This window comes from Campylobacter sp. US33a (assembly GCF_004378855.1).
Taxonomy (GTDB): domain Bacteria; phylum Campylobacterota; class Campylobacteria; order Campylobacterales; family Campylobacteraceae; genus Campylobacter_D.
Map to the genome: position 1 here is coordinate 57,672 of NZ_RYYL01000008.1, position 57,271 is coordinate 114,942.

General features: G+C 32.1%; 44 protein-coding genes and 1 pseudogene. 19 read left to right on the forward strand and 26 right to left on the reverse strand.

Features of this window, described 5'->3' with window-relative positions; genetic code table 11:
* Positions 1 to 47: 47 nt before the first annotated feature.
* Together ELQ16_RS07340 and flaC are read left to right on the forward strand one after the other, a co-directional pair.
* Positions 48 to 515, forward strand: a complete 468-nt coding sequence (locus ELQ16_RS07340) for a DUF4149 domain-containing protein (protein WP_134238899.1) — start codon at positions 48 to 50, stop codon at positions 513 to 515.
* 34 nt (positions 516 to 549) lie between these two features.
* On the forward strand, positions 550 to 1,302 hold the full coding sequence (gene flaC / locus ELQ16_RS07345) for a flagellin C (RefSeq protein ID WP_134238900.1): 753 nt from the start codon (positions 550 to 552) through the stop codon (positions 1,300 to 1,302).
* A 17-nt stretch (positions 1,303 to 1,319) separates the two neighbouring features.
* Here flaC and ELQ16_RS07350 read toward each other — a convergent pair whose 3' ends face one another.
* A complete protein-coding gene (locus ELQ16_RS07350) occupies positions 1,320 to 1,946 on the reverse strand; it encodes a YggS family pyridoxal phosphate-dependent enzyme (protein WP_134238901.1) in 627 nt (208 codons plus the stop codon).
* 80 nt (positions 1,947 to 2,026) lie between these two features.
* The gene (locus ELQ16_RS07355; protein ID WP_134238902.1) at positions 2,027 to 2,968 is read right to left on the reverse strand and encodes an NAD(P)-binding domain-containing protein; all 942 of its coding nucleotides are present in this window, start codon (positions 2,966 to 2,968) and stop codon (positions 2,027 to 2,029) included.
* 65 nt (positions 2,969 to 3,033) lie between these two features.
* On the opposite strand from ELQ16_RS07355, the gene ELQ16_RS07360 reads away from it, so the two are divergent.
* From ELQ16_RS07360 to ELQ16_RS07400, 9 genes are all read left to right on the forward strand, one after another.
* Positions 3,034 to 4,266 carry a glutamate-5-semialdehyde dehydrogenase gene (locus ELQ16_RS07360; RefSeq protein WP_134238903.1) on the forward strand — a complete coding sequence of 411 codons (1,233 nt, stop codon included), beginning with the start codon at positions 3,034 to 3,036 and terminating at the stop codon, positions 4,264 to 4,266.
* 61 nt (positions 4,267 to 4,327) lie between these two features.
* Entirely contained in the window at positions 4,328 to 5,140 is an 813-nt protein-coding gene (locus ELQ16_RS07365) for a flagellar hook-basal body protein (protein ID WP_134238904.1), read from the forward strand.
* A 13-nt stretch (positions 5,141 to 5,153) separates the two neighbouring features.
* Positions 5,154 to 5,945 carry a flagellar basal-body rod protein FlgG gene (gene flgG / locus ELQ16_RS07370; protein WP_134238905.1) on the forward strand — a complete coding sequence of 264 codons (792 nt, stop codon included), beginning with the start codon at positions 5,154 to 5,156 and terminating at the stop codon, positions 5,943 to 5,945.
* 227 nt (positions 5,946 to 6,172) lie between these two features.
* Positions 6,173 to 8,941, forward strand: a complete 2,769-nt coding sequence (napA, locus tag ELQ16_RS07375) for a periplasmic nitrate reductase subunit alpha (RefSeq protein WP_134238906.1) — start codon at positions 6,173 to 6,175, stop codon at positions 8,939 to 8,941.
* 14 nt (positions 8,942 to 8,955) lie between these two features.
* Positions 8,956 to 9,696 (forward strand): ferredoxin-type protein NapG, encoded by a 741-nt coding sequence (napG, locus tag ELQ16_RS07380; protein WP_134238907.1) that lies wholly within the window; start codon positions 8,956 to 8,958, stop codon positions 9,694 to 9,696.
* The gene (gene napH / locus ELQ16_RS07385) at positions 9,696 to 10,481 is read left to right on the forward strand and encodes a quinol dehydrogenase ferredoxin subunit NapH (protein ID WP_134238908.1); all 786 of its coding nucleotides are present in this window, start codon (positions 9,696 to 9,698) and stop codon (positions 10,479 to 10,481) included. Before napG ends, napH begins: the two co-directional genes overlap by 1 nt.
* Complete coding sequence (locus ELQ16_RS07390; RefSeq protein ID WP_134238909.1) at positions 10,478 to 10,993, forward strand: nitrate reductase cytochrome c-type subunit; 516 nt, start codon at positions 10,478 to 10,480, stop codon at positions 10,991 to 10,993. The genes napH and ELQ16_RS07390 overlap by 4 nt, the downstream gene beginning before the upstream one ends.
* Positions 10,994 to 11,908, forward strand: a complete 915-nt coding sequence (locus ELQ16_RS07395) for a WD40 repeat domain-containing protein (protein WP_134238910.1) — start codon at positions 10,994 to 10,996, stop codon at positions 11,906 to 11,908.
* Complete coding sequence (locus ELQ16_RS07400) at positions 11,905 to 12,228, forward strand: chaperone NapD (protein ID WP_134238911.1); 324 nt, start codon at positions 11,905 to 11,907, stop codon at positions 12,226 to 12,228. Before ELQ16_RS07395 ends, ELQ16_RS07400 begins: the two co-directional genes overlap by 4 nt.
* Positions 12,229 to 12,288: 60 nt before the next feature.
* Here ELQ16_RS07400 and ELQ16_RS10425 read toward each other — a convergent pair whose 3' ends face one another.
* From ELQ16_RS10425 to ELQ16_RS07425, 6 genes are all read right to left on the reverse strand, one after another.
* Positions 12,289 to 12,420: a hypothetical protein gene (locus ELQ16_RS10425; protein ID WP_279586263.1), complete on the reverse strand. Its 132-nt coding sequence runs from the start codon at positions 12,418 to 12,420 to the stop codon at positions 12,289 to 12,291.
* Positions 12,417 to 13,103 carry a BspA family leucine-rich repeat surface protein gene (locus ELQ16_RS07405; protein ID WP_208335083.1) on the reverse strand — a complete coding sequence of 229 codons (687 nt, stop codon included), beginning with the start codon at positions 13,101 to 13,103 and terminating at the stop codon, positions 12,417 to 12,419. Before ELQ16_RS07405 ends, ELQ16_RS10425 begins: the two co-directional genes overlap by 4 nt.
* Before the next feature lie 54 nt (positions 13,104 to 13,157).
* Positions 13,158 to 14,003, reverse strand: a complete 846-nt coding sequence (locus ELQ16_RS07410) for a BspA family leucine-rich repeat surface protein (RefSeq protein ID WP_134238913.1) — start codon at positions 14,001 to 14,003, stop codon at positions 13,158 to 13,160.
* A 12-nt stretch (positions 14,004 to 14,015) separates the two neighbouring features.
* On the reverse strand, positions 14,016 to 15,182 hold the full coding sequence (locus ELQ16_RS07415) for a molybdopterin molybdotransferase MoeA (RefSeq protein WP_134238914.1): 1,167 nt from the start codon (positions 15,180 to 15,182) through the stop codon (positions 14,016 to 14,018).
* Positions 15,183 to 15,518: 336 nt separating this feature from the next.
* Positions 15,519 to 16,775 (reverse strand): UDP-N-acetylglucosamine 1-carboxyvinyltransferase, encoded by a 1,257-nt coding sequence (gene murA / locus ELQ16_RS07420; RefSeq protein ID WP_134238915.1) that lies wholly within the window; start codon positions 16,773 to 16,775, stop codon positions 15,519 to 15,521.
* A gap of 57 nt (positions 16,776 to 16,832) precedes the next feature.
* On the reverse strand, positions 16,833 to 17,234 hold the full coding sequence (locus ELQ16_RS07425; protein ID WP_134238916.1) for a hypothetical protein: 402 nt from the start codon (positions 17,232 to 17,234) through the stop codon (positions 16,833 to 16,835).
* Positions 17,235 to 17,332: 98 nt separating this feature from the next.
* On the opposite strand from ELQ16_RS07425, the gene ELQ16_RS07430 reads away from it, so the two are divergent.
* The gene (locus ELQ16_RS07430) at positions 17,333 to 18,196 is read left to right on the forward strand and encodes a DMT family transporter (RefSeq protein WP_134238917.1); all 864 of its coding nucleotides are present in this window, start codon (positions 17,333 to 17,335) and stop codon (positions 18,194 to 18,196) included.
* A gap of 382 nt (positions 18,197 to 18,578) precedes the next feature.
* On the opposite strand, the gene ELQ16_RS07435 is transcribed toward ELQ16_RS07430, so the two are convergent.
* From ELQ16_RS07435 to cysE, 3 genes are read right to left on the reverse strand one after another with little or no spacing between them, the layout of a single operon-like run.
* Positions 18,579 to 19,157, reverse strand: coding sequence for an aminodeoxychorismate/anthranilate synthase component II (locus ELQ16_RS07435; protein WP_134238918.1), 579 nt, complete (start codon positions 19,155 to 19,157; stop codon positions 18,579 to 18,581).
* On the reverse strand, positions 19,154 to 20,920 hold the full coding sequence (locus tag ELQ16_RS07440; protein WP_134238919.1) for a bifunctional chorismate-binding protein/class IV aminotransferase: 1,767 nt from the start codon (positions 20,918 to 20,920) through the stop codon (positions 19,154 to 19,156). The genes ELQ16_RS07435 and ELQ16_RS07440 overlap by 4 nt, the downstream gene beginning before the upstream one ends.
* Positions 20,913 to 21,551 carry a serine O-acetyltransferase gene (gene cysE / locus ELQ16_RS07445; protein ID WP_134238920.1) on the reverse strand — a complete coding sequence of 213 codons (639 nt, stop codon included), beginning with the start codon at positions 21,549 to 21,551 and terminating at the stop codon, positions 20,913 to 20,915. The genes ELQ16_RS07440 and cysE overlap by 8 nt, the downstream gene beginning before the upstream one ends.
* Positions 21,552 to 21,689: 138 nt before the next feature.
* On the opposite strand from cysE, the gene ELQ16_RS07450 reads away from it, so the two are divergent.
* Genes ELQ16_RS07450 through ELQ16_RS07460 form a run of 3 tightly spaced genes read left to right on the forward strand, consistent with a single transcriptional unit; the run spans position 21,690 to position 23,282 of the window.
* Positions 21,690 to 22,322: a hypothetical protein gene (locus ELQ16_RS07450; RefSeq protein ID WP_243832611.1), complete on the forward strand. Its 633-nt coding sequence runs from the start codon at positions 21,690 to 21,692 to the stop codon at positions 22,320 to 22,322.
* Entirely contained in the window at positions 22,319 to 22,840 is a 522-nt protein-coding gene (locus ELQ16_RS07455) for a hypothetical protein (protein WP_134238921.1), read from the forward strand. The genes ELQ16_RS07450 and ELQ16_RS07455 overlap by 4 nt, the downstream gene beginning before the upstream one ends.
* A gap of 10 nt (positions 22,841 to 22,850) precedes the next feature.
* Positions 22,851 to 23,282, forward strand: coding sequence for a hypothetical protein (locus ELQ16_RS07460; protein WP_134238922.1), 432 nt, complete (start codon positions 22,851 to 22,853; stop codon positions 23,280 to 23,282).
* Between the two features lie 55 nt (positions 23,283 to 23,337).
* Here the strand turns inward: ELQ16_RS07460 and speA are convergent, their stop codons facing one another.
* The 12 genes and pseudogenes from speA to ELQ16_RS07520 all read right to left on the reverse strand — a co-directional run bounded on the left by speA (position 23,338) and on the right by ELQ16_RS07520 (position 35,943).
* On the reverse strand, positions 23,338 to 25,182 hold the full coding sequence (gene speA / locus ELQ16_RS07465; RefSeq protein WP_134238923.1) for a biosynthetic arginine decarboxylase: 1,845 nt from the start codon (positions 25,180 to 25,182) through the stop codon (positions 23,338 to 23,340).
* Entirely contained in the window at positions 25,179 to 26,405 is a 1,227-nt protein-coding gene (hisS, locus tag ELQ16_RS07470) for a histidine--tRNA ligase (RefSeq protein ID WP_134238924.1), read from the reverse strand. Before hisS ends, speA begins: the two co-directional genes overlap by 4 nt.
* A complete protein-coding gene (gene tmk, locus ELQ16_RS07475; RefSeq protein WP_134238925.1) occupies positions 26,402 to 26,980 on the reverse strand; it encodes a dTMP kinase in 579 nt (192 codons plus the stop codon). The genes hisS and tmk overlap by 4 nt, the downstream gene beginning before the upstream one ends.
* Positions 26,971 to 27,447 carry a pantetheine-phosphate adenylyltransferase gene (gene coaD, locus ELQ16_RS07480; RefSeq protein ID WP_134238926.1) on the reverse strand — a complete coding sequence of 159 codons (477 nt, stop codon included), beginning with the start codon at positions 27,445 to 27,447 and terminating at the stop codon, positions 26,971 to 26,973. The genes tmk and coaD overlap by 10 nt, the downstream gene beginning before the upstream one ends.
* A gap of 41 nt (positions 27,448 to 27,488) precedes the next feature.
* Positions 27,489 to 28,052, reverse strand: a complete 564-nt coding sequence (locus ELQ16_RS07485; RefSeq protein WP_134238927.1) for a UbiX family flavin prenyltransferase — start codon at positions 28,050 to 28,052, stop codon at positions 27,489 to 27,491.
* Entirely contained in the window at positions 28,049 to 28,708 is a 660-nt protein-coding gene (flgA, locus tag ELQ16_RS07490; RefSeq protein WP_134238928.1) for a flagellar basal body P-ring formation chaperone FlgA, read from the reverse strand. Before flgA ends, ELQ16_RS07485 begins: the two co-directional genes overlap by 4 nt.
* A 76-nt stretch (positions 28,709 to 28,784) precedes the next feature.
* Positions 28,785 to 29,552, reverse strand: a complete 768-nt coding sequence (locus ELQ16_RS07495) for a MetQ/NlpA family ABC transporter substrate-binding protein (RefSeq protein ID WP_134238929.1) — start codon at positions 29,550 to 29,552, stop codon at positions 28,785 to 28,787.
* 9 nt (positions 29,553 to 29,561) lie between these two features.
* Positions 29,562 to 30,332 carry a MetQ/NlpA family ABC transporter substrate-binding protein gene (locus tag ELQ16_RS07500; RefSeq protein WP_134238930.1) on the reverse strand — a complete coding sequence of 257 codons (771 nt, stop codon included), beginning with the start codon at positions 30,330 to 30,332 and terminating at the stop codon, positions 29,562 to 29,564.
* A 208-nt stretch (positions 30,333 to 30,540) separates the two neighbouring features.
* Positions 30,541 to 31,176, reverse strand: a pseudogene (locus ELQ16_RS07505) (methionine ABC transporter permease); the annotation flags it as partial.
* Between the two features lie 17 nt (positions 31,177 to 31,193).
* Positions 31,194 to 32,201, reverse strand: coding sequence for a methionine ABC transporter ATP-binding protein (locus ELQ16_RS07510; protein ID WP_134238932.1), 1,008 nt, complete (start codon positions 32,199 to 32,201; stop codon positions 31,194 to 31,196).
* Positions 32,202 to 32,203: 2 nt separating this feature from the next.
* Positions 32,204 to 34,816 carry a valine--tRNA ligase gene (locus tag ELQ16_RS07515; RefSeq protein ID WP_134238933.1) on the reverse strand — a complete coding sequence of 871 codons (2,613 nt, stop codon included), beginning with the start codon at positions 34,814 to 34,816 and terminating at the stop codon, positions 32,204 to 32,206.
* A gap of 71 nt (positions 34,817 to 34,887) precedes the next feature.
* Positions 34,888 to 35,943 carry a hypothetical protein gene (locus tag ELQ16_RS07520; protein WP_134238934.1) on the reverse strand — a complete coding sequence of 352 codons (1,056 nt, stop codon included), beginning with the start codon at positions 35,941 to 35,943 and terminating at the stop codon, positions 34,888 to 34,890.
* Positions 35,944 to 36,040: 97 nt separating this feature from the next.
* Between ELQ16_RS07520 and ELQ16_RS07525 the strand changes: the two genes are divergently transcribed.
* Positions 36,041 to 38,065 (forward strand): ATP-dependent helicase, encoded by a 2,025-nt coding sequence (locus tag ELQ16_RS07525; protein WP_134238935.1) that lies wholly within the window; start codon positions 36,041 to 36,043, stop codon positions 38,063 to 38,065.
* Here the strand turns inward: ELQ16_RS07525 and ELQ16_RS07530 are convergent.
* From ELQ16_RS07530 to ELQ16_RS07540, 3 genes are all read right to left on the reverse strand, one after another.
* A complete protein-coding gene (locus tag ELQ16_RS07530; protein ID WP_134238936.1) occupies positions 38,062 to 38,436 on the reverse strand; it encodes a group III truncated hemoglobin in 375 nt (124 codons plus the stop codon). The genes ELQ16_RS07525 and ELQ16_RS07530 overlap by 4 nt on opposite strands.
* Before the next feature lie 399 nt (positions 38,437 to 38,835).
* Entirely contained in the window at positions 38,836 to 39,438 is a 603-nt protein-coding gene (locus tag ELQ16_RS07535; protein ID WP_134238937.1) for an NAD(P)H-dependent oxidoreductase, read from the reverse strand.
* Positions 39,435 to 40,043 carry an NAD(P)H-dependent oxidoreductase gene (locus ELQ16_RS07540; RefSeq protein ID WP_134238938.1) on the reverse strand — a complete coding sequence of 203 codons (609 nt, stop codon included), beginning with the start codon at positions 40,041 to 40,043 and terminating at the stop codon, positions 39,435 to 39,437. Before ELQ16_RS07540 ends, ELQ16_RS07535 begins: the two co-directional genes overlap by 4 nt.
* A gap of 116 nt (positions 40,044 to 40,159) precedes the next feature.
* On the opposite strand from ELQ16_RS07540, the gene panB reads away from it, so the two are divergent.
* The 3 genes from panB to ELQ16_RS07555 all read left to right on the forward strand — a co-directional run bounded on the left by panB (position 40,160) and on the right by ELQ16_RS07555 (position 56,617).
* Entirely contained in the window at positions 40,160 to 40,984 is an 825-nt protein-coding gene (gene panB / locus ELQ16_RS07545; RefSeq protein ID WP_134238939.1) for a 3-methyl-2-oxobutanoate hydroxymethyltransferase, read from the forward strand.
* Positions 40,985 to 40,993: 9 nt separating this feature from the next.
* The gene (panC, locus tag ELQ16_RS07550) at positions 40,994 to 41,848 is read left to right on the forward strand and encodes a pantoate--beta-alanine ligase (RefSeq protein ID WP_134238940.1); all 855 of its coding nucleotides are present in this window, start codon (positions 40,994 to 40,996) and stop codon (positions 41,846 to 41,848) included.
* Positions 41,849 to 42,874: 1,026 nt separating this feature from the next.
* Positions 42,875 to 56,617, forward strand: a complete 13,743-nt coding sequence (locus tag ELQ16_RS07555; protein ID WP_134238941.1) for a hypothetical protein — start codon at positions 42,875 to 42,877, stop codon at positions 56,615 to 56,617.
* Positions 56,618 to 57,271 lie beyond the last annotated feature (654 nt).

Here is a 57,271-nt window from a genome sequence, read left to right on the forward strand (position 1 = left end):
TAGTTATAATTTTCTCTTAAATTATATAAATACAAGGAAAACAATCAATGAAAGCGGTGAATTTATTGTTATTAGCAATGATGATAGGTATAGAACTTTGTGTTGGTGTTATGGTTGCGCCTGTAATTTTTTATCCGCAAGAATTTTTAGGAGAAGGGGTTTTAACTCAGTTTCAAAGCGGTATTTTAATGACACAAATTTTTATTAAATTTGGTTATATTTTGCTGGGCGTGAGTGTGATTAATACTATTTTTGCTTTATTTTCAAAAGAGCTTTGTTCTTTTAGTGTGAGAATTTCAAAGATTTTACTTGCTTTGATTATTTTGGTTTTAAGTGCAGTTTTTGTATTTTATTTTACAGATTATATTGTCAAAGCTCAGGAATTAGGTGAAGTTGCAACACAAAATGCCGAGTTTGCAGGTATTCACTCGGCAAGCGAAGTAGTGATAAAAATCATGGTTGTGGCTCAAGCGTTTTTATTTTTCTTAAGTTTTAAAACAGCTAAAAAAATATAAAATTTATGAAGCAATCAGATTAAAGGAGGAAATTATGAAAATTAACAACTCTACAGCAATGCAGCAAAATTATTATTTAAATAATGCACAAAAGTCTAGCGAAAAAGCTTTAGAAAATATTTCTGCTATGCGCGCTATTAGTGGTGTTGATAGTGCGAATTTAGGCATTGCAGATTTTTTAAGATCTCAAGCTAGCGCCATTGATCAAGGCGTAGCAAATGCTTATGATGCAATCGGTGTTTTGCAAATTGCTGATGCAAGTTTGGCTAATATTTCCCAAAGTGCCAATAGGCTAAATGAACTTTCGGTAAAAATGAATAACGCAGCCTTAAATGATAATCAAAAAAGTATGATACAAAGTGAAGCTACAAGACTTCAAGAGTCTATTAATGATGCTTTTAACAATGCAAGCTATAATGGAAAAAATGTATTTCAGACTATGAATTTCGTTGTAGGAAGTGGAACTCAAACGACAAATCTAAATCCTTTGTCTGCAGATGGACTTGATATAAATAATCAAGAAAGCATTACGCAATTTATAGATCAAGTTAATGCTTTAAGAGGAGAGATTGGTGGGGGTATTAATGTGCTAACATCCAACATTAATTCTAGCGTGCAAAATAGTATCAATACCAAAGCAGCTGAAAACAACTTGCTAAATAACGACATGGCAAAAAATATGAATGATTTAAATTCAAACTATTTAAAAGAAAATGCAGCAAGTTTTATCTTAGCTCAATCAAATATGCAACTTCAAAGCAAAATTGCTAATTTATTGGATTTTTAAAAGCCCGTTTTTTGGGCTTAATTTTTAAATAATATACTCCCTAAACGCACCATATTAGATCCACATTTTATAGCAAGTTCAAAGTCTGAACTCATTCCCATAGAGCAAATTTTCGCACCGTGTTTTTGTAGTTTTTCATAAATTTGATAAGTTTTTTCAAAGCTTTTGATGATTTCTTTCTCATCATCGCTGTGTGAGCCTATACTCATAATTCCACATAGATTTAGATTTTTGCATGAATTTTGAATTTGTAAATATTCATTAATAGCACGCGAGACATCAATGCCGCTTTTACTTTCTTCATTAGCAGCATTAATTTCAAGCAAAGTATCAAGTTTATAATCTAGTCTTTTATCCATAGCCAAAGCGATTTTTAATCCATTGCAAGACTGCCATAAAATGGGACGCTGTTTGATTAATAGATTGATTTTATTGCTTTGTAAAGTTCCGATAAAATGCCATTTGATATTTAAATTTTCTTGATCTAAGATTTCTTTTTTTTGAGTCAAGGCTTGAACTTGATTTTCTCCAAATTCCATCAAGCCTTTTGCGTTTAATTCTTTGATTTTATCCGCATTGACATATTTACTTGCTGCAACGATTCTTATATTTTTTGTTTTTTCTAAAATTTGTTCTAAATGCATTTTTTTCCTTGTGAGTTTTAAGGTTAAAGGATAAATTTAATTAATCCCTAAGAAGTGAATTGCTTAGGGATTTGTTATTTTTAAGAATTAATATATTTCATTATAGCCACAGCGTCATTTAAACCTGTAACAATACTAGCGCCATTTTTTGTAGCAATATCCCCAGCAACAAAAATCCTGCTGACATTGCTTTGTTTGTGCTCATCAAAAACAGGAACACCTTTTTCATCAACTTCTATGCCACATTTTTGCAAGAAATCAAGAGGAGTTGAACCTCCAATAGCGTAAATAACTCTATCGTAAATTTCGCTATTTCCATCGCTAAAATGAAGTTTAGCTTTACTATTTTCATCCTCAACACTTGTGATATCAATGCCAAGTTTTAGTTTAAAATCTCCATTTTTAGCACCATTTTCAACATCGTTAAGATTGATATCGTTTAATCTTGTGAATTTATCTTTTCTGTAACAAAGTGTTATTTCATTATTTTTTGCAAGATCTACAGCATACTCAGCTGCTGAATTTCCGCCACCCACAACGATGATTTTTTCTTGACCTAAGACTGAGTTGGCGTTGAAATTAATGATTTTAGTCAGCGTTAAAGGAAGTTTATAATCAGGCTTATTAGGTTTTCCCATTCTACCTATAGCTACAATGATATTTTTACAAGTATAGCTTTCTTTGGAAGTATTAACAATAAAATGATCGCTTTCTTGTTTAATGCTTTCTACTTCGCTACCAAATTCAACACCGATATTATGCTCTTTTAAAGCTTTTTCAAAAGTTTCTATCGTACTTTCTTTTGTTCCATCTTCAAAAGGAATATGACCATAATTAGTCCCCTCGCAACCCTTATAAGCTTTATCAACTCTTTTGCCTTCTTTGTAATATTGCACTAAAGTTTGACAAATTGAATTTGTTTTTTCTAACAACAAAACTTCTTTATTGGCAAGTTTAGCTTCTACGGCACAACCAATTCCCGCAGGTCCAGCACCAACGATGATAATATCAAAATGTTTCATTTATACCTTTCTTTAATAATTTTTTGTATAGAATTTAACAAGTTTTTTATAAACAAAGGATTAAAATGCGACATTTAATTGAAAATATTAATAAAAACTCCCAAAAACTTTTAAATTTAAAACCTCAAGATAAAAAAGAAATCATCTTGCAATGTGCACTAAATTTAAGAAAATATTTTGATGAAATTTTAAAGGCTAACGAAAAAGATTTGAAAAATTTTACTAAAAACGAGGCTTTGAAGGATAGATTAAAACTTGACACTTCAAGGCTTAATTCGCTTTGCGAAGCTTTGGAAAAAATAGCCCTTTTACCAGATCCTATAGGAAAAGTTTTACAGGGCTGGGTTAATGATAGCGGACTTAAGATAGAAAAAGTAAGCATTCCTATTGGTATTATTTGCGTCATTTATGAAGCAAGGCCGGCTATTAGTGCTGAGTTGTTGGCCTTATTGCTAAAAAGCTCAAATGCTGGAATTTTAAAGGGTGGTAGTGAGGCTAAATATACAAATTTTAGTATTTTTAAAGCTTTGCAAGAGGTGCTTGCTATTTATGATCTTAAGGATTGTTTTTTAATGGTCAGTGAAAAAGAAGAGATTAATGAGCTTTTGGAATTTGATGATTTAATTGATCTTATTGTTCCTAGAGGAAGCACTAAAATGATACAAAATATTGCCAAAAACACTAAAATTCCAGTGATTAAGCATGATAAGGGTTTGTGTCATATTTTTGTAGATGAAAGTGCAAATTTAAACAAGGCTAAAGATATAATTTTGAATGCAAAATGCCAAAGGGTAAGTGTTTGTAACGCTTTAGAAAGTTTGCTTATTCATGAGAATATAGCCAAGGATTTACTGCAAAATTTGGCTAAGGAATTTGAAAAATTTCAGCTAGAAATTCATGCTTGTGAGAAAAGTTTAAAATTTTTACAAGATACAAATTTAACTTGCTTTTTGGCAAATGAGCAAGATTATGCTACTGAGTGGCTTGATTATAAAATCAGCATTAAAATCGTTAAAAATTTAAATGAGGCTATAGAGCATATACAAAAATTTAGCTCAAATCACTCCGAGGCTATACTTTCAAATGACACGAAAAATATTGCTATTTTTCAAAGAAGTATTAATTCTTCTTGTGTTTATGTTAATGCCTCAACGCGTTTTAGTGATGGAGGTGAGTTTGGTTTTGGTGCTGAGGTTGGAATTTCTACTAATAAACTTCATGCTAGAGGTCCTATGGGGGTTGAAGAGCTTTGTACCTATAAATATCTTATCACAGGGGAAGGTCAAGTTCGAAAATAAATTTTTTGGAACACTCTTTGCTTTTAAGCTTTTAAAATTATTTTAAAAGTAGGTGAAAAATATGCAAAATGGATATTATCAAGCCACTGGCGGTATGGTAACCCAATTTAACCGTCTTGATGTTATTACAAATAATTTAGCTAATGTCAATACCAGTGGTTTTAAAAAAGATGATGTGGTTATTGCAGATTTTAAAAGGATTTTTAAAGAAACTCAGGATGAGTTACCTATACAAAATCACACACGCGATGCATCAAGATTTGCAAATTCAACCATAGATCGCGTTCCGCAAGTGAGTGAAGTTTATACAGACTTTAGTGTGGGAAATCTTAAAATGACAAATAATCCTTTAGATTTTGCTATGACTAGAGAGGATACTTTTTTTCTTGTTAAAACGAGTAACGGAGAAGTAAGACTTACTCAAGATGGGAATTTTCAACTTGATGATGAGGGTTTTTTGGTTAATAAGCAAGGTTATAGAGTTTTAAGCAGTGATTATTTTAATAATCCTGAGCAAGATGGCATTAGAATTGATGTAAATGCTGTACATATTAATAGCGACTCAAATGGAAATATTTCCGTTGATGGTGTAGATAATGCAAGAATGTTTATAGCGCAAGTTGATGATATTCGTGCTTTGCAAAAAGAAGGGGATAATGTTTATCGTATAGATGATTTGACTAGAATTCGCAATCTTGATACTTCAAGAGCGATAAAACAAGGTTTTTCTCAAGGTTCAAATGTCAATGCAGTAACCGAAATGGTAGGGCTTATCGAGGCTAATCGTTTGGTGGATATGTATCAAAAAGTGATGACTTCTCATATGGATGATTTAAACCAAGATGCGATTAATAAACTCGCAAGTGTGAAATAATAAAGGATAAAAAATGTTAAGATCTTTACATACAGCAGCAACAGGGATGATTTCTCAGCAAACACAAATCGATGTAACTTCAAATAATATTGCCAATGTTAATACTGCAGGTTATAAAAAATCAAGAGCTGAATTTGCGGATTTAATGTATCAGGTGATGAAGTATGCTGGCACTTCAACTTCAGCCACCACTCTTTCACCTTCAGGTATGGAAGTAGGGCTTGGAGTAAGACCTTCGGCTATTACAAAAGTTTTTACTGAGGGTTATTTAAAATCTACGAGCACGGATAGTCTTGATATGGCTATTGAAGGCAATGGTTTTTTTCAAATTCAGCTTCCTGATGGCACAACTGCTTATACTAGAAATGGGCAATTTACAAGGGATAATGAAGGAAATATCGTTAATGCTGATGGCTATAGACTTATACCTGAGATGACTATTCCAGAAGGAGCTACGGCGATAAATGTTGCAAAAGATGGAACAGTTTCTGTAATGCTTGCAGGCGAACAAGAAGAAACGCAGATTGGGCAAGTTGAGCTTGTGCAATTTATCAACCCAGCAGGACTTCATGCAATGGGGGATAATTTATTTTTAGAAACAGGGGCAAGTGGAGCGCCGGTTGCTGGTATAGCAGGCGAAGATGGCTTGGGACAAATCAGACATGGTTGGATTGAGTCTTCAAATGTGCAATTGGTTGAAGAAATGACAGATCTTATCACTGGACAAAGAGCTTATGAGGCAAATTCAAAAGCTATTACTACAAGTGATGAAATGCTTTCAACTGTAAACCAGCTTAAACGATAACTTAAAGAGGTTTGTACCTCTTTTTATTTTTTAATAAATTTTTTAATTATTCTTTTTGAAAAATAAAATCTTAGAGACTATCATATTATTTTTTTATATACAAAATAAGACATTAAATATCCTAAAAATAGGCTTTTGAAAATATTATTTTTTTTAAAAAATTAATTTTTATTTTATCTTGTTAAAGTAAAATTTATAAACTTGACAAACACATTGGAGGTGAAAGTATGAATAGAAGGGATTTTATTAAAAATACTGCTATTGCTAGTGCTGCTAGTGTTGCTGGGCTTAGTATTCCAAGTTTTGCTACGAGTGAGGAGCAGTGGCAATGGGATAAGTCGGTTTGTAGATTTTGCGGAACTGGTTGTGGAATTATGGTAGCACGAAAAAATGGCAAGATAGTTGCTGTTAAAGGTGATCCAGCCGCACCGGTAAATCGTGGGCTTAACTGTATTAAGGGTTATTTTAATGCTAAAATAATGTATGGCGAAGATCGTCTTGTGATGCCTTTGCTTCGTGTTAATGAACAAGGCGAATTTGATAAAAAAGGTAAATTTAAACAAGTTTCTTGGAAAAGGGCTTTTGATGAAATGGAAAAACAATTTAAAAAAGCTTATGGTGAATTAGGCGTTAGTGGGGTAGGGATTTTTGGTAGCGGACAATACACTATCCAAGAAGGTTATGCTGCTGTAAAACTTGCTAAAGCAGGTTTTAGAACAAACAATATTGATCCAAATGCAAGACATTGTATGGCTTCTGCTGTGGTTGGTTTTATGCAAACTTTTGGCGTGGATGAGCCTTCTGGTTGTTACGATGATATAGAGCTTACTGATACTATTATCACTTGGGGTGCAAATATGGCTGAAATGCATCCAATTCTTTGGTCAAGAGTAAGTGATAGAAAATTAAGCAATTTAGATAAAGTTAAAATAATTAATTTAAGTACTTTTTCTAATAGAACTTCAAATATCGCAGATATGGAAATCATTTTCAAACCAAATACGGATTTAGCTATTTGGAATTACATAGCAAGGGAAATTGTTTATAATCATCCTGAAGCTATGGATGAAAAATTTATCAAAGAGCATTGTGTGTTTGCGACAGGTTATGCAGATATTGGATATGGCATGAGAAGCAATTCTAACCATCCTAGCTTTAAGGAGAGCGAAAAAGATACAGTTGTAAAAGAAAATGCTATTGTGCTTGATGAGGAAGAGGCCACGGCCTTATCTTATCTTGGTGTTAAAGCAGGTGATAAATTTGAAATGAAACATCAAGGTGTAGCAGATAAAAATTGGGAAATTTCTTTTGAGGAATTTAAAAAAGGTTTAGCTCCTTATACGCTTGAATATACTGCAAAAGTAGCCAAGGGTGACGATAATGAATCTTTGGAAGATTTTAAGAAAAAGCTTAAAGAATTAGTGAACTTATATATAGAGAAAAATCGTAAAGTTGTAACTTTCTGGACTATGGGTTTTAACCAACATACGCGTGGAACATGGGTAAATGAACAAGCTTATATGGTGCATTTTTTACTTGGTAAACAAGCAAAACCAGGTAGCGGCGCTTTTTCTTTAACTGGACAGCCAAGTGCTTGTGGAACGGCTAGAGAAGTAGGAACTTTTTCTCACCGCTTGCCTGCTGATATGGTTGTAGCAAATCCTAAGCACAGAGAAATTTCTGAAAAAATTTGGAAAATTCCTAGTAAAACCATCAATCCAAAACCAGGTTCTCCTTATCTTGGCATTATGAGAGATTTAGAAGATGGAAAAATTAAATTTGCTTGGGTACAAGTGAATAATCCTTGGCAAAATACTGCAAATGCAAATCACTGGATAAAAGCAGCTAGAGAAATGGATAATTTTATTGTTGTGAGTGATTGTTATCCTGGAATTAGTGCAAAAGTAGCTGATCTTATTTTACCAAGTGCTATGATTTATGAAAAATGGGGAGCTTATGGAAATGCTGAAAGAAGAACGCAGCATTGGAAACAACAAGTTTTACCTGTGGGTGCTGCGATGAGTGATACTTGGCAGATTATGGAATTTTCAAAACGCTTTAAATTAAAAGAAGTTTGGAAAGAGCAAAAGGTAGATGAAAAACTTACTTTACCAAGCGTGCTAGAAGAAGCAAAAGCTATGGGTTATAGTGAGGATGATACGCTTTTTGATGTTTTATTTGCCAATAAAGAAGCGATGGAATTTAAAGCCAATGATAATATTGCCAAAGGTTTTGATAATAGCGAAGTAAATGGAGATGAGAGAAAAATCCAAGGTAGTGATGGAAAAGAATTCAAAGGATATGGCTTTTTTATACAAAAATATCTTTGGGAAGAATATCGCAAATTTGGTTTAGGGCATGGACACGACTTGGCTGATTTTGATACCTATCATCAAGTAAGAGGCTTAAGATGGCCGGTAGTGAATGGTAAAGAAACACAGTGGAGATTTAATACTAAATTTGATTATTATGCAAAAAAAGCTGCACCAAATTCTGATTTTGCTTTTTATGGTGATTTTAATAAAAGTTTGACAAATGGAGATTTAAAAGCCCCAAAAGATGAAAAAGAACATAGCATTAAAAACAAGGCTAAAATTTTCTTTAGACCATTTATGAAAGCACCTGAAAGACCAAGTGAAGAATATCCATTCTGGCTTGCTACAGGTAGGGTGTTAGAGCATTGGCATAGCGGAACTATGACTATGCGTGTGCCAGAACTTTTCCGTGCAGTTCCTGAAGCACTTTGTTATATAAGTGAAAAAGATAGTGAAAAATTGGGTTTAAATCAAGGGGATTTAGTTTGGGTAGAGTCGCGTCGTGGTAAAGTAAAAGCAAGAGTGGATATGCGTGGTAGAAATAAACCACCTGCAGGACTTGTGTATGTGCCGTGGTTTGATGAAAATGTTTATATTAATAAGGTTACTTTAGATGCAACTTGTCCGCTTTCAAAGCAAACTGATTTTAAAAAGTGTGCGGTAAAAATTTATAAAGCTTAGTTAGGGTTTAATTAATGAAAGATAGAAGAGAATTTTTTGCTAGTGCTTTTAAAGGTTTGTGTCTTTGCACAGCGGGTGGATTTTTGGCAAATTTGGCTTTAAAGGCTGATGATGATTATACTTTGCGTCCACCTGGAGCAGAAGATGAGGTAAGATTTTTAAGCAAGTGTATTCGTTGCGGGCTTTGTGTAAAAGCATGTCCTTATGATACTTTAAAACTTGCTACTCTGTTAGATAGTGCTAAAAATGGCACACCTTTTTTTAAGCCAAGAGCTATTCCATGCTATCTTTGCGAGGATATACCTTGTATAAAAGAATGCCCAACCGATGCTTTAGATAAAAAGCATTTAGAGCAAGGCATAGAATCTTTGAAAATGGGCATTGCTATTGTTGATAGTGCAAGTTGCGTGGCACATTGGGGAATTCAGTGCGATGCTTGTTATAGAGCTTGCCCTTTGATAGATAGAGCTTTAAAACTTGAACTTAAACATAATGAACGCACTGCTAAGCATGCTTTTTTACTTCCTGTAGTAGATCATGAAGTTTGCGTAGGTTGTGGGCTTTGTGAGCTAGCTTGCATTACTCAAAAACCTGCTATTCATGTTTTGCCACGCGAGTATGTGTTAGGCAAAGCAGGTTCGCATTATGTAAAGGGCTGGGATAAAGAAGATGAGAAACGCTTAAAAGATGCGGATTCTTCTAAGCATTTCGATAGCAAAAAAGCGACAAATTATTTAAATGATGGAGAAATTTAATGAAATATTTAATCGCTAGACGCATTGTTCAGCTTGGAATTTTAGCCCTTTTTTCTTTTAGTGCGACAAAATTTATTTTAAAAGGAGATTTAAGCTCATCTAAGTTTTTTGATAGCGTGCCTTTAAGCGATCCTTTTGCAGTGTTGCAAATTTTTTTAGCAAGTTTTAGTATAGATTTAATGGCGTTAACGGGTGCTTTGCTTGTTTTAATTCTTTATGGAATTTTTTTAGGTCGTGCTTTTTGTGCTTGGGTTTGTCCTGTGAATTTAATTACTGATTTCGCTGCCTTTTTTCGTTTGAAAATGGGTTTTAAAAATAGCAAATTTTTAATTTTAAGTAAAAATTTGCGTTATTATGTTTTAGCTTTAGTTTTAATCCTTTCTTTTGTGCTTTCTTTACCTGTATTTGAGAGTTTTTCTTATATAGGTGTAGTGCATAGAGGGATTATTTTTGGCACTACTTCTTGGATTTTTGTAGCTTTTGTACTTTTTTGTATTGATACATTTTTAAGTCCTAGAGCAATTTGCTCGCATATTTGTCCGCTTGGAGCTTTTTATGCCTTAATCTCTCGTTATGCTTTATTAAAAATTAAACATAATCATCAAAATTGCACCAAATGTTATAAATGCATTGGAATTTGTCCTGAAAAACAAGTTCTTTGGATGATAGCTAAAGAAAGTGCGAGTGTGAATTCTGGTGAGTGTATAAAATGCGGGCGTTGTATAGAAGTGTGTGATGATAATGCTTTAAATTTTAATATATTTGATTTAAGGAGCAAAAAATGAAAAAAAGATTGGTTTTATTTATGAGTGTTATAGCTTTGTTGTTCGTAGCTTGTGCCACAAATGGCGGAATTTCAAACCTCGGTGGTTTTAGAAATATGAGCTTAGAGTCAGAAAATATAAATTTGGCAGATATTAACTATAGTGGAACTATGGCGGGAGAATCTGTTTTAATAGAAAGATCTTTTGAAAATGCACCACCTTTGATTTCTCACAGTATTGAAGATATGTTGCCTATTACAAAAGATAATAATACTTGTCTTAGTTGCCATGATAAAGCAATAGCTGCAGATGTCTTAGCAACTGCTGTACCTGCAACACATTATTATGATTATCGTCTTAATAAAGATATGGGCGATACTATTAGCGAAGCTAGATTTAATTGCACGCAGTGTCATGTTCCTCAAAGCAATGCTAAGCCTTTGGTAGGAAATAGTTTCAAGCCTGAATTTAAGAATCAAGAACTAAAAAATCGTTCTAATTTAATTGATGTAATGAATGAGGGTGTAGAATAAATGAAAAAATTACTCTTCATTTTAATCTTTTTGTGTGTTTATGGTTTTTCTTATGAATTAAAAATAAAATCAAATATAACAGCATTAAAGGTTAGTGAAGAGCTTTTGTATATTGGTACAGATAGGGGTGAAATTTTAAGATATAATATTAAAAGTAAGATTTTAGATGAAATTTTAACCTTAGCTGATATTCAAAATTATTATGAAAAAAATATAAAGCCTTCAATTTATAGTATCGATGTTTTAGATAATAAAATATTATTGGTAAGCGAAGGGGATTTTGGTTCTAAGAATATTTGGATTTTTAGAGATAAAAATTTAGATAAAAAACTTAGTTTTAATGGAGTTAAGGAAGTATTTTTTATTAATGAAGATGAAATTTTACTTACTTTTCTTGGGGCAAATATTAAGCAGATTAAACTTTCAAATTTACAAGAAAGAAATTATAATTTTTCCTATTCTAGCTTAAATGATGCAAGTATAGATAAAAATAAAAAAACTTTGGTATTAGGTTTTGAAAGTGGAGTGATTGAAATTTTTGATTTACAAAAATGGGAAGTGATAAAAAAAATCAATAAAATTCACAAGGATAATATTTACCAAGTAGACTATAAAAATGGAAATATTATAAGTTGTGCTACAGATCGCAGGGTAGGTATAGTTATAAAAAATGAGGAAAAATTTATAGAAAATAATTTTCTTATTTATGCATGTGCACTCAGTTCTAATGGAGAATTTGGAGCTTTTAGTAATAATGCAACAAATTTTACTCAAATTATAAAAACCAAAGATTTAACTCAGCAAATTCAAATAAGCAATGAGGATTTAATGGTTGAATATATCATATTTTTAAATGAGCATGATATATTAATCTCTGGTTATGGAAATAAAATAATTTTTCGGAGTTTTAAATGAATCTTTCTAGTGTTTTATTGCGCATAAAACAAGAACATCAATCAGAAATATTACAAAGCATTCAAAAAATTAAATATTGTAGTGTTGAAATATGTGATCAAGATAAAATTATAGTTGTCATAGAGAGTGAAAGTCTAGATGATGAATTAAAGGCCTATAGGCAGCTTGAACAGTTACCAAAGATTATTAGTATTAATATGATTTTTTCTTATCAGGATTTAGATGATATAAAAATAAATGATAATGAAAATATTAAGCTTAATGATGAAAATCAAGCTGAAAATATAACATATTATGGCGATATTTATCGAAAATATTAATTGCTGTAGTTTTTATTATCGAAGATGGGGAATTACAATAATTAAATAACTTTTTAGAAATTAGTCGTATTTTTCAAAAGATGAACTTCTCCAAGCTCTAGTGTCTTTATGAAAGCCGTTTGAAAAAGTAAAACGAATGATTTCTTCATCATCTTTGTTTAAATACTCCGCTCTTACTCCTTTTAAATTCACCCTTTCATCATCATAAAAAGATTAGGACAAATCACGCTTTGTCCTACATGGACTAGTTTTACAACTTCCTTGCAAGTGCCATAAATTTTATAATATCTCAAAGAAAAAGGTATGGCTTCTTTTAGATAAACTTTATCCAAAAAAACTTCTTGATAATTCCTATAAACTCCTTTAGTTCTATCAATTTCAAAAAACCATTTAGGTGGTTTTGTGGCTAGTTTTGAATTCATAAAAATTTCATCTACCTTAGCATCTTTAGCTATTTTCCAAGAAGAAAGATTTTGATTAAAATTTTTAGCATTAGCAAACATTTGTTCTGCTTTTTCTACCTTAGATACATTCCATTTTTTTAAAGTTTGATTGAAATTTGAAGCATTTTTAAACATATGAGGACATATTTTAGCACCGCTTACATCCCAATCATTTAAAGGTTTATTAAAAGATATGGCGTTTTTAAAAGTGCTATTGAAATTTTCTGCCTTAGATACATTCCATTTATTTAAGTTTTGATTGAATTTTTTAGCACCGGCAAAAGTGTAGTTTAAGTCTTTAACATTGCTTGTATCCCATTTACCTAAAGGTTGATTAAAACCTGAATCCGCAAACACAAAGGATAAATCATTAACTTTTGAAATTTTCCAATTATTTAGAGTTTGATTAAAACTAATAGCACCCCAAAACATATGAGACATCTTTTCTAAAGAGCTTGTATCCCAAGAATTAATATTTTGATTAAATTACACTGCCTTATAAAACATGTATTCCATATTTTTAACTTTGCTCATATTCCATTTATTTAGGGCTTTGTTAAATTTGCTTGCTTCATAAAACATATAACTCGTATTTTCTACCTTGCTCATATCCCAAGAATTTAGATCTTGATTAAAGCTTGAAGCACTTGCAAAGGCAAAGGAAGTGTCAGTGAGATTTTTAGTATTCCAAGTGTTTAATTTTTGATTAAAAACTTTATTATGATAAAAAATGCCTTCCATGCTCTCAACCTTGCTAACATCCCATTTGTCTAAGGGTTGATTGAAAGTTATCGCCTCTAAAAACATAGCATTCATATTTTCAACCTTACTTACATCCCAATCGTTGATATTTTGATTAAAATTTTTAGCCCCATAAAACATTCGCTCCATAGTTTTTGCACTACTTGTATCCCAAGAGCTAATATTTTGATCAAAATTTTCAAGAAAAGCAAAAGTATCTTTGAAATTTTCTACCCCAGATACATCCCATTTTTCTATACCATTAAAATAATCATTTTCTACTTTTATTCTAGGATAATAATGGATATACTGCGCTTCCAATTCTTTTGCAAAAACTTCTGCAAATAAATCACTCATATCAGTGATTTTGGAGGTGTTAATATCACCTAAATATAAACCCTTGTTTTCTTTTAAAAGCAAAATAAGCTCTTCTTTATTTTGCGGGGTAAGATTAATACTTTTGCTTGAATTTTGTTCTAGCTTTGTGGCGTTTTGTTCTAAATTTGTAGTATTTTGTTCTAAATTTTTTGCGTCGCTTTTGCAAGCATTTAAAAACAATAAACACAAAATCAAACTTATGATTTTTACCATCACTTTGCTTTTTTAAAGCTTTAAAATCGTGATTTTTTCATCTTTTTTAAATTCTGTTCTTTCTTCTTCACTGATGAGTAAAAATTCACTATTTATCAAAGGTAGTATCATTCCTGAGCCGTATTTGCCATCATTAAAAGGATAGAAAACTTCATTTTCTAAATTGCCTAAGATGAGGTTATTTCTTCCGCTTTTTACTTTCAAATCACTTCCCATAAGAGCATGAATTTTTAAAGGTTTTTCTAAATTTCCGCTCAATAAATTAATAATTTTTTTAGTAAAAATAAAAGCTGAAAGATAAGCCGCCATAGGATTTCCTGGTAGAATAAGCACTAAGTTTTTATCTTTTTGATAAAGTTTAGTTGGTCTTGCAGGCCGCGCTTTTAAACCTTTAAAAAGCGGAGTAAAACCTAGTTCATCTAAAGCTTTTTCCATAAAATCAGCTTCCCCCACACTCGCACCGCCTGAAGTGATTAAAAGATCAAAATTGGTATTTTTTAAGGCTTCTTTTGTGGTGCTAAAGTCATCTTTGATGATGCCAAGATAGCTTGTATCGCAAGTTTTAAGCATAGCAAGCAAAGGCAAAGCATTGGCATTGTAAATGCTTTCTTCATCGCAATCACGCCAAGGCTCTTTTAGTTCATCTCCACTTGAAAAAATCCCCACGCGAATTTTCCTTATAACTTGAATTTTATAAAGCCCTTGGGAAGAAAGTAGAGCGATATGCCTAGCATTTAGCCTTGTGCCTTTTTTAAGCAAAAGTTCATCTTTTTTTAGTTCTTCGCCCTTGTATCTATAAGCATTGTGCTTTTTTGGTGGTTTTTTAATGATGAGTTTGCTATTTTCAATGCATTCATCTTCTATCATTAAAATCGTATCAGCATTTTTGGGTATTTTTGCCCCAGTCATAATCTTAAAACACTCGTTTTTATTTATCTCGTAAGTGTTTTTATCTCCTGCAAAAATAGTACCTTTTATCTTTAAAGCTTCATTTAAATCCTCATAATTAAAAGCATAGCCATCAAGAGCAGCATTATCAAAGCTGGGTAAATTTTTTCTAGCGTAAAGATCTTTGGCTAAAATTCTTCCTTTAGCTTTTTCAAGGCTTATTAGTTCGTATTCTTTAAGAGATGAAATTTGATTTTCTAAGTCTTTTAAGGTTTGAAAAATGTTTTTCATAATAAAGCCTTTTTTGTGTTTTTAGATAATGGTATTTTACAATAAAACATAATGAAATAATTCTAAGTCTTCAAACCCTGCTATAATGAAGACTTTTTGTTTTAAGGACAAACTAAGTAGGGTTTTTTTAAAATTATAATCGAAAAATTAAAAATTAGTTTGTTCTTATCTTAGTTTTTTACGACTAAGATAAGGATGATTAAAGCAATCATAAAAACAATAACTTCATTCATCTCAACCTCCTTTCAAACTTTAATTTTAAAGTCTTCAAGCAAGGTTATCCTTAAAACGAAAAGATTATATATAAAAATATTTTAGAAAAGCATTAAGTTAAGATTATTCTTCAAGCCTTGTGATTTTTGCACCCAGCTTTTTAAATTTTTCTTCTAAATTTTCATACCCTCTATCAAGATGATAAATTCTATGCACAAAGCTTGTGCCTTTGGCTGCAAGTGCTGCTAAGATTAAAGCCGAAGAAGCACGCAAATCCGTAGCCATCACATCAGCGGCATTTAACTCTTTGCCACCTACAATGGTTGCAATGTGCCCATTTAGCTTAATATCTGCTCCCATTCTTAAAAGCTCACTTACATGCATAAAGCGATTTTCAAAAAGCCTTTCATCGATGATACTTGTGCCATTTGCCATCAAAGCTAGTGCCATAAATTGCGCTTGCATATCGGTTGGAAAACCTGGATATTCGCTTGTTAGAATTTCAACTGGCTTTATTTCTTTTGCAGAAGGCAAGGTGATACTATCGTTATCCACTAGGGTTTCAAAGCCCATTTGATGAAGTTTCGCCAAAACCGCTCCTAAATGTTCAGCATTAGCTTTTTTAAGTGTGATTTGTGAATTTGTAATGGCTCCAGCACACAGATAAGTCCCAGCTTCTATTCTATCAGGAATTACGCTAAATTCTTTAAATTCTAAAAGTTCTTTATCGGTGCCATAAATTTCAAGTTCATCAGTGCCTATACCTTTTATATCAAGCCCTGCGCTTGCTAAAACTTCGCAAAGTTGCACGACTTCAGGCTCTTTTGCGACATTTAAAAGTTTGGTTTTTCCTTTAGCTAAGGCTGCTGCCATGATGATATTTTCACTACCAGTAACCGTGATCTTATCAAATAAAATTTCAGCTCCCTTTAAAGCACCACTTGCTACGACATAGCCTTGTTTTATCTCTATATTTGCACCCATTTTTTCTAAAGCACTTAAGTGTAAATCAATAGGTCTTTGCCCTATGGCACAACCCCCAGGCAAGGACACTTCACATTTTTCAAAACGCGCAAGCAAAGGTCCTAAGGTAAGGATAGAAGCACGCATTTTTCGCACTATATCATAAATGGCTGTGGTTTTGTTAAGTGTGGTAGTGTCTAAAAATGCAGTATTTTTTTCAAATTTAGTTTTTGCACCCAAATTTTCAAGCAAAGAAATAAGAGTTTTGATATCTGCGACATTTGGGACATTATTTATTTTAACTTCATTTTTGGCAAGTATGCTAGAAGCGATTAAGGGCAGGGCGGCGTTTTTTGCTCCACTTATAATCACCTCGCCTTGAAGTTTTTGTTCTCCTTTTATTTCCAAATAAGTCATAAATACTTTTCCTTTTTTTACAAATCAAGGCTTAATTATAATAAAAAAAATCAAATATCACGCCAATGCCTTTTGTTGCGCGCTTAATATTTGCATAATTTGTCCTTGTATAGTAGCTACTTGGGCATTTAAAGTAACTATTTGATCTTGCAAAGCCATTTTTGTTTCATCATCAGCATTTTGCATTTTGTTATTTAATTGAGAGATTTTTTGCATAATTTCATTTAATTTTTTGATTAATTCTTCTAATTTAGCGTTTGAATTCTTGCTTTCTTGCTGTATTGTGGTGTTTTTTTGTAATTTTTCAATACCTGTTTTTAAAAATTCTTTAGCTTCTTTAGAAAAATCAACCAAAACATCAGAATTGCTACTCGGTAAATTATTTTGAGTTTGATTTCCTTTTTTAAACTTTTGTTCTTTGTAATCCTTATTGTAAATTTCATTAAAATTAATTTCCATAAAAATTCCTTTTTTATTTTCAGCACAATCGACATTTAAGTCAAAAAATAAATACTTTACATTATAATGCCAAGAATTTGCTGCTAAGGTGTTTTCTAATGGGCGTATTTTTGGTTTTACTTGGTGGAATTTTTTGGGCTATAAGCGGAGTTTTGGCTGAATATTTGTTTAAAAACGATTATGCAGTTGAGTGGGTAAGTTTTTATAGATTATTATTTACTGGAATTTTACTTTTAATTATAAGTTTAAGACGCAAGAATTTTGTACTTTTTAAAAGCAAAAATGAACTTTTATCTCTTTTGATTTTTGCATTTTTTGGGCTTTTGATGACTCAATATGGTTATTTTAAAGGTATTTTTTATACTGATGCGGGTACAGCTACGATGATGCAATACTCAGCTCCTATTATCATTATGCTTTTTGTGTGTTTTAGGGATAAAAAATTTCCAAAATACTCTGAAATTGTAGCTTTAATTTTAATTGTTTTAGGTATATTCTTACTTGCAAGTAGTGGCGATGTGGCAAATTTAAATCTTAATTTTTGGGGTGTTTTTTGGTCGATTATAGGAGCTTTTGGTGTGGCATTTTACTCACTAAGTGCAAGGAAAATTATCGCAAAATACGGACTTTTCTTTGTTATGGGAATGGCTTCTTTGTTTGCTTCTTTTGTGCTTTTAAGTATTTTGGAAACAAAAGGCGGACTCGTGCATTATGATTTTTCACTCAAAGCCTTTTTAGCAATGAGTGGTATTGTGCTAATTGGCACGATTGGGGCATTTTGTCTTTATTTAAAAGGCGTTGAATTAATTGGAGTAATGAGAGCGAGCATGATAGCTTGTATCGAACCTGTGGCAGCAGCTTTTATGAGCTTTTTATTTTTAGGGACAAGATATGCTTTTTTGGAACTTTTTGCTTTTGCTTTAATTATCATAAGCATTATTTTAAATGCAAAAAAGAATTAAAATATTTACCAAAGCCTATAAAAATGAGCTTTGTAATTTTAGTAAAAGAATTCAAATCATTTTTTTAACATCAAATACTAAAAAAAGGAACAAATAAAGCTCTATAATTTTGCAAGAGTTTGCTTAAGTTTAAAAAGATTTTAAAATGCTTGCAAACTCTGAAAAATTATATTTTACCCGTCATATTGAATACAGCTAAACACCTCTATTTCTTTTCGTTATTCTATGGTACAACTCGGAGATTTTCCACACTCTTGTTATTCTAAGTGAAGTAAAAGGAAAAGAAGAATCTCATCATATTGATTTTAATTTGGGTAAATTTTTGAAAATAAAACAACAAAATTGCGGAAAAATTAAAAAATAATAAACAAAATCTATTTAATTAATTTTCCATGAAATTTTTAAGCAATTTTTTGCCATTTTGGCTTAAAATCGCTTCAGGATGAAATTGTACTCCATAAATTTCATATTTTTTATGTTTGATAGCCATGATAATATTTTCATCGTTTAAGGCTAGAATTTCACAATTTTTTGGCATTTTACTAATGTGCAAAGAATGATATAAACAAATTTTACTTTTATCTTTTATGCCTTTAAAAAGCGAAGTTTTTTTGGCATTTTTGTTTAGATGGAGTCTTGAAATTTTACCATGCATAGGGTAGGGCATTTTAGAAATTTTTCCGCCAAAAACCTCACCTATACACTGATGGCCTAAACAAATTCCCAGTATTTTTTTATCTTTTTTAAAGTATTTAATGGCTTTTAAGCTTAATTTTGATTCGCTAGGAGAATTAGGACCTGGAGAGATGATTAAGTGTGAAAAGTTAAATTTGGCTAAATCTTTTGCTTTTTTAAATTCATCATTTTTAATCACTTTGCATTTAAAGCCAAGTTCTTTAAGGTAAAAGATTATGGTGTAGCTAAAAGAGTCGTAATTGTCTATAAAAAGGATTTTTTTCATTTTAGCTTTACCTTTTTTAATCCACGCACAGAATTAATACAATAAATTTCATCAGCATTTATTAAATCCTCTTTAAAAAGTGTTTTTTCTTTGACTAAATTTAAATCCAATAAAAACTGCCTATAAATTCCATTTAAAAGTCCGCTTTGCAAAGTAGGGGTGTAAAAAATATCATCTTTTTTTATGATGATATTACTTCTTGAGCCTTCGCATAATTCATCTTTTTGGTTAAAAAAAGCTATGTCAAAGCATTGATTTTCTTTCCATAAAAAAGATTTTTCGTCATAAATTTTTCTTAACGAAGTTTTATGATATAAAAAATCACTGCAAGAGTTTAATTTTTCATCACTTAAAAGAAGCAAATCGCTAGTTTGTTCTGTGAGCGAGGTAGTCGAAATTTTAAAATCTCCACTTTTTTCTAAGATGATTTTTATCAAGGCTTTTTTTGGAGCATTTAGTTTAAATTTGTAAAACAAGCTGTGTTTTTCATCAAAAAGTTTTTGATTTAATTTTTCAAGGCTTAAGTTTTTAAATTCATCAAAATTAGTGTTTTTATTTAAGATGCTTTCAAATTTATGATTTAATTTTTCTGTGTTAAATCCAAGCTTAAAAGCAGAGTTTAAAAGTCTTTGAAGATGTTCTTTAAAAAACAAAATAAAACCATTTTTATAATACATCGTTTCAAAAAGATAAAAATCCTTTGGCATTAAAAAGCTGGCCTTTAGCTTTAACTCTTCAAATTCTTCATTTAGTTTAGAATCCCACACCAAGCCACTTCCAACGCTGTATTTATAAACTTTTTCTTTTTCTATGGTGCGAATGGCTACACTAAATTTACTCTTTTTTTTATGCACGAGTCCTATGGCACCACAATAAATCCCTCTTTGTCTTTTTTCTAAATCTTTTATGAGTTTTATACTTTCAATCTTTGGGGTGCCTGTGATAGAACCGCTTGGAAATAGGGCTTTAAAGATTTTATAATAAGTTGTATTTTTTTTGAGTTTGCCTTTTATAGTGGAAGTCATTTGGTGTAAAGTAGGGTGGCTTTGGATCTTAAAAAGCCTTGTTTTCATACTTTCTTTTTTGATGAGTTTTGAAAGATCGTTTCGTAAAAGATCGGCTATCATTACATTTTCGCTTAAATTTTTGCTGTCATTTTTTAAAAAAAGTTTGTTTTCTTCATCTTTTTTAGGATTTTCATCTCTTTTGACAGTACCTTTCATGGGCTTTGTGATGATATTTCTTTTGCTTGTTTTGAAAAATAATTCCGGTGAAAAGGAGAGAATTTCTTTTTTCTCATCTTTAATATAGGCTTTAAATTCGGTATTTTGCCTTTTTGATAAAAGATTAAACAAAGAAAAACTATCAAGTTTGCTTTCAAAATCAAAGCTTTGAGTAAGGTTAATCTGATAACTTTGTCCCTTAGCAATGGCTTCTTTTACTAGGGCGAAATTCTTTTCATACTCTTTAAAATCTAAGTTGCTTTTAAAAGAAGGTAAAAAACTTTCATCGTCTATTTCTAAAGGTTTAAAAGGTTTTCTTTTTCTATAAACAAAAAATTTCAAATATTCTTCTTTGCTTTTATAATTTTTATCTTCTAAATACTCGTAAAATTCATAATCAATCACGCAAATAAAAAAGAATTTGTGCTTGTATTTTTGTAAAATTTTAAAGCATTTTTTGCTTTCTTTTTGATTTTTTGCTTTTAAGATGCATTTTAAATCATAATAAATTTGATTATCAAAAATAGCAAAATTACGCATTGTGTTTTAATTCTAAAATCAAATTTTCAAGCTCTGCGATTTTCTTTTCAAATTTTTCTAGCCTATCTTCACAAAGCGCATCAATAGCACGAGATTTTTGGGGTTTTTTGATTTCTTCCACAATACGCGCAGGAATTCCAACTGCGGTTAAATTCGCGCCGACATCTTTTACCACTACGGCGTTTGAGCCGATTTTTGCGTATTCTCCTATGGTGATATTTCCAAGCACTTTTGCACCTGAGCCTATAATAACACCTTTTTTGATGGTAGGGTGGCGCTTGATGCCTTTTTCAAGACTTGTCCCACCTAAGGTTACGCCTTGATAAATGAGCACATCATCTTCTATAATGGTGGTTTGTCCTATAACAACACCGTTTGCATGATCGATAAATACGCGCCTTCCAAGATTTGCTTCGGGGTGTAAATCAACTCCGGTTAAAAACTGTGAAATTCCGCTGATAATCCTTGCTAGGCGTTTGAAATTTTTTTGATAAAAAAAGTGCGCAAAACGGTAATTTACCACTGCCCAAACGCCTGGATAATTAAAAAAAAGCTCTATGAAAGAATTATACGCCGGATCTTGAATTTTAGGTTGTGAAAAGTCTTCTTTGATGATACTAAAAAGGTTCATTTTTTTCCTTGTGGTTGGTTTGCAAAAAGTTTAATTTTATCAAAAATTTCTATAAATTTCTTATTTAAGCATTTTTTAATAGGGGGGGGGGATATGATTTTATCTTTATTTAAATTTTGTTTGAAAGGAGTATGCAGAATGCAAGGTAAAATGCAAGGCGATTTAGCCAGCATTAAGGGTTGTCAAGAGGATTTGATTAAGGCTCTTGATTTTTATGAAAAATCCACAGAGTATGAGCATTACAGAGAGCAAGAAGCAGCTGTCGTAAGTCTTTTTAAGAAGTATCCAAAAAACGATGATTTAACTTCAGTGCTTTTGAAAGTATGTGTTTTGGATAGTTTTTATAGCATAAATTTAAGAGTACATGGCATTTACAAAATGGCTAAACATATACATGGTTTAGGGCTTGATAAAGCTTTGCAAAACGGCGATGTGAGTGCGATAGAAAGGGTTGCGAATTTTACAAATTCTAATGGCAAGCAAGTCAATCTTTACTCTTTTGCGAGTAAGTATTGTTTTCATCATAATAATGAAAAATATGTGATTTATGATAAATATGTCAATAAAAGTTTGTGTGAATTTAATGGTTTGAGTGATGATAAGGGAAATTCTTTTAAATTTATCGTAAGTCATTTAAAAGACTATGAGAATTTGGTAAAAATCATCGATGATTTTAGAATTTTCTTTAATTTTAAACAATACGACAATAGAGAAATAGACCATATGCTTTGGGTGTATGGTAAAGAAAAAGATAATAAGGAGAAAAAATGAAAACTTTGGGTTTTAAATTTGTGGGCGCTTTGGCTTTGGCTGCGTTTTTGGGTGGTTGTGGCGGAGCTCAAAAACCAAGTTTAGAGACAAAGCAAGATGGCACGCTTATACTTATTCCAAAAGAGGATACGATAGTAAAAGATATAATTGTAAATAATGGCGAATGTCAAGCTAAAAGATATGCTTTTAATATTGATAAGTCTTGGGAAATGGCTATGGAAAGAATGGATCCGCAAACTAAGACATTGATGAATGTGATGATGCTTGATAAAAGAGAAATGATCGAAAATACTGGGCTTGGCAAAGATTACAATGAAAGCATTTATGCGCAAACTGAATATAATCAAGTGCAAGCTAGTAAAAAATTTAACGATTTAGTTAAAAAATGTTACGATGCTACTTTTCCTAAAGCTGTTGTCAGTAATCAAGTTGCAAAATTTGACACAAATTGTCTAAAAATTACAAAAGTGGAAATTATTACCGAAGATGATAGTTTTGTTTATGAAATTAATAAATAAAGGATAAGTTATGAAACTATTTTTTTTGAAAGCTGTATTATTAGTTGGTTTAGTTACAATGTTTAGTGCATGTGGAAGCAATGGAGATGATTATTTAACTCTTGAGTTTAAAAATCAAGTTTTGGAGCAAGTTGCACAACCAACACTTGCAATTCAGGCAAAAAAAGATATTATTATCAAGTCAGTAAGTATTAATAGGGGAAAATGTAAAGTTGGTTTAAATAGAGATATGGATCAAGTTTTTACTTTTTCTAAAATGTATGGTCAAGTAGGTATAAATATATCTCAATTTTTACCTAGATTTGTTTTAGAAAAAGATTTGCCAAAAAATTTAACATTTTCAGAGAGTATAGATATTCCAATTAAATGTGAGCTTAATTCTGTGATTGAAACCACTATTGATACGAATGAAGGTATATTTTCTTGGACTTGGAGTAGATAAAAATTTCATTGAAGCAATAATGCTTCAATGAAATCAAAGCGCTTGAGTTTAAATTTCAACTCTCTTTCCCATCAATGCTTTTTAAATAACCATTATCATTTAAGAAAAGATAAAGTTCGCCTAAAATGTGTTTTTTCTGCTTTTCATTGACTAAATTTGAGTTTGAAATTCTTTCATTTAAAATGTCCATAATCGCGTGTATATCATAGTCTAAATCCTCTAAAGTATCAAGTATGGACTGAGCTTCAATGATGCTTTCAATCTCATAACCTTTATCATTAATGCTAATAATGGCTTCAGTAGGATGGGTGAAAAGATTATGCTTCATTCCAAGCACTTCTTGATAAGCGCCCACTAAGAAAAAGCCTAGAAAATAATTCTCTTTTTCCACATCAACATCATGTAAAAACAAAGGATTGTCCTTAGAATACGAAATTTCGCCATCGCTATCACAGGTAATATCCCAAATGCTTGCGCTTCTAGTCGGCTCTTCATCAAGGCGATCAAGCGGCATAATAGGAAAGTTTTGCTCCAAGCCCCAAAAATCTGGCATACTTTGAAAAAGCGAAAAATTAACCAAATACCTTTCTTGCACTTCATCTTGTATGGCAAGTAAATCCGCAGGGTTTTGCTTGTCGCCTAAAAGCAAAATGGCTTTTTTTGTGATTAAATGCGTTAGAATTTCAGCATTAGAGCGATCCTCTAAATCCACATAGCCCAAATCAAAAAGGGTTAAAATGCTTTCTAAATGATCGATGCTATCGTGGAGATATTCTAGGGCATTTGAAGGCTTGATGCTTTTATAAAGATCGTAAAGCTCATCGATAAGTTTTGGATTTTGCTTTTTGAGTATGAGTTTGCTTTCGGTGTATTCTTGGGAGAAAAGTTCCAAAACAGGAGCGATTAAAACCGCGTGATTTGCCGCTACAAAACGCCCACTTTCTATAAAAATATCAGGTTCAAGATCTTTTTTTTGTTCGGCGATATTTTTTAGGATAAAAACCACATCATTAGCGTATTCTCTTAAAGTGTAATTTCTGCTTTTTTCGTTTTTAAATTGCGAGTATTCCACAGCTAAACCGCCACCAAGATTAATAGCTTTTAGATTTTTTGCACCCATTTTTCTAAGCTCAGTGTAGATATTTCCAGCTTCATTTAAGGCTTTTTTTAGTGGATGAATTTCAGTAATTTGCGAGCCTAGATGAAAATGTATCATGGTGAATTGTTCTAAGAGTTTATTGGCTTTTAATAAATTTACAGCCTCGATGAGTTCAGTTGAAGTTAATCCAAATTTGGAGTTTATCCCGCCACTTTTAGCCCAAATTCCAACCCCTGCAGAGTGAAGACGCACGCGAAGTCCAATATTTGGCTTAGGCTTAAATCGTTCTTTGGCAATGTCGATAATGGCTTCAAGTTCGTTAAGCCCTTCTATGGTTAAAGTGATATTGTGTCCCATTTCAGCAGCGATAAAGCCTATATTGATGAGTTCTCTATCTTTAAAGCCATTTACGGTGATTGGGGCGTTTTGGTTATTATAAGCCATAGCGAGTAAAAGTTCTGCTTTACTTCCTGCTTCAAGGCCGTAGTTGTAGTCTTTTCCAAGACGCACGAGATTTTTTACAAAACCAGGATATTGATTGACTTTTAAAGGATAAACGGCGTTAAAATTGCCTTTGTAGTCAAATTCTTTTCGTGCTTTGTTAAAGCTGCCGTAGATGCTTTCGATTTGCTTTTGGATAAGATGAGGAAACCTTAAAAGCAAAGGTCCTTTATAGCCATCATCTCGTAATTCTTTAACTATATCGATGATGGCAGGTTTTTTTTCGTAATTAATACAAACTTTGCCGTTTTTGATAATGAAATTTTCATTTCCCCAAATATCAATGCCGTAATTCATCATAAATTTTGCTCCAAATCTGAAATTTTAATGATTTTTTCGTTTTTATTTTCTAAATTTTTATAAAACAAGCTTTGGCTTTGTGCTTCATTTTCACCCATACAAAGAAAAATTTCAGCACCTATTTTATCGGCGTTTTCTAAGTGTTTAGCAAGCTTTTTAGCTTCGTAATTTAAAATCACTTTGTGTTTTTTTCTCAAACTCGTAGCGATTTTTAAAAGTCTGTCAATGTAAGTTTCATCTAAAGCGCAAAGATAAATTCCTTCTCTTTTATCACATTCTTCTTTTTGCTCCAAAATAGCCATTATCCTTTCTATGCCCATAGCAAAACCAACACCAAAACCACTTTTTCCACCTAAATACTCTATAAGCCTATCATACCTTCCACCTCCAGCAATAGCAGCCTTTGCACCAATTTCATCGCTAATAAATTCAAAAGCCGTTTTAGAGTAGTAGTCAAGCCCACGCACCAGCTTAGAATCCACTTCAAATTCCACTTCATTTTCTTTCAAAATGCTTTGTAAAATTTCAAAATCTTTTTGGCAAGATGGACATAAATTTTGCTCTAAAAGTGGAGCGTTTTGCAGTAAGTTTTGGCAGTGTTCGTTTTTGCAATCTAAAACACGGATAGGATTTAAGCCTTTTCTGCGCAAGCAATCTTCGCAAAATCCGCTTTGTGCATCTAAAAATTTGACTAAATTTTCACGGTATTTTGGCATACATTCTATGCAACCTAAAGAGTTAATGACAAGTTTAAATTTAATTTCAAGACGAGTAAAAATTTCCACAAGCATTAAGATAATACTTGCATCTTCATAAACACTTGCATTTCCAAAACTTTCAACGCCGAATTGATGGAATTCTCTCAAACGCCCTTTTTGTGGTCTTTCATAGCGAAACATCGAGCCATGATAAAACCAACGCTTTGGTGTATTGCTTTTATCTAGTTTTTTTTCTATATAAGCTCGCACAACCCCAGCTGTGCCTTCAGGACGCATACAAACTTGATTTTCGCCCTTATCAATAAATTCATACATTTCTTTACCCACTATATCAGAGCTTTCACCCACGCTTCTTTTAAAAAGCGCACTTTGCTCTAAATGTGGAACATTGATAAAAGTAAAACCATAGTTTTTAGCCACTTCTTCGCAAGTCTTAATCACTTTTTCATAGCGTTTTGCTTCTTTATCGAGTAAATCTTTCATTCCTTTTAAGGCGTTTATCATAGTAAAAATTCCTTTATTTTTTGATGTAAATTTTCTTTTGTATCTCTTGCGTTTAAGGTTAAAAATTCAAAATCAATTTTTTCTTTTAAAAAATTTAAAGTGCCTTCAAGCTTATCTTGCACACTTAAAAAATAATGAATTCCGCGCTTTTCTATGCTATCTTGCTCTTTTTGACTCAGGCGTTCTTTAATTAAATCTTTATCGCCTTTTAAAAAAATGACTTTTTGCGGGAAAAAGCTATCTAGTGCAAAAGTATTTAAATTAAAAAGCGCTTCGTTTTGGAAATCTTTTGCATAAGCCATACCTGAAATAAAACTTCTATCGCTGATGATGAGTTTGTTTTTATTGGGTTTTATTACTTCTTCATAGTGTTGTGCGCGATCGGCTAAAAAAAGCAAGAGTTCAGTTTTTTTATTTAACTCAAATTTGTTATAAAGCAAAAGTTCTCTTAAGTGGCTTCCTAACTCCGTTCCGCCTGGTTCTCGCGTAAAAATTGCTTGGGGATAAATTTGTTTTAAAAGTGAGATCTGGGTGCTTTTTCCTATACAGTCAATCCCTTCAAATGCTACATACAAGGCAAATCCTTTAAAAAGGGTAAAATTTCTTTTGGTACTAAGGAGCTCACATCGCCACCATGACTTGCAATTGATCTTACAATGGAGCTTGAAATAAAGGCATTTTTTAAATTTGGCATTAAATAAATGGTTTCAAATTCGCTCCATAAAGCATTATTTGCATAGCCAATTTGCAATTCGTATTCAAAATCGCTTACTGCTCTAAGTCCGCGTACTATGGTATTTACTTTAAGTTCTTTTGCAAGATCGACAAGTAAGGTTTCAAAAGTGATAATTTCTATATTTTTTAAATTAGCGGTTGCTAAACTTGCTAAATTTTTGCGTTGTTCTAAATCAAAACAAGGTTTTTTATGTTCGCTTTTTGCTATGGCTACGATTACTTTATCAAAAATTTTTAATGCTCTTTTAATCACATCTAAATGTCCATTGGTAATGGGATCAAAAGTCCCTGGATACAAACAAGTCATTTTTACTCCAAAAAAATTTTTAAAAATATAACAAATTCAAGCTAAAATTTTTGCCATTTTTGATACAAATCGTGTTTAATTTCTAAAAGATCGAGCCATTTTCCTACAATGAAATTTTGCATTTGTTCTAAATTTTTTGCATTCGAATAGCTTGCTATTATGGGTGGTGCTATAATTACCCCCATTTGACTAAGTTTTGTCATTTGTTCTAAATTTAGGGTTGAAAAAGGCATTTCGCGAATGCCTAAAATGAGTTTTTTTCTTTCCTTTAAAGCTACAGCTGCCGCACGCATTAAAAGCGTGTCAGCAAATCCTGCGTGAATTTTAGCAAGGCTTGAGATGGAACAAGGAGCTATGAGGGTTTGTTCTATGCCAAAAGATCCACTTGCTACACTTGTGCTTAAATTTTCATCATTTAAAAAATGAGTATTTTGAAATTTTTCTTGACAAATTTTTTCTAAATTTTGCTTATTTTCGGCTTCAAAGCTTATTTTTGCACCCTTTGTAATGATACAATAAAGCTCGCATTTTTTTTCTAAAATTTCTAAAAGTTTTAAACCTAAATCAACGCTACTTGAACCCGAAATTCCTAGTAAAATTTTCATTGTATTTCTACCTTATTTTTATCAACAACAATGCCTTGCATAGTGCGTCCTTCTTTGTTTTTAAGTCTTATTTTTTTATTTAAGTTTCCATTTTCAAGCGCTGTTAATTCAACACTCATTCTTAAATCCCCCTCATTTAAAACACCGATAACAATATCATTTTTTTTGATTAAATAATTATCTCTAAACATATTTTTTTTTAAAATGGTATTTTTTTTAATATTGGTTTTAGCAATGAGATTAAGATTGTCATCTTTACTTAGTGCATTAAGAGGAATTTTATCAAAATCTAAAAGTGTAATTTTATACAATGAAACATCTAGTAAATCGCCTTTTTTTATATCTTTGTTTGATTTTATGATTTCTAGGCGAGCTTTGATGAAATACTTAAAAAAAATATTTTTTGAAAATTGCTCCGGAGTTTTAAATTCTACTCTTAAAAAGCCTTGTGCTTTGTTAAATTTAGCATTTGATAGTCTTAAAAAGCGATAATCATTAAAATCTTTTGGCAAAGAATTATTATAAAGATCGATTTGTTCGATGATAATGTTTGGGAATTTGTTTTTATACTCTTTAATCAAAGCAAGTTTTACTTCATCTAAATTTGAAGCAAGGAGCAAAAAGGGTATAAAAAGCAAAAGCACAATTTTTTTCAAGCAACTACCTTTTCATCGTTTTTTACAATCATACAAAAAATTTAATAAATTCTTGCCAAAATGACAAGAAATTACATTATATAGCAAGGATAAGTATATCTTTGTAAGCTTTTAAAATATGATCTTTAAATTCTTTAGAGTGTATTACTTCATTGATGATTTTAGTTTTTTCACTATTTTTTTGGCTTTCATGCACCACAATATGATTGACAAAAGGCGAATCTTTACTCTCTAAAAATAAAGCATCTTTTGGCATCAAATTTGCACCTAGGGCATAATTTGAATTAATCACGGCAAAATCAACATCTCCTAAAGCCCTTGGAAGTTGTGCGGCTTTTAACTCTTTAAATTGGATATTTTTAGGATTTTGCGTGATATCTAAAGGCGTTGCATTGGCTTTTTTACTAAGTGTGATGAGCCCTGCTTGCTCTAAAAGCTCTAAAGCTCTGCCTTCATTGGTTGGATCATTTGGAATAGCAATGATGGCATTTTGCGGCACTTGTTTTAAATCTGTATATTTTTTAGAATACACACCCATAGGAGGCAAGACAACAGGAGTGCTAGCAACTAATTTTGTGCCTTTATTGGTATTAAATTCTTCCATAAAAGCTTTGTGTTGATATAAGTTTGCATCCAATTCCCCTTCGTTTAAGGCCAAATTTGGAGTGATATAATCTGAAAATTCAACGATTTTTAACTCATAACCCCTTGCTTTAAACAAGGGTTTGCTAAATTCTAAAATCTGCGCATAAGGAACCGGAGTGGCTCCTATGGTTATGATTTTATCATCGGCTTTAAGGCTAAGAGTGAGTAAAAATAATAAAGCAATTTTAATCCATTTCATTTTTAAACCTTAAAACGCAGGAATAACTGCTCCGTTGTATTTTTCTTCGATGAATTTTCTTATTTTTTCACTATTTAAAGCCTTGCTTAGTGCTTTGATTTTTGCACTGTCTTTGTTTTCTGGCTTAGCAACAAGGATATTGACATAAGGACTGTCTTTTGATTCTATAAAAATAGAGTCTTTAACAGGATTTAAACCTGCGGCTAAAGCGTAATTTGAGTTAATCACTGCTATATCAGTAGAGTTAAGAACTCTTGGAAGTTGTGCGGCTTTTAACTCTTGGAATTTAAGATTTTTTGGATTGCTTGTGATATCAAGCGGGGTTTTTAAAGGCTTATTAGTAAAACTTACAAGTTTTGAACTAGCTATGATATCTAAAGCTCTGCTTTCATTGGTAGGATCATTTGGTACAGCGATTAACGCTCCTTCCTTTAAGTCATTTAAATTTTTATATTTTTTAGAATAAACCGCCATAGGCTCGATATGCACCTTTGCAACACTAATTAATTTCGTGCCTTTATTGGCATTAAATTCATCTAAATAAGGTTGATGCTGGAAGAAATTCGCATCTAATTCACCATTATCTGTGCTTAAATTTGGCAAAACATAGTCGTTGAATTCTTTGATTTCCAACTCATAACCCTCTTTAGCAAGTAGATCTTTGGTTTGTTCTAAAATTTCAGCATGAGGAACTGGAGTAGCTCCAACTATGATTTTTTCAGCTGCAAATAAGCTTGTGCTTAAAACTAAAGCCGCAGTGAGTGTTTTTAAGATATTCATTGTATTTTCCTTTCAAATAGTCATTTTTGTGCTTGCTTTACTCTAAAATCGCTCTGACTATTTAAATAGAAATTTAAGATAGTCAGATACTAACGCATCTGAGACATCATGATATACCTTTCATTAAATTAAAATTAAAGATTTAAAATGCTACAAAAAAATATCTTAATTATAAATTAAATTAAGATATTTTTACACTGAATTATTTTTTGCTTATTTTATATAAAGCATTGCCGCTCATTTGGACAAATTGTACGAGTAAAATCAAAACCACGCTAGTTTGTATCATAATATCTGTTCTAAATCTTTCATAACCATAGCGAATCGCAACATCACCAAGTCCACCTCCACCAACAGTTCCAGCCATAGCAGAAAAACCAATGATGACAATAAGAGTTAAAGTAAGTCCATTAATCATACTTGGTAAAGCCTCGGTAAAAATGACTTTAAAGATGATTTGTAAATTACTTGCTCCATAAGACTTTGCCGCTTCGATAATGCCTTTATCGACTTCTTTAAAAGAATTTTCGAGCATTTTAGCTAAATAGGGTGCAATACCTATGGTTAGAGGCACTATCATAGCACTTGTTCCTATGCTTGTGCCAGCGATGATTTGTGTTAGAGGCATTAAAATGATGATTAAAATGATAAAAGGAAAAGAACGCAAGATATTGACAAAAAAATCTAAAATATTATAAGCACTTTTATTCTCACACAATCCTTCTTTATCCCAAATGGCAAGTAAAATTCCAGGAATAATGGCAAATAAAAACCCCAAAAAAGTCGAAACAAGACTCATATATAAAGTTTCCCAAAGTGCAGGTATGATGATATTTTCGAAATTATAAATTAAATTTTGCATCAAACAATCTCCCATAATACGCCACTTTTTTCTATGTAGGCTAAAACTTTTTCTTTATCTTTGGCATCTATATTAATGACTAAATTTCCCAAAGCAATGCCGTTTAATTTTTCTATTTTACCCCAAACAATGTTAAAATCGATATCCAAGGTTCTTGCCATATGAGTAATTACACTATTTTGTGCTACTTCTTTTGGAAAATATAGTTTGATATTTAGTCCATGATCTGGCAAAAAGTCACTTTCTCCTAAAAATTCTTTCATTTTTTCATTAGGCTTTAAAAATAATTCATCAATTGCACCATTTCCTATGATTTTGCCTTGTTCTAATAAAAGTGCTTTAGAAGCAATGTCTTTAACTACTTCCATTTCATGGGTAACCAAAACAACGGTTATTCCGAATTCAGCATTGATTTTTGCAATGAGTTCTAAGATATTTTTTGTTGTATTAGGATCAAGGGCTGAAGTGGCTTCATCGCTAAGTAGAATTTTTGGATTTAATGCTAATGCTCTAGCAATAGCAACGCGTTGTTTTTGTCCCCCACTCAGTTCAGCTGGATAAGCCTTGCTTTTATGAGAAAGTCCTACGATATTTAAAAGCTCATTCACCCTTTTAGCAATATCATTTTGGCTCATATAATCTTTTTTGAAAAGTTGCGAATAAACCTTACTTTGAGTGTAGTGAGTTTTTAAAGGCATTGCGACATTTTCAAAAACACTTTTTCTATTCATGAGTGCGAAATTTTGAAAAATCATTCCTATGTCTTTTCTTAGTATTCTAAGTTCTTTGGGCTTTTTTTGCCTGAGTTCTTTAATCTCTTTATCAAGCACCTTTAAACTGCCTTCTTGATAATCTTCAAGCCCGTTGATACACCTTAAAAGAGTGGATTTTCCAGCACCACTATGTCCTACTATGGCATAAATTTCGCCTTTTTGAATTTGTAAAGAAACATCATTGATAACAAGTTCTTTGCCATAATATTTTTTTAAATTTGCAATCTTTATCACTTTTATGCTCCTAAATTTGAAAGCTCTTCGCAAATTTTATCTAATTGTGTTTTGATATTTAAAAGCTGATTTTTGTTTTGTTCTACCACTTCACTTGGCGCATTTGCGACAAATTTTTCATTACTTAACATAGAATTTAATTTATTAAATTCTTTTTCTAGTTTTGTTTTTTGATTGTTTAATCTTGCTAAAACTGCACTTAAATCCAAGTCTTGTGTAGGGATAAATACTTCTAAATTTTCGCTTACATCGCAGATTGATTTTTCTAATTTTTCTTGTATGAATTCTACATTTTCACATTTGGCTAGGGTTTGTATGAAATTAATATGAGTTTTTAGCTCGCTTTCTAAATTTATATCGTTAAGCTTGATGCAAGCCTTTTGAATTTTTGAATTTCCTAGATCCACTAAGCTTTTTGCACGACGCAAAGAAACTATACTTTCTATGATGATACTAAATAATTTTTCGATTTTTTCATCTCTAAAATTAAATTTAGGATATCGTGAAATCATAATGGACTCATGAGTTTGTAAAGAAGTTTTGCTAAGCTCATGATATAAATACTCGCTTATAAAAGGCATAAAAGGATTTAAAAGTTTTAAAGCTTCTTTAAATATACTTCCAAGTTCTTTTATGCTTGATTTTTCTGCTTTACTAAGTTCTATACCCCAATCGCAAAATTCATCCCAAAAAAATCTATAAAGCGTGTTCGCAGCATCATTAAAACGATAATTGTCTAAATTTTCTCTTGTTTCTTTTACACAAAGTTCAAAACGAGAATATATGTATTTTGCTAGATTTGATTTGATTTCTATGTTTTGCAAATCTTCAAATTTTTCCTCATTTAAAAGTAAAAATTTACTTGCATTATAAAGCTTGTTGGTGAAATTTCTAACTTGTAATAATTTATCGTTGCTTAATTTTATATCTCTACCTTGGATAGCTAAAAGCGCAAGAGTAAAACGCAAAATATCTGCGCTGTATTCTTCGACGCTTTGAGTAGGATCTATTACATTTCCTAAGCTTTTGCTCATTTTTCTACCTTGTTCATCTTTTACAAGGGCGTGTAAATAAATATCTTTAAAAGGTAATTCATTTAAGGCATTAGTGCTTTGAAACATCATTCTAGCAACCCAAAAGAATAAAATATCAAAACCGGTTATCAATAAAGAATTTGGATAGAAATTTTTTAAATCATCTTCATTCCAAAGTTTTTCTTTGCCCCAGTTTTTATTGCCCCAACCTAAAGTACTCATAGCCCAAAGACCTGAAGAAAACCAAGTATCAAGCACATCAGGATCTTGTTTGAAATTTTTGCTTTGACATTTTGGACATTGACTTGGATTTTCTTCGCTTGCCCATTCGTTGCCGCATTCGCAGTAATATACAGGTATTTGATGACCCCACCAAAGTTGTCTTGAAATACACCAATCTTTTAAATCTCTCATCCAAGCATTAAAGCTATTTATCCAGTGAGCTGGGTAAAACTTGCTTCCGCCAAGATTTACCTTTTCTATGCTTTCTTTTGCAATTTCGCTTTTAACAAACCATTGTTTGGAGATATAAGGCTCTACGACATTTTTGCAACGATAGCAATATCCTATTTGATTGGTATAATCTTCTATCTTTTCTACAAAGCCAAGCTCATTTAATTTAGAAATGATTTTTTCTCTTGCTTCTAATCTTTCTAAACCTTCAAATTCTAAGCAGTGATGATTTAAAATACCTTTTTCATCAAAGACAGTGATAAATTCAAGCCCATGTCTTAAGCCTACTTCATAGTCGTTTGTATCATGTGCAGGGGTTACCTTAACAAAGCCTGTTCCAAATTCCATATCTACATGCTCATCGGCTATGATTTTGATTTTTCTTTCTACTAGGGGTAAAATTACTTCTTTGCCTATTAGATGCTTATATCTTTCATCGTTTGGATTTACCATTACCGCGGTATCTCCAAAATAAGTTTCAGGTCTTGTTGTGGCTACTACTACATAGTCTTTTTTGTTTTCTAAGAAATATTTTAGATGATAAAGCTTGCCTTGATTTTCTTTGTGTTCAACTTCTATATCGCTTAAAGCTCCATCATGTGTGCACCAATTAATCATATAATTATCACGCACTATAAGTTTTTTATCATAAAGATCAACAAATGCTTTTTTTACGGCATTTACAAGTCCTTCATCCATAGTAAAACGCAAACGACTCCAAGCTGGAGTTATTCCTAAAATTCTCATTTGTTTTACTATGGTACCACCGCTTTGTTCTTTCCATTCCCAAACTTTTTTTATAAAATTTTCTCTTCCAAGTTCTTCTTTTTTTATACCTTGGGCTAGGAGTTGTTTTTCTACTACATTTTGAGTAGCAATTCCTGCATGATCTAGTCCTGGTTGATAAAGGGTTTTGTAGCCATCCATTCTTTTATAACGCGTAGTAATATCTTGTAGGGTGCAAGTAAGTGCATGCCCTATGTGTAATACTCCTGTGACATTAGGAGGCGGCATCATAATACAAAAATATTTATCTTTTTCTTGAATTTTTTTATTACCATCTATTTCAAAATATCCACGATCTTCGCATATTTTATAGTATTCTTTTTCTAAATTTTTATCATACATAATTTTGCCTTGAAAATAAAATGGCATAAGCTTAGCTAAATTTTGCTAAAGAAGTATTTAAAAAGTTAAGATTAAAAACTGATCTCAACTTTTCGGTATTGATATCTTTGCTCTTCTGAATTTCTAGCATTTTTAGGATAATTTTCTTTTCCAAAAGATACAATCTCTATCTCTTCACTAAAATTTAAGAAAAAATGAGCTAAATATGTACCCCTTTTTAAACCCAGCATATAGTTTGCAAAATCGCTACCTTTTCCATCAGAATAGGCTTTGATTTTTACGAGTTTAATTAGGGAGTTATTTTTATAATTTTCAATAAAATCTATTAAAGAATTTTTATTGCTAAAATTATCTATTTCATTGGCTTGATAATGGAAGTTAATCGATTTTTTGGTGAGATTGATATAATCTTGGGGATTTTTATTTTTTTTATTTTTCAGACTTAAATTTTGCAATTTTAAAGACATGTTATTATTATCAAATAGAGTAATGAGAATTTTAATCTTTGCATCTTTAATGTTTTCATATAAAGGTTTAAACATATCTTTTAGAAGCTCTAGGCGATAATCACTTAATTCTTCGCCATTTTTAATATAAATTTGAAAGTTTTTATTGCTAAGTTCTTTAACAAGGCGATCTTTTTTGTTTTTTGATGCACTTTGTTTTGCTTTGGTGTTTTCTTTAGTTTCTTTTTTGTTTTTTGTTGTTTGAGGTTTTGTTTTTTGTGACTCACTTTCTTTTGGGATTAAAATCGTAGGTGGCATATCACTGATAAAATGCTCTTGTGGAATTTGTGGATTTTCAAGTATATCTTCATCGTGTGCGTTGGCAATTTGACTTCTTTGTTTTTCTTTGCTTTCAAAAATGCTTTGAGTGCTTGTTTGTAAAGTATTGTTTAGTTCTAATGGAGTATTTGTAAGGTTTTGTTCTTCTTTTTCAAAATTTTGACTTTTTTCATCCATGCTGATATTCTCATCATCTAAAGGTAAATTGTATTCTACTACATTCACTTCGCTATTGTTTTCATAAAAACGATCTAAATTTAAGAATAAATAGCAAAGAAAAGCTCCGCAAAATCCAGAAACTATCATCAAAAACAATACAACAATAAAGCTTTTTGCTGACATAAACAATCCTTAAACAAAAAATAATTTTTGTATTTTAGCCAAATTTATAATTTTTAAGTAATTTTTTTTTATAATTTGCATTTTTTTAAGGAAAATGATGCCACTTTCAAGACTTAATGAAGAACAACTAAATGCCGTTAAAGCTCCTTTTGGACATAATTTAATCATAGCAAGTGCAGGAACAGGTAAAACTTCTACTATCGTTGCTCGCATAGCCTATCTTTTAAATCAAGGCATAAGTCCTGAAAAAATTATGCTTTTAACCTTTACCAACAAAGCAAGTAAAGAAATGATTTCAAGGCTTAATCGCCATTTTGCCAAAAATATCACTTCAAAAATCATTGCAGGAACTTTTCATAGTACCGCTTATACCTTGCTTAAGGAAGCCGATCATAATATCATGTTAAAACAAGCTAGTGAGCTAAAAACTTTATTAAAAAGCGTATTTGAAAAAAGAACTTTCCATCATTTAAGCGATCTTAAGCCTTATATGCCAAGTTATTTATATGATATTTACTCTTTATTTCAAAATAAAAGCAAAGATGAAGATTTTGTAGATTGGTTTATTAAAAATTACGGAGAGCAAAGTATTTATGCTGAAATTTATGAAGATATTTTAAAAGAATACGAAGAGGAAAAAAAGCGTTTTAATTATGTCGATTTTAATGATTTACTTATCAAGCTTAAAGAACTTTTAAAAACCAAAAAATACGATTTTGAAGAAATTTTAGTCGATGAGTATCAAGACACAAATACTTTACAAGGTTCATTAATCGATGCTTTTAAAAGTAAAAGTTTATTTTGCGTGGGTGATTATGATCAAAGTATTTATGCTTTTAATGGTGCAGATATTGGAATTATTGGTGGTTTTAAAGATAGATTTTTGGACGCTAAAATTTTTACGCTTAATAAAAACTACCGTTCCTCTAAAAGCATACTCGCTCTTGCTAACAAAGTTATTTTAAATAACGAAAGGCTTTATCCTAAAGAACTTATAGTCACAAGAACAGGCGAGTTTAAAGCACCGGTTTTGTTGACTTTTAATGAACTTTTTGATCAGTATCAAAATATAGCTAAAATCATTTTAACTAGCGGGGTAAAGTTAGAAGATATTGCAGTGATTTTTCGTAATAACTCAAGTGCTGATGGCATCGAAGTTGCCTTAAGGGAACAAGGTATTGCAAGTCTTAGAAAAGGCAGTGGGAGTTTTTTTGAAAGCTCGGAGGTTAAAGCATTTTGTGCCTTACTTGCTATAGTTTTAAATCCTAAAGATGTTATGGCTTTTATACACATTTTGAGTTATTGCAAGGGTGTGGGTGGGGTGCTGGCTAAAGACATTTTTGATGCTTTATTAAAACTTGGTGAAGGATCTTTAAAAAAAGGATTTTTGGAGCCAAATTTAAGCGTGAATATCAAAAAAAGTGCCAAAAGAAGCTATCAATTAGGGCTTTTTGATGATTTAGAAGATTTAGCAAACTCCGATCGTTTTTCTTTGGAGTCAAATTTCAATTCTCATCCCATATTGGCTTTACCAAAAATCAATGAAAGCTGTGCCAAAAATTTAGAAAAAATGTATTTTTATATACAAAAAGCTTTGGGTTGTCGTGGTTCTAGCGAACTTGTAAATTTGGTTTTAAATCACGAACTTTTTGCTGAAATTTGTGATATTTTAGCCACTAAAAGGGCGACAAACAAATCAGGCCATGTTGATTTGCTTAAAAAAAGCGAGGCTTTAGAAAAGATTAATTCCAAAATGGTTGTTTTAAAAGAATTAACAAAAAATTATTCTGATATTTATAAATATTTTAATTTTCTCACTCTAGGTTCTAGCGAAATGAGTAGTGGAAAAGGCGTGAATTTGCTAAGCATACACGCAAGTAAAGGCTTGGAGTTTGATTTGGTTTTTGTGATTGATCTAGCTCACGGACGTTTTCCTAATCAAAAATTAATGTCCATGGGTGGCAGCTTAGAAGAAGAGCGCAGACTTTTTTATGTAGCCGTAACGCGTGCGAAAAATACCTTGTATCTAAGCTATGCTAAGTATGATAAGATCAAAAAAAGCAATTACGCTCCATCTTGCTTTTTGATAGAAGCAGGACTTTGCAAGGGTGAAAAAGCTTAGCGTCCATACAAAACATTTTTAAAATTTCTAGCTATCATTTTAGCTCTTGTGAGTATCACTTCCGACATCTCTTCATTATAAAGCTCATTAAGACTTTTTTCAAATAAGTTAAGCCATATATCAAAGAATTCTTGTGGAAAAGGTGCTAAATCCATATGTGCTTTTAAAGGTTGTCCGTTGTAATTTCCTTCTCCAAGCAACATTCCTTGCCAAAAATTTCCAATTTTTTCTTTATGTTCTTGCCATTCTTCATTGCTTTCTCCTATGGCTTTGTTGAAAATTGGTCCTAAATTTTCGTCATATCTTATTTTTTCATAAAAGTTATGCATAAGTTTTGCTATGCTTTGAGCATCGATGGTTTCGTATTTCATTTGTATATCCTTTTTTATTTTTTTGAAAAATTAGCAAAAAAATCTTTATAAAAAAATGACTAAAATCAATTTTAAAAATTTATTGCTTTTATTATGCTGAAGATAAGAACATTTCAGAATACTTTTTTGTCACCTTGAGTCTATAGATAAATGATCTCTGTTTTAAAAACTCTAATTATCTAAAATACAGATAATTCCATTAGAAGAATAGAAGATTCTTCGCTATTATTTAGAATAACAGATTGGCAATAACTCCAAATCGATACTAGGCATAGGGATTCTTCGTTGTGTTTTGCTTCACTTAGAATCAATATATCAGTGATAATTTAGAATAATAGATATTTAAATGATAATAACGGCTCAAAATTCCTTATTTAACATTAAAAATCATGTGAGTTTTTATAAAAATTTTACCACTTCATCAAAAGAAAATCTTGCTTTTTTAGGGATTTGACTGTCTTTTTTATATCCTAAAGCGATTAAAACTGTGCTTTGTTCTTTTTTGATATCTAATTTAAAATATGTATCTAAAGCATTTTTATCAAAGCCGCCTATAGTGCAAGTGCCAATATCTAGCAAGGTTGCCGCATAAAGCATGGAGCCAAGTGCGATAAAAGCTTGTTCTCTTGCGTAAGCTAGTTTTTGATTTTCATTCATATTTTGCAAAAAAGGACTATAGGTTTTTAGTCTTTTTTCTAATTCTTCTTTGCTTAAATTTCTTGCTTTTAATTTATCTTCAAAATACTCTGTAAAATCAAGCCTTGAAACGATAGCGATGATAGCGCTTGCTTCTTTTACATGGTTTTGATTGTTAGCAATTTTTGCGATTTCTTCTTTTGATTTTTCATCTTGCACCACTAAAAATCTCCAAGGCTCAAGCCCTAAAGAACTAGGACTCATCACACCGGCCTTAAGTATAAAGTTTAAATCCTCGTTTTTGATTTTTTCGTTTTTAAAATTTCTACACGAAAATCTTTTTTCAAATAGTTCTAAATTTTTCATAAGTATTGCACCACTTCCTTAAAATCTAATCTTTGTTTTTTATATTTTGGCTCGTCTTTTTTGTAGCCTAAAGCTAAAATTACTGCACATTCAAAAGGCTTTTTGATATTAAAAATTTTTTCAACTTCTTCTTTCTCATATCCTCCTATCATACAAGAATCAATACCTAAATTCATCGCCGCTAAACTCATTTGCATTAAAGCTAGATAGCATTGAAGTTGAGCATAATGAAAAAGTTCTTTATCATTCATTTTATCTGTTTTGTGAGTATAAATTTGTAACACTTTCTTAAAATGCTCCTCATCTTTGCAAAATCTTCTTACTTGCTTTTTGGCAAATTCATCTTTTGACTTAAGATCGCTTCTTGCTAGTAAAATGATATTATGACTTGCTGTGGCGACATTTTCTTGATTATAGCAAGCTTGACTTAGTAAAATATTGTCTTCTTTTTTAGATAAAACTAAGAATTTCCAAGGCTCAAAACCATGGGAGCTAGGGCTTAAAATTCCAGCATTAAGTATGACTTCTAAGTCTTTTTGATTTATTTTGGTGTCTTTGAAAATTTTACAAGCGTGTCTTGTTTTTATCGCTGTGTCAAAATCCATTCTCATTCCTTTTTTACTTTTAATCTTGCTACAAAATCTTAACATAAATTTTTTATTTCTTTTTCAAGTTTTGGTTTTATAATTAGATTTTTAAATTTTTTAGATAAAGGAAAAAAATGAAAAATACCATACTCACCCTACAAGATCAAAAGAAAAATCAAGACAAAATCATCATGCTAACCGCTTATGATTATTTTAGTGCAAAACTTGCTGATGAGGCTGGGGTTAATGTGATTTTAGTAGGAGATTCTTTGGGAATGGTGGTTTTGGGTTATAAAGATACTTTAAGTGTGAGTATGCAAGATATGCTTTTTTGCTCAGCTGCAGTTGCTCGTGGGGCAAAAAACGCCTTTGTTTTAACGGATATGCCTTTTATGTCTTATCAAAGCAGTGTTTATGATGCACTTGTAAATGCCGGTCGTTTAGTTAAGGAAGGGGGTGCAAATGCGGTGAAATTAGAAGGAGCCGATTTTTGTGAGCATATTAGTGCTATCAGTAAAGCTTCCATTCCTGTTGTGGCGCATTTGGGGCTTACGCCTCAGTCTTTGCACACCTTGGGTGGATATAGAGTGCAAGGTAAATCTTTGGAGGCAGCTAAAAAGCTTATCGATGATGCAAAAGCCGTACAAGATGCGGGTGCAGTGATGCTTGTTTTAGAATGCGTGCCCGAAAAACTTGCCCAACTCATCACTAAAAAACTTGAAATTCCAACCATCGGCATAGGTGCTGGCAAATATTGCGATGGACAGGTTTTGGTTTATCATGATTTACTTGGTTTAAATGATGAATTTAAACCGAAATTTGTCAAGCATTTTGCCAATACAAAAGAAGTGTTAAAACAAGGTATAAACTCTTATATTAAAGAAGTTAAAGAAGAAAAATTCCCGAGCCTAGAACATAGTTTCAGTATAGATGATGAACTCATAGAAAAATTGTATTAAGGAAAAAATATGCAAATCATTGAAAATTTAGATGAAATCAAAAAAATCACTCAAGATTATAAAAAACAAAATTTAAGCATAGGTTATGTGCCAACAATGGGATATTTGCACGAAGGACATGCCAGTTTGATTAAAGCTGCAAAAGCAAGCAATGATAAGGTTGTGGTAAGCATTTTTGTCAATCCTATACAATTTGGCAAAAACGAAGATTTAGCAAGCTATCCAAGGGATTTAAAGCGCGATGCTAAGCTTTGCGAAAGTTTGGGTGTGGATGTGATTTTTACGCCTAGGGTTGAAGATTTTTATGATGAAGAATTTTGCACTTTTGTGGATTTAACAAGACTGACTAATGAGCTTTGCGGTTTAAGTAGGGAAGGGCATTTTAGGGGAGTTTGCACGGTTTTGACTAAATTTTTTAATCTCATTAGTCCAAACAAGGCTTATTTTGGCCAAAAAGATGCGCAACAGTGTATGGTGGTAAAGCGTATGGTTAAGGATTTAAATATGAATTTAGAGCTTGAAATTTGTCCTATCATTCGCGAAGAAGATGGCTTAGCTAAAAGCTCGAGAAATACTTATTTAAATGAGGAAGAAAGAGTGGCGGCAAGATGCTTAAGTCGTGCGATTTTTTTGGGTGAAAAATGCGTTAAAGAAGGCGAAAAATGCACTCAAAATATCATTAAAGCTATGAAAGAAGAGCTTAACAAAGAGCCTTTGGCAAAAATTGATTATGTAAAAATCGTCGATGCAAATTCTATGCAAATCTTAGATAATATAAAGGCAAATACCCAAGTTTTAGGCGCTATTGCGGTTTATATCGGCAAGACAAGATTGATTGATAATTTTTTATTGACGATTGATTGATTTTAAAAATCTCTAGATTTAAGCCGATTTAAAAAAAAAAGGGGGGGGGTATACTTCACTAAAAACCCCACGCAAAAACCCATTATCCTTTTTATCCTGCTATTTTATAGCACTAAGTCTTATAATTGCTATTAGGTGTGTTGCTTAGGCGATAAACCTACAGTGATTTGAAGCACCCACATTGCCATACTGAGCAATCCTTCGCGTTGCTTGGTGACAAACCCTCACCATTGCGAACCTCGGAACTTCTCACGCAATAAATTTTAAGAAAACTTTGATGGAATTACTTCGTTTAAGTGATTAATTTCTCTTGGTGGGAAAGGTGCTACTAATGATAGAAAAGATTTTAAATGTAATTTTAATATTATTAGAAGTAATAAACGAGCTGATTAAATTGCTTAACCAGCTCTCTTAAAATACCAAAAAAATTATAAGAAAGCCTTGTTTAACCTATACTTAAACAAAATCCACGCCAAGAGTGCAAGGCTCTTGGATTTACTAAACCCCATTCGCTCGTCGTTTTAAGCAAACCTTCTTTTTTCGTCATTCTGAGCACCGCGAAGGACTTCTACTCCAACTCACTTAAAACCGTCATTCTGAGCATCAGCAAAAAATTTCTACCAAAAAACCACATTAAACATTTCTTAATTAAACAAAAACAAATAAAAAATTTGATTTCTTAAATAAAAATTCACAAAAAACCCAGCAAAATAAAACAATATTTACCAAAAAAAACGCAAAAAATATAAAATATTTTAAATTTATTTTGTATTATTTAATGTATGATAAATCCAATAAATCCCAAAATTCCTTCATTTAATAAGATTTTATTTTTAATAAAGTAAATAAGCTTTTAATTGTTTTTAAGTATTTAAGATTTATAATCAAGTAAGTTAAAAGTAAAAAAATAGTTAACTTAAAATGTTACTTTTTTAATACTTTATGACGCTCTCTCTCATTAAGTTAATATCTTATTAACGGTTATGGGGGGGGGTCTTGGATTTTTGAAAATGAAAGGATCTCTTTATGCGTGATTTAAGTTTGGGAAAACATCTTACTTTAAGCTTTGTTGTTAGCTCTATGCTTTTTAATTCTGCTTTGGCACTTCCATCAGGTGGCTCTTTCGTTAATGGTTCGCATGGTAATATTAGTCAAAATGGTAATAATATGAATATTACTGGAACTACAAGCGGAGGTAAGCATGTAATCGCTTGGGGTGGTGGTTTTAATATTGGTGCAGGTGAAACTGTAAATTTTACCACCGATGGACATTATTATCTCAATCTTGATTATAGCAAAAATTCATCCAAGCTTTTTGGAAAGCTAAATGGTGGGACCAATAATATCTTTTTAGTTAATCCAAATGGCACCATTATTGGTAGCGGTGCCAGTATTAACGCAAATAAATTCGCTGTTTCAACTAAGGCTTTAAACGATGTCCAAATGCAAAAATTTATGCAAACTGGTGAATTTTCTCCCGTTTTTGAGCCAAGCATTGCAGGTAATATTGATATCCAAAAGGGTGCAGATATTAAAGTAAGTGAACTTGCTCTTGTAGGTGATAAAATCGTTTTTGCAGGTGGGGTAAATGCAGCTGCTGGCTTAAAAGTAGAAGCTAATGCTATAAATGTAGAAGATGGTAAAATCGATACCAAAAATATCAACTTCACAGCCTCTACTTTAATACAATTCACAGGCGGTGTGATAAATACTACAAATTTAAATGCTAAAGCAGGTATAAATTCGCAAAAAGGACAAATCAACCTTTCTAAAAAATCAGATATCAATGTAAATTTTACCTTAACATTTAACGCGGACAATATACAAGGTTCAGCTAATATCACAGCCAACACTATAAATTTAACAGCCACAGACGCTATAAATCTAAACGGTGGCACTATTAGTGCTGCTAATCAAAGTTTATCATCAAATTGGATTAAGCTCGAAGATACTACTTTAACAAACGCTACAAACATTACTTTAAAAGGCACAGGAAACCAATCTGTAGTCGAGCTAGAAGGTGCGACTTTAAATTTAAGTGGCACTCTAGATATTGATGCTTATCAAGTAGAGCTTAATAAAAAAGGCAATAAAGACACTACTATTACTGGTACAAATCAGGCTAAAGTTGACATAGACGCCACAAACCAAATCGCTTTTAATGGTGTAACTTTTAATAGTCTTGATATCGACTTACAAGCTACAAATAAAATCGATATCAAAGATACGGTATTAAATATTGCTGGAAAAACCTTAAAAATGCTTTCTAAGGGTAGTGGTGGAAAAGGTGGTATTATCAATATAGAAAGCACTACTACACCAAATTACGATGTTAGTGGTAATACTGATACAACTCTTAAAAACTTAGAATTGCAAGCTAATGATATCAATCTAAATCAAGGTACAAAATTATCAGCTGATAATATGGTTTTTAAAGCAAGCAATGCTCTCAATTTTAACAATGCAAATCTTAGAGCTTATTGGAAATTTGATGCTTATTCTAATAAATACATTGGGGTCAATAAATCGCATTTTGTTTTCATGGATAGAACAAACCCAGCTCGGTTTAAAAGCGATGGGGATATAAGCTTAAAGGACTCGACTTTTTCGCAAAAATACCGTGATGTTGCAAAACTTGATTTTATAGCGGCAAATGCCATAGAATTTACAAATAACACTTTTAGAAACATTAATATATTAAATGCCAACGCTAAACAAATCACTTATAATTCCGGTACTATAGAAAATAGTGTTGGTAATGTAAATTTCACCACTACAGACAATCAACTCTTAATTAAAGGTGGTAATATCAATGCCACAAATGTAACTTTAAGTGCAGATAAATATCTTAATATCAGCGGTGGAACTTTTAATAACTCGGGTACTCTAAAACTACTCGGTAAAAATCTTATTGATTTAAGTGGTGGTACAATCACAGCAAAAAATATTGATATAGATAAAATCAATGGTGGAGTTTTAACTCTAAATATTACAAAAGGTTCATTTAGCGCAAACAATGCTTTCACTGCCGATGCAGATAAAATCACTGTTGGCGATAGCACAAACCAACCAACGATAAAAGGCACTAATACTTTAACTTTCACAGCCAAACAAATTTATATGAAAAATGGTAGTGTAACAAGTAATGATTTGGATTTCACTGCAAAAGATGGAAACAAAGGACTTATAGAAATAACAGGTGGAACTATTACAGGAAGTATAAATGCTGATTTCATCTCGGATAATTATATCCATTTAAAAGGTGGAAATATCAAAGGTGGATTTTTAAATTTTTCTTCTATAGGTAAGATTAGTGGTAATAAAGGTGGAACAATAGACTTTGATGGCACAACAGTTACTAGTGATAAAACTGATGGCAACAAAGAAGCTATTGTTATTACAGCTGATCAGATTAATTTTAAAGGTGGTGCAATTAATGTTCAAAAAGGCACAATTAATGCTGATGCAAATCATAAAATTGTAGTCGACGGCACTAAATTTGGTGCTAAAAAACTTGATCTTTATGCCAAAAAAGAAGTCGAACTTAAGAAGGGTTTTGGCGATGGTATGGATGATGGACAAATTGATATTGGTACAGGTGATGGTGGCAATATAGACATAAGTCTTGGAGATGGGGAAACCATTAAAGGCGAAAACTTAACTTTTAAATCTTATTATATTGAACTTAAATCAGGCACACTTCAAGCTAACAAGAATTTACATCTTGAAGCTTATAATAATTTTGCCCTATCAGGCACAGCTAAGCTAAAAGCAAATACTATGGATCTTATCACTCATAATGTGATGACTATAAGTGGAGGTACACTAGAGGCAAACACCTTAAATATTAAAGGTATAAATGATAAATACACTGACAATGATGCAAGTGATGGTCAAGGCGGCGGTGTTGAAATCACTATAAGTGGTGGAACGCTTAATAATGTAGGTAACCTAAACACCAGCGGTGCAGATGAGTTAAATTTCAACAACGGTGCAAACTGGAATGCCACAACAATGAATCTTAACTCAAAGCGTATCGTTTTAAATGGTGGTACTCTAAACGCTACAAAATTAAATTTTGGTACACAAAATGGTGGAACGCAATATATTGATATACAAAACGGAACTTTAAATGCCACTGATGCTCTAAAACTTTATGCTACAAATCTTATCACTATAAGCGGTGGAAATTTAAAAGGTGGAAGTGTAGAATTAACAACTACAACAAATTCTACAGATAAAGGTGTTATTGATTTGCAAGGTGGTGTTATTGAAGCAAATGGTGGCACCATCACAGCTAATGCCTCACAAATTATAAGCAAAAATGGAGAAGATGGTAGCGCAGGTAGTGGCGTAGAATTTAAAGCTAGCACCCTAACGCTAAATGCTACAAACAATCTTCGTGTTAAAGGTGGAAACTTTAATGCGGTAGCAAATTTAAATTTCAAAGGTAAAGCAGGTATAGAATTTAGTGGTGGAACTTTTGGCAACACTTCAAAATTCATACTCTCAAGCGATGGCTTGGTGGATATTTCAAGAAATGGTGAATTGAAAGTTACAAGCTTTATTATAAATGGCTATAATGGCAGTGGTAATGCTGGTGGTATTAATTTTAAAAATATGAATTTAGTTGCTACAGATAATATTGCCTTTAATGCTACAAAACAGCTCATCATTGAAAGTGGTAAGTTAGAAAGCAGTAAAAATATCACTCTAAACGGTCTTGGTAGCCTTCAAATTTCAGGTGACAGTACAAGTATAAAAGGTGCAAGTGTAAATCTTAACTCAAATAACTGGATTTCTATAAAAGATGCTAGTTTAGAAGCTACAAGTGGAACTTTAAGCATACAAGCAAAGGCTGATAATCAAGCAAATGGCACTGGTAAAGTTATTGATATTTTAGGTTCTGCAAATTTAAAAGCAAGCAATGGAACTATCGATATCGACGCGCAAGAGATTAATATAGGTGAAAAAGATAAAAATAATTTAACTCTTGATGCAAAAACTATAGATTTAAGTGCAAATAATCGTGTGAATATTAATAACGGCACATTTACAGCTACGGGTGATACTAAAAATGGTAGTTCCCCTGATTTTAGTATTTGGGGTGGACAAAGCATTAACATTTTAGGCAATGCTACTTTGCAAGCTCTAAATGGTCTTTTAAAACTTAATACTTTCAATAAGATCAACATCAGTGCTGGTACACTAAAAGCCAATCAGCTCATATTAAATGCGAAACCAAATAATAGTGATATTACAAAAGGTGGTATTATAGATATAAGTGGTGGTACTTTAGAAAATACAGGCGATAAATTTGAACTCACAGCCAATCAAATCAACACAAATGGTGGCACATTTAATGCTAATGGTAATTTAAAATTTACAGCGGATAATAAAATCGTAATTAATAATGGCACATTTAATGTAAAAAATGGCACTTTTACTTTAGATGGTAAAAAGCAAATTGATTTAAAAGGTGGTATATTTGATTTTGGAAGTGATGGAAGTTTAACCCTGCAAAGTTCAAATAATGGATTAATCAACTATACTCTTACAGAAGAGCTTAGTGTAAAAGATTTTATTGTCAATGCTGGTGAGATTAATCTTATAAATGCTAATATTAACGCTAGTGGAAAATTTGACTTTGATGCTACGCAGTGGATACGCATTAATACTAGCACACTCACAGCTACAGGTAATGCCGATATCACAGCTAAGGCTATGGAATTTAGCGGTGGTGCATTTAAGGCTGCAAATATCACTTTAAATACTGGTGGACTTTTAAACATTAAAGATAATGCAAAATTAGAAGCTACAGGTGGAGATTTAACTATAGTTGAAAAAGCAAATAGTGGCAACAGCGAGCTAAATTTGGATAATGGCTCAAGTTTAAAAGCTAGTGGTGATATTAAAATCGACACTGATGAGCTTAATATTAAAGGTGCTTTAAATGCCGATAATATCACTCTAGGCGATACAAATGCGCAAAATATCAATATCACTGATAGTGCGAATATAAATGCCACTACCGCACTTGTTTTAAAGGCGATTAAATCTATTTTGATCGATGGTGCAAAAACACAATTACAAGGTGCTACTATAGACTTTACAAATAGTGGCTACACTCATATTATTAATGGTATTATTAACGCCGCTACTTCTATCAAATTCACCCAAAATGGCAAAGACAATCTACTTCGTATCGAAGGTGGAACTATTTCAACTGGTAATGCAGGTGGTACTAAATCAGGCAGTATAGAATTTGCTGGCAATGAAGCAAATGTCGAAATTTGGGGTGGAGAGTTTGAAACGGGTGAATTAAAGGCTAATAATGTAAAGCAATTTATCCTTGGTAAAGCAGATGGTAAAGTGACTCCAAATATTGATGTAACCACTTTAACTTTACAAGCTAGCCATAATCTTGCTTTAATTAAAGCAGATATTATGGCCACTTCAGCGAAATTATTAGGTGCAAATTTAGTTAAAATCGCAGGAGCAAACCTTAATATTAGTGGCGATCTTGAAATTTCAGGTGATAAAAGAGTTGAAATTACTAGCGGTAAAATAGACGCACAAAATATTAATTTTATTACTAAAAATTATATTTTCTTAGGCGGAACAAGCGAGATTACAGCCACAAAAGATATTGACTTCATCGCATTTGGTTCAATGAATGGCAAAACCACAGGAACTGTAGAATTTGCAGATAATGTGAAAGTAAACGCTGATACTATTACTATAGGCGACACACAAGCGGATTCAAATGAGCGTGTAGAACAAATCATTTTTAATGGTGGTGAAGTTGGAGCTAAAACAAGCATCAAAGGCTATGCAAAACAAGTTTATGTTAAAAATGGAACGATTAAAACACCTGATCTTTACCTTGAAGGTAGAGAAAAAATCTCATTAACAGGCGGAACAATTGATAACGGTGGTAAATTTATTGAGTTTGTTTCAGGGCAAATTATTGAACTTGGTATTGCACTAAAATCAACTGATGATATCAAGCTCACTGCACCACAATTAAATATAGTAAAAGGTGCCAATATCGAAGCGGGTAGGAATTTAACCCTTATTAGCACAGGACTTAATGGACAACCTGGTAAAGGCGGACTTTTCTTAGGTGGTGGTAATTTAAGTGCAGGCGAGACTTTGACTTTAATAGGCGAAAATGGTATCGCAATGCTTGATGATCCAAGTGCTTTAACTATAAGAGGTACAGTTGTTAATCTTTTCTCAAACAATTATATTAATATCACAGGTTCTATCACTGGTGAAAATGTAACCTTATCGGGTTTTGAAAAAAAAGATGATGGTTCTTATATTAGCAAAACAGGACAAAATACAGTTATTGAACTAGCTAACACTGATATAACCGGCGAAAGTAAAGTTTCAAGTACTCTTACAATTGATGGTAAGCAGATCAATTTAAGTGGAAGTAAAACCATTTCAAATTTTAAAACAGCGGATTTTATCGCAAGTAATCAAATCGCCCTAAATGGTGGGGTATTTAAAAATATTGCAGCCTTAAATTTACTTGGTGCAAAAGAAGTTTTAATTGCTGGTGCAATGATAAAAGAAGGCATTAGCGCCTTAAATATCAAATCAGATAATCACATTGCTTTAAAATCAGGAGAAGTTGCAACTTCAAGTTTAAATTTAAGTGGTTTAAGCGATGGCAGTAAGCCAAAAGTGATTGATTTTAGTGGTGCAAGTGTGAGTGTAAATGAGGGTGATTTAAGTGCTAACGCAAATCAAATCAACATTACAGGTGGTAGCGTAAATGCCAAGAACATTACTTTTAATGCAACAAATATCAAAGCAAGTGGTGGAACACTTAAAGCTAGTGAAGAGTTAAAATTTACTACAGAGAAATTAGACGATACGCATAATGGTATGATAGAAATTTCAGGTACAGCAAGCTTGGAAGCTAAAACTTTAAGTTTAATTTCTGCGAATTTAATTAAAATAAGTGGCGGTACTCTCAAGGGCACAAATATTAATCTTGGTGATGATGCAAATAAAAACACTACGGTTATTGATATTTTGGGTGGAACAATAGGTGATAACTCAAGCACTATTGCTATTAAGGGTGCACAGCTTAACATCGGTGATACAGATAAAAATCCAACCATAAATGGTAATTTAACAGCTGATATGTCTAATCAAATTGTGATTAAAAATGGCATTTTAAATTTACTCACAGCAAATTTAAGTGCAGCAAATCTCATCGATATAAGCGGAGGTACAATCAAAGCTAATGCACTTACATTAAATGCAAGTGATACAAATAAAGGTAAAATTGCTATTTCAGGAGCAATTATACAAGGCAATGGCGATGCAAAAACCTTAGAGGCTAATGCTAAATGGATAGATATAAGCGGTGGAGAAATTAAAGACTTTTCAGATGCTACTTTGAAAGCTACTGATATTTTACAAGTAAGTGGAAGTGCTAAACTCACAAATAATACAAATGCTACTTTGCAAGGCGCAAATGCACTTAAAATTTTAGGCGGAACTTTTAGCGGTGAGGGGAATTTAAAACTTCTCTCTGATAATTTAGTCGAAATTTCAGGTGGAATTTTTAGTGTAAAAACTGATATTAATGGTATTACAGATACAGGAAGTAGCACTGCTAATAACTCAAGTCTTAAAGAGCTTGTATTAAAAGGTGGAACATTTAATAAGCAAATTAACGCTTATGCAAAAGATATGAATTTTGCGAGTGGAACTATTACTTTTAATGCTTCAAGTGCGACTTTTATGGCAAGTAATTATTTGAAATTTGGTTCTGCAACTATTAATGCAAATAGCACAAGTGCTTTAAGTTTTAATGCAACTAAAAGTATTTTAGCAAGTGGAACTATTTTTAATAATACAGCCAAAGATTCTACTATTACCTTCCAAACCACAGATGCAAGTGGTTATATAGGTTTAACAAATAATACAAAAATATCTGGCTTTAACAATGTAAACCTAAATTCAAGTAAAGATTTAGAGCTCAATAAAGCTACTATAGATACTAAAAATTTAAGTCTAAAATCAAGCAACAACACAGTTATTGCCTCAAGTTCACTAAGCACAAGTGATAAACTTAGCATTGAAGCAATTAAGGATTTAAGTGTTAATGAGTCTTCAACTCTTACCATTAATGGTGGAAATGAAAATTCTATTGAAGCACAAAATATATCATTTAGTGGTTCAAAACTTGTTGTAGATAAGAGCTCAAAACTTGATTTAGCAACAGCAACCTTTAAGTCTTTAAATTCTCAAATCTCCCTTTTAGGTGGCTCAACCCTTAATGCAAATGCTACAGATATTATCATTAAGGGCAGCAAGGATGGTCTTAGTGCGATTTTAGGGGGTTCCTCTGCTTTAAATTTAAAGGCAAGTAATGTTGTAAGTTTAGAGAATGCGGTATTTAAACACAAAAATTCAAACGGTAATGAAAATGCTAATAAGATTAATATCGAAGCTACAAGTAAAATTACAGCTAAAGATACCGAGTTTGCACTTGATTCAGGGCAAAGTTCGGCTGAGATTACTCTTAAAACTACAGCAGATAATGGCACAATAGAGCTTGAAAATGTTAAGCATTCTGCAAGCACAAATGAGGCGCAAAGCTCATTCTTTAAATTGCAAACTAAGCACGCAAATTTTAAAGGCGGAAATACTATTGATACAATGACTTCAAATGCTGATTATATTACCATTGCAGGAGCAAATACTTTTACAAAATCAACTCTTGATGCACAAAAGCTCATTGATATCAAAGAGGGTTCAACTACAACACTTGATAATTCTACGCTTAAATCAGCTAGTGAATTAAAAGCAACAGATGCAACTATAAATCTTAAAAATACTGTTAATTTCTATGCGCAAAATCAACGCTTTACTGGCACAAATTTTAGTGGTGCTGGTTCAACATTAAATTTCAAAGGCTATAACGGCGATGCAAATAAAATAGAATTTTCAACAGGTACAAATTTTAATAATATTCAAAACATTATAGCTGTAGCTAAAGGTATTTTGGTAGATACAGGCAAAGATGGTGGCTTTTTAAGTGGTATCAATAAACTTGATCTTGGGGCTAAGGATGATTTAACCATTAAGGGTTCAACTGTAAAAGCTAATGATATCACTTTAGATGGATCTTATTTATATATTAGTAATAAGTCTAATATTGAAGGTAATACATTGAAACTTAACACTGATGCAAGTTTTGATAAGGCTTATCTAAAAATTGAAGATTCAAGCATTAAAGCAAACGAAAGTTTAACTTTGGGTGCTGATAATGAGACAGGTTCGGTTATTGACATCTTGAATAATTCAAGTATTACTTCAAATAAATCTGCAAGTATTTATGCTGATGCAATCAATCTTAAAAATTCACAACTTATACTAAGCGGGAATTCAACTATCAAAGCTCTAAGCAAATTCTTAGCACAAAATGACAATGCTAAAGCTTCTATTAAATTAAGTGGCAATCTTACTATAGATGGCGGTAAAGAGATAGAATTTAACAAAGCGAATATTGAAAAATCAGGCGATACGGCAAAAATATGGCTAAGAACAACTAAAGATTTGGGTTCGGGTAGCAATGGTAAGATTAAATTTACTCAATCACAATTTGGAACAAGTGATAGCATGCTTGATCTTATCCAAATTTCAAATCCAGATGGAAACAATGTAGGTGCAAATGATTTTATAGTTGATAATTCGAGCATTTATACTACAAGTATGATTTTAAAATTAGCAAACTTGATAGAATTTAAAAATGGTTCAAATATTACAGCTAATACCTTCAAAGCCGAAAACGCTAAGTTGACTAAATTTAATGGAGCAAGCTTTACTATAAATAATGGCACTGATGGTTCAGGTATTTTTACCGAACAAATTCTCTTTACCAATTCAACTTTTACTCTAAACAGTGGTAAATTTGCTTTTGGTAATGCTTCAACTAAATATGTAAAATTTGAAAACAATAAAGATAGTGGCAAAGGTCTTTGGGTAAATGGCGCTAATGGTGGCACTTTAACTTTTGAAGGTCAAGAAATTGACTTTAAAACTTCACAGCTTACTACAAATAATAACACTCAAAATATCAACTTTAATTCAACTGGCGATATAAATTTTGATGGTGCAACATTTACAACAAATGGTGGCACAGCGAATTTTTATATTGGAAGTAGAAATAATTCTACTTTAAATATTGATTTTAAAGATACTATTTTCAATAAAGCAAATGGCACGCTAAATTTAGATCTTATGGCAAAAACCAGTGAAAATAAAGGAGGTAAAATTTCTCTTGGTGGACTTAAAATCACCAATGAAATTAATCTTTTCAAAGCTAATGCAAATTGGATTGATATTGCAAATGGTGCAGAGATTAAAGCAGCAAGAGTAGATTTGTCTACCCCAGGTAAAATTTTAATGAGCGGTGGGACTATTATTACAAATGATTTTGTTGCATCTTCAGGTGCAGGAACTGGAAATATTTATTTACAAGGTGGTAAAATTCAAGCTACAAATGTTACCTTGCAAGGTAATGAAGTGCAAATTCTCAAAAAAGACGGCAATGTAAATAAAAGTGGTACCACTATCTCAAGTAAAGATGGTCGAGGTTTAGCTGAAAAAGTAAGTGTAGGAAGTTACAATAGCAAAGATACTAACCACGCTTATATACTTGCTAACACGGTTTTTGCTAAAGTTATAGAAAATAACGGTAAAAATAAAAGCTGGACTTCTATGGATATCTCAGCTCTAAGAGGCAATGATAGTGGTTGGGGTGGAAATGGTCCTCAAATGACAGGCTCAGCTAGAAAATATTTAAATATCGCAACCGATACTAATGCAAGAAATAATGCACAAGAATGGTATGATTTTGTGCAATGGTTTAACGAAGGAAATAAAGGTATCAACTCTTATGATGAATATGTTTTGCTTAATGATATTGATTTTAATTGGGCGAATTTAGCTAAAAAAGATGGTCTTGGAAATAATACTTATGGTTTGATACATAATTTTGAAAGTCAAACTCTAAATGGTAACGGCCATACTCTAAAAAACTTTAATATAGGCACCGATCAGATTAAATTTAGTGGTAGTGGCGATGGTAATATGTATGCAGGATTAATTCTTAATGCAGGTAAAGGCTCTGTCTTTAAAAATATTACAATAGAAGGTGCTTGGATGCATCTTAATGGTAATACTATCCAATATGCGGGAATTTTAGCAGGCAAGGTGGATGCTGGTGCTAGATTTGAAAATATTAATTTCAAGAGCAATTTAGGTGTAAATGCAACACTTAGCAGAAATTCAACTGTTTATGTAGGTGGTATAGTAGGATTAACTACCAATGGATCAACATTTCAAAATATCGATATAAACGGTATAAAAGTAACAGCTACACAAGATAATGGTCAACCTATTTATGTAGGTGGTATAGTGGGTCAAATTCAAGGGGGTTCAACGATAGATCATATTTATGTAAACGGTGTAGAAGTTAGTGCTACTTCTAAAGATAAGAAAAATAGAGCCTATTCAGGAGGTTTTGCAGGAACCATGAGAGGTGATGTAACAATCCATGATATTGCGATGAAAAATATTAAATCTTATGCCACAGGAGCTCAATGGTCTATGGCTTCAGCCTTAACATCCAAAGAATACTCACGCGATACAACAGAGTCTAAAAAGCTTAAGTTAAATTTAACAATTAATGATGTTTATTTACATGTTGCAAGCTTATCAGTAAATGGTAATCAAGGTAGTCGCAATGATGCAATCGATTCTTTCTTTGTTGGCGCATATCAACAAGAAGGAGATTTGTGGATTAATGGTATACTAGCAAAATGTGACCCTAATCAAGGACAATGCAAGCCTTCTAAGAATTACAATATCACTATATATACTACTTGGAGAGTTAATGGATATGATGGAGATGGTATAGATGGTAAATTTATGAGTGCTAATGGTTACCCTAGTAGGATGATAAGACAAATCGACAATGATAATGGCAACCAGTGGGAAAATGCAGTTAGAGGTAAATATGGAAAATTAGGTTTTTATACAGAAGGAAAAACAGATATTGCTGTGCCAAGTGATGTGATAAATATCGCAGATCAAAATAATGATGGTAAGTGGACTGACATAACAGAAAAAGAAAATGTGAGCGGACCAAGTGGTACAGAGAAAGAAACCAACTATGAAGATGAAAAAACTTCAGCTGCTAACAATGATAGCACTGTTGCCGATGTAGGTGATATTAGTGTTAGCGATGGTAACTCTTATACAGGTTCTACTGGTGTAGGTGAGATAGGAAATGATTATACTCCGACAACTTCAAAAACTTCAGATGATATTGTTGCAGATAAAGTTGATCCTACGAAAGGTAAAAAACCTGAAAATTTGAATAATAGTATCACAAAAATAATCGATGGTGGGGTTGATGAGATTGCAAGTCTTACTCCGCCAAAAGACATAGGTGATATCACTGGTGACTCCGAAGATACTATAAATAACGCGGGCGATACTACAGCTACAACTGATAATGATATCAACTATGATACGGGTTTAGCCAATGATAAAGCAGATATGGGCGATGAAAGTGGTTTTGTAGATAATAGCAAACAACCAGGTGACATTGATGGTAATGAAAATGGCAATGGCGGTAGCGGTGGCGGATCTGGCGTAAGCGATCTTACTCCAAACGATCCTAATAATATCACTAACACTGGCAAAGGTAATAGCTTAACTATCGCTCCACCAAAAGCAGTAGCTGATAATGCGGGTTCTTTAATCAATAAGAATTTTACTAATATCTCTTACACAGATAAAGCTTATAGTTTCTCAAGCAATGATTATGATAATAAAATCTTAGAAGAGATTTTGAAAAAAATCACTGATGGTTACTATACTTTAGATATAAATGATTTTGCTGAGGCTTATGAAGCAGCAATCAAGGGCGATATAGTAAAACTTTTAAGTATTTTACAGGTTGCCGATGTGAATTTTGAAAGTATTCGTCAGGCTATGGATTTTATGATGGCTTTCTATGATTCAAAAGGGCAAGGACTTGGAGAAACCATCAAAGCAAAAGGTGGAGAGAAATTTAAAACTTATAACCAAAAAGCACATCAGTTAAATGTTGATAAAGGTGCTTTATGGACTTTCATCTTTGGTGCCGGCGGTTTTGAAGATAAAATTGAAAATTATTTCAAAGACTATGAAAAATATAAAGATTATGAAAGTCAACTCATATACTGGGGCAAAATGTATAATGACTTTAAAGCTTTGATTGATTCTGGAATTTTTGGTGATGAGAATTCACAAAAATACAAAGATGCGATGAAGCAACTTGAAGAATATCAAACCAAATATAATGAAATCAAAGATCAAGCAGATGCTTACATCAAAGATGTGATGAAAGGTCAGAGTGATTATATACTTAGTGTTTTTGTAAAAACCGATAAAGATTCAAATGGTCACTTTAAATTCACTGATGAAAGTGGCAAAATAGGGGATTATGACTATGTAAGTAAAATTCCAGGTGGCGATATCCCAGATCTCCCAGATAAGCAACCTGAAGTACCAGAGCCACCACAAATTGACTCTAAAATGTTCTCTGATGTAACTGATCATGCACAAGTGCTTGAAAACGAAGAAGAAGAAAATGAAATCGACGAAGCAGCAGGAGAAGAAAGACAAAGGCTTTGCGTAGTAAGTGACAATGCTAAAGCTATGAATCAATGCCTCGCTCCGAAGTGATTTGGAGCACACTTTTTGTCATGCTGGGCAATCCTTTGTGTTGCCCAGATGGCACACTTTATCACAAATGCACCAAAATACCGTCATACTGAGCCTTAACGGCGAAGAATCTCTACCTAAAACACTTTAACCGTCATTCTGAGCAATCCTTCGCGTTGCTTGGTGACAAACCCTCACCATTGCGAACCTCGGAACTTCTCACGCAATAAATTTTAAGAAAACTTTGATGGAATTACTCCGTTTAAGTGGTTAATTTCTCTTGGTGGGAAAGGAATTACTATGATAAATAGGATTTTAGATATTATTTTAAAATTACTAGAGATAGTAAATGAGCTGTTTGAGCTAATCAAACAGCTATAAATTTTCACCAAAAAAATTATAAGAAAGCCTTGCTTAACCTATACTTAAACAAAATCCACGCCAAGAGAGCAAGGCTCTTGGCTTCGCTAAACACTCCATTCACTCGTCGTTTTAAGCAATCTTTCCGTTATTCCAAACCTTCTTTTTTCGTCATTTTGAGAGTACAACTCGAAGAAATCCCTTGCGTGGTGCGTCATTCTAAGCTTTTTTTGTCATGCTGAGCAATCCTTCGCGTTGCTTGGTGACAAACCCTCACCATTGCGAACCTCGGAACTTCTCACGCAATAAATTTTA

Excerpts from the sequence above, each read along its gene's own strand:
- ELQ16_RS07340 (WP_134238899.1), top strand. The coding sequence starts at position 48 with ATGAAAGCGGTGAATTTATTGTTATTAGCAATGATGATAGGTATAGAA.
- flaC (WP_134238900.1), top strand. The coding sequence starts at position 550 with ATGAAAATTAACAACTCTACAGCAATGCAGCAAAATTATTATTTAAAT.
- ELQ16_RS07350 (WP_134238901.1), bottom strand. The coding sequence starts at position 1,946 with ATGCATTTAGAACAAATTTTAGAAAAAACAAAAAATATAAGAATCGTT.
- ELQ16_RS07355 (WP_134238902.1), bottom strand. The coding sequence starts at position 2,968 with ATGAAACATTTTGATATTATCATCGTTGGTGCTGGACCTGCGGGAATT.
- ELQ16_RS07360 (WP_134238903.1), top strand. The coding sequence starts at position 3,034 with ATGCGACATTTAATTGAAAATATTAATAAAAACTCCCAAAAACTTTTA.
- ELQ16_RS07365 (WP_134238904.1), top strand. The coding sequence starts at position 4,328 with ATGCAAAATGGATATTATCAAGCCACTGGCGGTATGGTAACCCAATTT.
- flgG (WP_134238905.1), top strand. The coding sequence starts at position 5,154 with ATGTTAAGATCTTTACATACAGCAGCAACAGGGATGATTTCTCAGCAA.
- napA (WP_134238906.1), top strand. The coding sequence starts at position 6,173 with ATGAATAGAAGGGATTTTATTAAAAATACTGCTATTGCTAGTGCTGCT.
- napG (WP_134238907.1), top strand. The coding sequence starts at position 8,956 with ATGAAAGATAGAAGAGAATTTTTTGCTAGTGCTTTTAAAGGTTTGTGT.
- napH (WP_134238908.1), top strand. The coding sequence starts at position 9,696 with ATGAAATATTTAATCGCTAGACGCATTGTTCAGCTTGGAATTTTAGCC.
- ELQ16_RS07390 (WP_134238909.1), top strand. The coding sequence starts at position 10,478 with ATGAAAAAAAGATTGGTTTTATTTATGAGTGTTATAGCTTTGTTGTTC.
- ELQ16_RS07395 (WP_134238910.1), top strand. The coding sequence starts at position 10,994 with ATGAAAAAATTACTCTTCATTTTAATCTTTTTGTGTGTTTATGGTTTT.
- ELQ16_RS07400 (WP_134238911.1), top strand. The coding sequence starts at position 11,905 with ATGAATCTTTCTAGTGTTTTATTGCGCATAAAACAAGAACATCAATCA.
- ELQ16_RS07405 (WP_208335083.1), bottom strand. The coding sequence starts at position 13,103 with ATGTTTTGGGGTGCTATTAGTTTTAATCAAACTCTAAATAATTGGAAA.
- ELQ16_RS07410 (WP_134238913.1), bottom strand. The coding sequence starts at position 14,003 with ATGGTAAAAATCATAAGTTTGATTTTGTGTTTATTGTTTTTAAATGCT.
- ELQ16_RS07415 (WP_134238914.1), bottom strand. The coding sequence starts at position 15,182 with ATGAAAAACATTTTTCAAACCTTAAAAGACTTAGAAAATCAAATTTCA.
- murA (WP_134238915.1), bottom strand. The coding sequence starts at position 16,775 with ATGACTTATTTGGAAATAAAAGGAGAACAAAAACTTCAAGGCGAGGTG.
- ELQ16_RS07425 (WP_134238916.1), bottom strand. The coding sequence starts at position 17,234 with ATGGAAATTAATTTTAATGAAATTTACAATAAGGATTACAAAGAACAA.
- ELQ16_RS07430 (WP_134238917.1), top strand. The coding sequence starts at position 17,333 with ATGGGCGTATTTTTGGTTTTACTTGGTGGAATTTTTTGGGCTATAAGC.
- ELQ16_RS07435 (WP_134238918.1), bottom strand. The coding sequence starts at position 19,157 with ATGAAAAAAATCCTTTTTATAGACAATTACGACTCTTTTAGCTACACC.
- ELQ16_RS07440 (WP_134238919.1), bottom strand. The coding sequence starts at position 20,920 with ATGCGTAATTTTGCTATTTTTGATAATCAAATTTATTATGATTTAAAA.
- cysE (WP_134238920.1), bottom strand. The coding sequence starts at position 21,551 with ATGAACCTTTTTAGTATCATCAAAGAAGACTTTTCACAACCTAAAATT.
- ELQ16_RS07450 (WP_243832611.1), top strand. The coding sequence starts at position 21,690 with ATGCAAGGTAAAATGCAAGGCGATTTAGCCAGCATTAAGGGTTGTCAA.
- ELQ16_RS07455 (WP_134238921.1), top strand. The coding sequence starts at position 22,319 with ATGAAAACTTTGGGTTTTAAATTTGTGGGCGCTTTGGCTTTGGCTGCG.
- ELQ16_RS07460 (WP_134238922.1), top strand. The coding sequence starts at position 22,851 with ATGAAACTATTTTTTTTGAAAGCTGTATTATTAGTTGGTTTAGTTACA.
- speA (WP_134238923.1), bottom strand. The coding sequence starts at position 25,182 with ATGATGAATTACGGCATTGATATTTGGGGAAATGAAAATTTCATTATC.
- hisS (WP_134238924.1), bottom strand. The coding sequence starts at position 26,405 with ATGATAAACGCCTTAAAAGGAATGAAAGATTTACTCGATAAAGAAGCA.
- coaD (WP_134238926.1), bottom strand. The coding sequence starts at position 27,447 with ATGACTTGTTTGTATCCAGGGACTTTTGATCCCATTACCAATGGACAT.
- ELQ16_RS07485 (WP_134238927.1), bottom strand. The coding sequence starts at position 28,052 with ATGAAAATTTTACTAGGAATTTCGGGTTCAAGTAGCGTTGATTTAGGT.
- ELQ16_RS07495 (WP_134238929.1), bottom strand. The coding sequence starts at position 29,552 with ATGAAATGGATTAAAATTGCTTTATTATTTTTACTCACTCTTAGCCTT.
- ELQ16_RS07500 (WP_134238930.1), bottom strand. The coding sequence starts at position 30,332 with ATGAATATCTTAAAAACACTCACTGCGGCTTTAGTTTTAAGCACAAGC.
- ELQ16_RS07515 (WP_134238933.1), bottom strand. The coding sequence starts at position 34,816 with ATGTATGATAAAAATTTAGAAAAAGAATACTATAAAATATGCGAAGAT.
- ELQ16_RS07520 (WP_134238934.1), bottom strand. The coding sequence starts at position 35,943 with ATGTCAGCAAAAAGCTTTATTGTTGTATTGTTTTTGATGATAGTTTCT.
- ELQ16_RS07525 (WP_134238935.1), top strand. The coding sequence starts at position 36,041 with ATGCCACTTTCAAGACTTAATGAAGAACAACTAAATGCCGTTAAAGCT.
- ELQ16_RS07530 (WP_134238936.1), bottom strand. The coding sequence starts at position 38,436 with ATGAAATACGAAACCATCGATGCTCAAAGCATAGCAAAACTTATGCAT.
- ELQ16_RS07535 (WP_134238937.1), bottom strand. The coding sequence starts at position 39,438 with ATGAAAAATTTAGAACTATTTGAAAAAAGATTTTCGTGTAGAAATTTT.
- ELQ16_RS07540 (WP_134238938.1), bottom strand. The coding sequence starts at position 40,043 with ATGGATTTTGACACAGCGATAAAAACAAGACACGCTTGTAAAATTTTC.
- panB (WP_134238939.1), top strand. The coding sequence starts at position 40,160 with ATGAAAAATACCATACTCACCCTACAAGATCAAAAGAAAAATCAAGAC.
- panC (WP_134238940.1), top strand. The coding sequence starts at position 40,994 with ATGCAAATCATTGAAAATTTAGATGAAATCAAAAAAATCACTCAAGAT.
- ELQ16_RS07555 (WP_134238941.1), top strand. The coding sequence starts at position 42,875 with ATGCGTGATTTAAGTTTGGGAAAACATCTTACTTTAAGCTTTGTTGTT.